The 56,333-nt window shown below is 48.1% G+C and carries 58 protein-coding genes and 5 tRNA genes (2 of these 63 running past the window's edge); 44 read left to right on the top strand and 19 right to left on the bottom strand.

What is annotated here, in order from left to right:
• The 4 genes from hypF to ACNI29_RS01820 form a co-directional block, all read right to left on the bottom strand.
• On the bottom strand, positions 1-1,967 hold the 5' portion of the coding sequence (hypF, locus tag ACNI29_RS01835; protein WP_419780482.1) for a carbamoyltransferase HypF. 388 nt of this gene lie to the left of the window's left edge; 1,967 of the gene's 2,355 nt are visible here — the first part of the coding sequence; it begins with the start codon at positions 1,965-1,967; its stop codon lies beyond the left edge, outside the window.
• 87 nt (positions 1,968-2,054) lie between these two features.
• Entirely contained in the window at positions 2,055-2,987 is a 933-nt protein-coding gene (locus ACNI29_RS01830; protein ID WP_419780481.1) for a DUF362 domain-containing protein, read from the bottom strand.
• Positions 2,977-3,939: a hypothetical protein gene (locus ACNI29_RS01825; RefSeq protein ID WP_419780480.1), complete on the bottom strand. Its 963-nt coding sequence runs from the start codon at positions 3,937-3,939 to the stop codon at positions 2,977-2,979. The genes ACNI29_RS01830 and ACNI29_RS01825 overlap by 11 nt, the downstream gene beginning before the upstream one ends.
• A gap of 365 nt (positions 3,940-4,304) precedes the next feature.
• Positions 4,305-5,810: a sulfite exporter TauE/SafE family protein gene (locus ACNI29_RS01820; RefSeq protein ID WP_419780479.1), complete on the bottom strand. Its 1,506-nt coding sequence runs from the start codon at positions 5,808-5,810 to the stop codon at positions 4,305-4,307.
• A gap of 236 nt (positions 5,811-6,046) precedes the next feature.
• Here ACNI29_RS01820 and ACNI29_RS01815 point away from each other — a divergent pair, with 236 nt between their 5' ends.
• Positions 6,047-7,531 carry an ATP-binding cassette domain-containing protein gene (locus ACNI29_RS01815; RefSeq protein WP_419780478.1) on the top strand — a complete coding sequence of 495 codons (1,485 nt, stop codon included), beginning with the start codon at positions 6,047-6,049 and terminating at the stop codon, positions 7,529-7,531.
• A 64-nt stretch (positions 7,532-7,595) separates the two neighbouring features.
• Here the strand turns inward: ACNI29_RS01815 and ACNI29_RS01810 are convergent, their stop codons facing one another.
• Complete coding sequence (locus ACNI29_RS01810; RefSeq protein WP_419780477.1) at positions 7,596-7,859, bottom strand: hypothetical protein; 264 nt, start codon at positions 7,857-7,859, stop codon at positions 7,596-7,598.
• 14 nt (positions 7,860-7,873) lie between these two features.
• Positions 7,874-8,665, bottom strand: coding sequence for a 3'(2'),5'-bisphosphate nucleotidase CysQ (gene cysQ / locus ACNI29_RS01805; RefSeq protein ID WP_419780475.1), 792 nt, complete (start codon positions 8,663-8,665; stop codon positions 7,874-7,876).
• 80 nt (positions 8,666-8,745) lie between these two features.
• Here cysQ and ACNI29_RS01800 point away from each other — a divergent pair, with 80 nt between their 5' ends.
• The 3 genes from ACNI29_RS01800 to ACNI29_RS01790 all read left to right on the top strand — a co-directional run bounded on the left by ACNI29_RS01800 (position 8,746) and on the right by ACNI29_RS01790 (position 11,622).
• Positions 8,746-9,588, top strand: coding sequence for a ThiF family adenylyltransferase (locus tag ACNI29_RS01800; protein ID WP_419780474.1), 843 nt, complete (start codon positions 8,746-8,748; stop codon positions 9,586-9,588).
• Between the two features lie 510 nt (positions 9,589-10,098).
• Positions 10,099-10,332 carry a hypothetical protein gene (locus ACNI29_RS01795; protein WP_419780473.1) on the top strand — a complete coding sequence of 78 codons (234 nt, stop codon included), beginning with the start codon at positions 10,099-10,101 and terminating at the stop codon, positions 10,330-10,332.
• 99 nt (positions 10,333-10,431) lie between these two features.
• A complete protein-coding gene (locus ACNI29_RS01790) occupies positions 10,432-11,622 on the top strand; it encodes a PP2C family protein-serine/threonine phosphatase (protein ID WP_419780472.1) in 1,191 nt (396 codons plus the stop codon).
• Here ACNI29_RS01790 and ACNI29_RS01785 read toward each other — a convergent pair.
• The 8 genes from ACNI29_RS01785 to flgB all read right to left on the bottom strand — a co-directional run bounded on the left by ACNI29_RS01785 (position 11,619) and on the right by flgB (position 18,739).
• Positions 11,619-12,488, bottom strand: a complete 870-nt coding sequence (locus ACNI29_RS01785; protein ID WP_419780471.1) for a transporter substrate-binding domain-containing protein — start codon at positions 12,486-12,488, stop codon at positions 11,619-11,621. The two genes, ACNI29_RS01790 and ACNI29_RS01785, sit on opposite strands and share 4 nt — an antisense overlap.
• A gap of 132 nt (positions 12,489-12,620) precedes the next feature.
• Positions 12,621-13,931: a FliI/YscN family ATPase gene (locus ACNI29_RS01780; protein ID WP_419780470.1), complete on the bottom strand. Its 1,311-nt coding sequence runs from the start codon at positions 13,929-13,931 to the stop codon at positions 12,621-12,623.
• Positions 13,932-13,933: 2 nt separating this feature from the next.
• Positions 13,934-14,671, bottom strand: a complete 738-nt coding sequence (locus ACNI29_RS01775) for a FliH/SctL family protein (protein WP_419780469.1) — start codon at positions 14,669-14,671, stop codon at positions 13,934-13,936.
• Positions 14,658-15,659, bottom strand: a complete 1,002-nt coding sequence (gene fliG, locus ACNI29_RS01770) for a flagellar motor switch protein FliG (RefSeq protein WP_419780468.1) — start codon at positions 15,657-15,659, stop codon at positions 14,658-14,660. The genes ACNI29_RS01775 and fliG overlap by 14 nt, the downstream gene beginning before the upstream one ends.
• 1 nt (position 15,660) lies before the next feature.
• Positions 15,661-17,265: a flagellar basal-body MS-ring/collar protein FliF gene (gene fliF, locus ACNI29_RS01765; protein ID WP_419780467.1), complete on the bottom strand. Its 1,605-nt coding sequence runs from the start codon at positions 17,263-17,265 to the stop codon at positions 15,661-15,663.
• A 239-nt stretch (positions 17,266-17,504) separates the two neighbouring features.
• Positions 17,505-17,831: a flagellar hook-basal body complex protein FliE gene (gene fliE, locus ACNI29_RS01760; RefSeq protein WP_419780466.1), complete on the bottom strand. Its 327-nt coding sequence runs from the start codon at positions 17,829-17,831 to the stop codon at positions 17,505-17,507.
• A gap of 54 nt (positions 17,832-17,885) precedes the next feature.
• A complete protein-coding gene (gene flgC, locus ACNI29_RS01755) occupies positions 17,886-18,329 on the bottom strand; it encodes a flagellar basal body rod protein FlgC (protein ID WP_419780465.1) in 444 nt (147 codons plus the stop codon).
• Positions 18,329-18,739, bottom strand: coding sequence for a flagellar basal body rod protein FlgB (gene flgB, locus ACNI29_RS01750; protein WP_419780464.1), 411 nt, complete (start codon positions 18,737-18,739; stop codon positions 18,329-18,331). The genes flgC and flgB overlap by 1 nt, the downstream gene beginning before the upstream one ends.
• 316 nt (positions 18,740-19,055) lie before the next feature.
• Between flgB and ACNI29_RS01745 the strand changes: the two genes are divergently transcribed.
• From ACNI29_RS01745 to ACNI29_RS01725, 5 genes are all read left to right on the top strand, one after another.
• Complete coding sequence (locus tag ACNI29_RS01745; RefSeq protein ID WP_419780463.1) at positions 19,056-19,610, top strand: tetratricopeptide repeat protein; 555 nt, start codon at positions 19,056-19,058, stop codon at positions 19,608-19,610.
• Between the two features lie 170 nt (positions 19,611-19,780).
• Positions 19,781-20,380 (top strand): IMP cyclohydrolase, encoded by a 600-nt coding sequence (locus tag ACNI29_RS01740; protein WP_419780462.1) that lies wholly within the window; start codon positions 19,781-19,783, stop codon positions 20,378-20,380.
• Between the two features lie 305 nt (positions 20,381-20,685).
• The gene (hflX, locus tag ACNI29_RS01735; RefSeq protein WP_419780461.1) at positions 20,686-22,287 is read left to right on the top strand and encodes a GTPase HflX; all 1,602 of its coding nucleotides are present in this window, start codon (positions 20,686-20,688) and stop codon (positions 22,285-22,287) included.
• 116 nt (positions 22,288-22,403) lie between these two features.
• Positions 22,404-22,622 (top strand): translation initiation factor IF-1, encoded by a 219-nt coding sequence (gene infA / locus ACNI29_RS01730; RefSeq protein WP_136674433.1) that lies wholly within the window; start codon positions 22,404-22,406, stop codon positions 22,620-22,622.
• A gap of 47 nt (positions 22,623-22,669) precedes the next feature.
• The gene (locus ACNI29_RS01725) at positions 22,670-22,879 is read left to right on the top strand and encodes a cold-shock protein (protein ID WP_419780459.1); all 210 of its coding nucleotides are present in this window, start codon (positions 22,670-22,672) and stop codon (positions 22,877-22,879) included.
• 194 nt (positions 22,880-23,073) lie between these two features.
• On the opposite strand, the gene ACNI29_RS01720 is transcribed toward ACNI29_RS01725, so the two are convergent.
• Together ACNI29_RS01720 and ACNI29_RS01715 are read right to left on the bottom strand one after the other, a co-directional pair.
• On the bottom strand, positions 23,074-23,400 hold the full coding sequence (locus ACNI29_RS01720) for a hypothetical protein (RefSeq protein ID WP_419780458.1): 327 nt from the start codon (positions 23,398-23,400) through the stop codon (positions 23,074-23,076).
• A gap of 142 nt (positions 23,401-23,542) precedes the next feature.
• Positions 23,543-24,493 (bottom strand): chemotaxis protein, encoded by a 951-nt coding sequence (locus ACNI29_RS01715; protein ID WP_419780457.1) that lies wholly within the window; start codon positions 24,491-24,493, stop codon positions 23,543-23,545.
• A 188-nt stretch (positions 24,494-24,681) separates the two neighbouring features.
• Here ACNI29_RS01715 and ACNI29_RS01710 point away from each other — a divergent pair, with 188 nt between their 5' ends.
• From ACNI29_RS01710 to ACNI29_RS01690, 5 genes are all read left to right on the top strand, one after another.
• Positions 24,682-25,047: a response regulator gene (locus ACNI29_RS01710; protein WP_419780456.1), complete on the top strand. Its 366-nt coding sequence runs from the start codon at positions 24,682-24,684 to the stop codon at positions 25,045-25,047.
• Between the two features lie 283 nt (positions 25,048-25,330).
• Positions 25,331-26,425, top strand: a complete 1,095-nt coding sequence (gene hypD, locus ACNI29_RS01705; RefSeq protein WP_419780455.1) for a hydrogenase formation protein HypD — start codon at positions 25,331-25,333, stop codon at positions 26,423-26,425.
• A gap of 1 nt (position 26,426) precedes the next feature.
• Positions 26,427-27,434 (top strand): hydrogenase expression/formation protein HypE, encoded by a 1,008-nt coding sequence (hypE, locus tag ACNI29_RS01700; RefSeq protein WP_419780454.1) that lies wholly within the window; start codon positions 26,427-26,429, stop codon positions 27,432-27,434.
• A 161-nt stretch (positions 27,435-27,595) separates the two neighbouring features.
• Entirely contained in the window at positions 27,596-28,825 is a 1,230-nt protein-coding gene (locus ACNI29_RS01695) for an EAL domain-containing protein (protein ID WP_419780453.1), read from the top strand.
• 75 nt (positions 28,826-28,900) lie between these two features.
• Positions 28,901-30,130, top strand: a complete 1,230-nt coding sequence (locus ACNI29_RS01690; protein WP_419780452.1) for an EAL domain-containing protein — start codon at positions 28,901-28,903, stop codon at positions 30,128-30,130.
• 17 nt (positions 30,131-30,147) lie between these two features.
• Here ACNI29_RS01690 and ACNI29_RS01685 read toward each other — a convergent pair whose 3' ends face one another.
• The 3 genes from ACNI29_RS01685 to ACNI29_RS01675 all read right to left on the bottom strand — a co-directional run bounded on the left by ACNI29_RS01685 (position 30,148) and on the right by ACNI29_RS01675 (position 33,958).
• The gene (locus ACNI29_RS01685; protein WP_419780451.1) at positions 30,148-31,842 is read right to left on the bottom strand and encodes a chloride channel protein; all 1,695 of its coding nucleotides are present in this window, start codon (positions 31,840-31,842) and stop codon (positions 30,148-30,150) included.
• A 95-nt stretch (positions 31,843-31,937) separates the two neighbouring features.
• Positions 31,938-32,885 carry a chemotaxis protein gene (locus ACNI29_RS01680; protein ID WP_419780450.1) on the bottom strand — a complete coding sequence of 316 codons (948 nt, stop codon included), beginning with the start codon at positions 32,883-32,885 and terminating at the stop codon, positions 31,938-31,940.
• Positions 32,886-32,986: 101 nt separating this feature from the next.
• Entirely contained in the window at positions 32,987-33,958 is a 972-nt protein-coding gene (locus tag ACNI29_RS01675; RefSeq protein WP_419780449.1) for a tRNA dihydrouridine synthase, read from the bottom strand.
• A gap of 316 nt (positions 33,959-34,274) precedes the next feature.
• Between ACNI29_RS01675 and ACNI29_RS01670 the strand changes: the two genes are divergently transcribed.
• The 30 genes from ACNI29_RS01670 to rplN form a co-directional block, all read left to right on the top strand.
• Positions 34,275-34,350: transfer RNA gene (locus tag ACNI29_RS01670), tRNA-Thr, on the top strand.
• Positions 34,351-34,371: 21 nt separating this feature from the next.
• Positions 34,372-34,456, top strand: a tRNA-Tyr gene (locus ACNI29_RS01665).
• A 59-nt stretch (positions 34,457-34,515) separates the two neighbouring features.
• Positions 34,516-34,591 (top strand) — tRNA-Gly (locus ACNI29_RS01660).
• 44 nt (positions 34,592-34,635) lie between these two features.
• Positions 34,636-34,711: transfer RNA gene (locus ACNI29_RS01655), tRNA-Thr, on the top strand.
• 70 nt (positions 34,712-34,781) lie between these two features.
• Positions 34,782-35,975: an elongation factor Tu gene (gene tuf, locus ACNI29_RS01650; protein WP_419780448.1), complete on the top strand. Its 1,194-nt coding sequence runs from the start codon at positions 34,782-34,784 to the stop codon at positions 35,973-35,975.
• A 6-nt stretch (positions 35,976-35,981) separates the two neighbouring features.
• Complete coding sequence (rpmG, locus tag ACNI29_RS01645) at positions 35,982-36,131, top strand: 50S ribosomal protein L33 (protein WP_015851054.1); 150 nt, start codon at positions 35,982-35,984, stop codon at positions 36,129-36,131.
• A gap of 15 nt (positions 36,132-36,146) precedes the next feature.
• Positions 36,147-36,223, top strand: a tRNA-Trp gene (locus ACNI29_RS01640).
• A 20-nt stretch (positions 36,224-36,243) separates the two neighbouring features.
• On the top strand, positions 36,244-36,495 hold the full coding sequence (secE, locus tag ACNI29_RS01635) for a preprotein translocase subunit SecE (protein ID WP_419780447.1): 252 nt from the start codon (positions 36,244-36,246) through the stop codon (positions 36,493-36,495).
• A 26-nt stretch (positions 36,496-36,521) separates the two neighbouring features.
• Positions 36,522-37,082, top strand: a complete 561-nt coding sequence (gene nusG, locus ACNI29_RS01630) for a transcription termination/antitermination protein NusG (RefSeq protein ID WP_419780446.1) — start codon at positions 36,522-36,524, stop codon at positions 37,080-37,082.
• A 74-nt stretch (positions 37,083-37,156) separates the two neighbouring features.
• On the top strand, positions 37,157-37,582 hold the full coding sequence (gene rplK, locus ACNI29_RS01625) for a 50S ribosomal protein L11 (protein ID WP_015851057.1): 426 nt from the start codon (positions 37,157-37,159) through the stop codon (positions 37,580-37,582).
• 16 nt (positions 37,583-37,598) lie between these two features.
• Positions 37,599-38,303 (top strand): 50S ribosomal protein L1, encoded by a 705-nt coding sequence (gene rplA, locus ACNI29_RS01620; protein ID WP_419780445.1) that lies wholly within the window; start codon positions 37,599-37,601, stop codon positions 38,301-38,303.
• Between the two features lie 147 nt (positions 38,304-38,450).
• On the top strand, positions 38,451-38,972 hold the full coding sequence (gene rplJ / locus ACNI29_RS01615) for a 50S ribosomal protein L10 (protein WP_419780444.1): 522 nt from the start codon (positions 38,451-38,453) through the stop codon (positions 38,970-38,972).
• Positions 38,973-39,019: 47 nt separating this feature from the next.
• Positions 39,020-39,406 (top strand): 50S ribosomal protein L7/L12, encoded by a 387-nt coding sequence (rplL, locus tag ACNI29_RS01610; RefSeq protein ID WP_419780443.1) that lies wholly within the window; start codon positions 39,020-39,022, stop codon positions 39,404-39,406.
• A 302-nt stretch (positions 39,407-39,708) separates the two neighbouring features.
• Complete coding sequence (gene rpoB / locus ACNI29_RS01605; protein ID WP_419780442.1) at positions 39,709-43,809, top strand: DNA-directed RNA polymerase subunit beta; 4,101 nt, start codon at positions 39,709-39,711, stop codon at positions 43,807-43,809.
• 87 nt (positions 43,810-43,896) lie between these two features.
• Positions 43,897-48,030 (top strand): DNA-directed RNA polymerase subunit beta', encoded by a 4,134-nt coding sequence (gene rpoC / locus ACNI29_RS01600; protein ID WP_419782075.1) that lies wholly within the window; start codon positions 43,897-43,899, stop codon positions 48,028-48,030.
• Positions 48,031-48,186: 156 nt separating this feature from the next.
• Entirely contained in the window at positions 48,187-48,558 is a 372-nt protein-coding gene (rpsL, locus tag ACNI29_RS01595; RefSeq protein WP_015851063.1) for a 30S ribosomal protein S12, read from the top strand.
• A 26-nt stretch (positions 48,559-48,584) separates the two neighbouring features.
• Positions 48,585-49,055 (top strand): 30S ribosomal protein S7, encoded by a 471-nt coding sequence (gene rpsG, locus ACNI29_RS01590; protein ID WP_419780441.1) that lies wholly within the window; start codon positions 48,585-48,587, stop codon positions 49,053-49,055.
• A 12-nt stretch (positions 49,056-49,067) separates the two neighbouring features.
• Positions 49,068-51,134 (top strand): elongation factor G, encoded by a 2,067-nt coding sequence (fusA, locus tag ACNI29_RS01585; RefSeq protein WP_419780440.1) that lies wholly within the window; start codon positions 49,068-49,070, stop codon positions 51,132-51,134.
• A 252-nt stretch (positions 51,135-51,386) separates the two neighbouring features.
• Positions 51,387-51,704 (top strand): 30S ribosomal protein S10, encoded by a 318-nt coding sequence (rpsJ, locus tag ACNI29_RS01580; RefSeq protein ID WP_419780439.1) that lies wholly within the window; start codon positions 51,387-51,389, stop codon positions 51,702-51,704.
• 14 nt (positions 51,705-51,718) lie between these two features.
• Complete coding sequence (gene rplC / locus ACNI29_RS01575) at positions 51,719-52,351, top strand: 50S ribosomal protein L3 (protein WP_163352551.1); 633 nt, start codon at positions 51,719-51,721, stop codon at positions 52,349-52,351.
• Positions 52,352-52,363: 12 nt separating this feature from the next.
• Positions 52,364-52,984 (top strand): 50S ribosomal protein L4, encoded by a 621-nt coding sequence (gene rplD / locus ACNI29_RS01570; RefSeq protein WP_419780438.1) that lies wholly within the window; start codon positions 52,364-52,366, stop codon positions 52,982-52,984.
• Between the two features lie 2 nt (positions 52,985-52,986).
• A complete protein-coding gene (rplW, locus tag ACNI29_RS01565; protein WP_163292213.1) occupies positions 52,987-53,277 on the top strand; it encodes a 50S ribosomal protein L23 in 291 nt (96 codons plus the stop codon).
• Between the two features lie 3 nt (positions 53,278-53,280).
• Positions 53,281-54,111, top strand: coding sequence for a 50S ribosomal protein L2 (gene rplB / locus ACNI29_RS01560; protein ID WP_419780437.1), 831 nt, complete (start codon positions 53,281-53,283; stop codon positions 54,109-54,111).
• Between the two features lie 9 nt (positions 54,112-54,120).
• On the top strand, positions 54,121-54,402 hold the full coding sequence (rpsS, locus tag ACNI29_RS01555; RefSeq protein ID WP_015851071.1) for a 30S ribosomal protein S19: 282 nt from the start codon (positions 54,121-54,123) through the stop codon (positions 54,400-54,402).
• Positions 54,403-54,415: 13 nt separating this feature from the next.
• On the top strand, positions 54,416-54,748 hold the full coding sequence (rplV, locus tag ACNI29_RS01550) for a 50S ribosomal protein L22 (protein ID WP_015851072.1): 333 nt from the start codon (positions 54,416-54,418) through the stop codon (positions 54,746-54,748).
• 9 nt (positions 54,749-54,757) lie between these two features.
• Positions 54,758-55,399 (top strand): 30S ribosomal protein S3, encoded by a 642-nt coding sequence (gene rpsC / locus ACNI29_RS01545; protein WP_319780464.1) that lies wholly within the window; start codon positions 54,758-54,760, stop codon positions 55,397-55,399.
• Positions 55,399-55,812 (top strand): 50S ribosomal protein L16, encoded by a 414-nt coding sequence (gene rplP / locus ACNI29_RS01540; protein ID WP_163352555.1) that lies wholly within the window; start codon positions 55,399-55,401, stop codon positions 55,810-55,812. The genes rpsC and rplP overlap by 1 nt, the downstream gene beginning before the upstream one ends.
• A gap of 1 nt (position 55,813) precedes the next feature.
• Complete coding sequence (gene rpmC / locus ACNI29_RS01535; RefSeq protein WP_015851075.1) at positions 55,814-56,008, top strand: 50S ribosomal protein L29; 195 nt, start codon at positions 55,814-55,816, stop codon at positions 56,006-56,008.
• 3 nt (positions 56,009-56,011) lie between these two features.
• Positions 56,012-56,278 (top strand): 30S ribosomal protein S17, encoded by a 267-nt coding sequence (rpsQ, locus tag ACNI29_RS01530; protein WP_319780461.1) that lies wholly within the window; start codon positions 56,012-56,014, stop codon positions 56,276-56,278.
• Positions 56,279-56,289: 11 nt separating this feature from the next.
• A protein-coding gene (rplN, locus tag ACNI29_RS01525; protein ID WP_419780436.1) for a 50S ribosomal protein L14 crosses the window boundary here: on the top strand, positions 56,290-56,333 show its 5' portion. It continues 325 nt past the right edge of the window; only the first 44 of its 369 coding nucleotides appear in the window; it begins with the start codon at positions 56,290-56,292; the stop codon falls past the right edge of the window.

Genomic DNA, 56,333 nt, shown 5'->3' with positions numbered 1-56,333 from the left:
TGAATTTTTTCTAAGATAATTGCGGCCTGTCCTTCGTAAGAAATATTTGAGCAGAGTCCGATCATGGCTGAAACGGCGTCAAAAAGACGGCCACAGCTGCTGGTCAGCGGGCAATTGATGTTCTTTTCCAACACCTGATCAAACATTTTGAGTCCTGATTTGAATCTTTCCGGTACAGGAATCTGTTCAGCATCAAGGCCGAGGTCCTTGGCTGCGGCGTATGCAATGCGCCATGGTTCGCGGACCGCTGCCTCGCCACCGGGCAGACGCAGGTGGCTGAATCTGGCCAGTCGTTTGTGTTCCAGCTTTACATTATCAACCAGCAGACATTCTCCGCCCCAGATGGTGCGGTCTTCTCCCAGCCCGGTTCCGTCCAAGGCAAGGCCGAGTGCCGGGCCGTTGAATTGGTTTTCTGCCAGCACGGAATGAATGTGGGCGTAGTGGTGCTGCAAGGCGGTTGTTTCCAATTTTTCAGCCAATGAAATTTCTTCGGCCAGTCCGGTGGTCAGGTAGTCCGGGTGCAGGTCATGAACTATGAGTTCCGGTTTGACCTTGAGGATGGATTGCAGGTGCAGCCGGATTTCTTTCCAGAAATTTGCAGTCTCAAGGTTCTGCATGTCCCCGATATGCTGGCTGCTGAATGCCTGATCGCCTTTGGTCAGGCAGAGGGTGTTCTTCAGTTCCGGTCCGGTTCCCAGTACGCAGGGTCCGTCCTGTGCAAGAAAAACAGGGGAGGGCGTGTAGCCCCGCGCACGGCGCATGAAAACGGTGCGTGATTCCTGCTCCTGTGAGTCATCAAATTCAGGTACGGAGCGGGCCACAGAGTCATCAACCCGGATGAGGATGTCCCGGTTATGGAAGAGGAATACGTCAACAATTTCCGGGAGACGCTGCAGGGCTTCACGGTTGCCGATGCAGATAGGCGCGGAACTCATGTTTCCGGATGTCATGACCAGCGCGGATGGTTCGCCTGATTCGTTTTGTGCGGAAAAATATTTGAGCAGAACCTGATGCAGCGGGGTGTAGGGAACCATCAGACCGATGAAATCCGTATCCGGTGCGATCTCCGGGGCAAGGGAATAACCATCAGATTTAGGGGCCAGCACAATGGGACGTTGCAGTCCTTCGAGCAGTTCAATGTCATTTGCATTCAGGTCGGCGAGCTTTGCTGCTTCATCAACATCGCGGAGCATGACCGCCAGCGGTTTATCCGGGCGGTTTTTGCGTTGGCGCAGGGTGCGCACGGCCTTGGGATTTGTTGCGTCGCAAACCAGATGAAAACCACCGAGTCCCTTGACTCCGGCAACTTTTCCTGCAGCCAGCAGTTTTGCCAGCTCGCGCAGGGCAGTGTCCGGCCCTGCCAGCTCGTTACCATTGTTGTCAGTGAGCCAGACTTTGGGACCGCAGTCTGCACAGGCGTTGGGCTGGGCATGGAAGCGGCGGTCGAGCGGATTTTCGTATTCGGTGCGGCAATCACCGCATAGTGGAAAACAGGCCATGGAAGTCACCGGGCGGTCATAGGGAATGGACTTGGTGATTGTGTAGCGCGGGCCGCAGTTGGTGCAGTTGGTGAAAGGATATTCGTAGCGGCGGTTTCCGGGATCATTCATATCTGCGAAACAGTCCGGGCAGGTCGCCACGTCCGGGCTGATCAGCACGCAATGTCCTTCCCCGACGGTAGAGGCCAGAATGCAGAATTTTTTCTCCCCTTCAACAACGTCCAACTCTTTTTTTTCTAGCGACACTATCCGGGCAAGTCTCGGCAGGTCGTCTTTAAAGCTCCGATCAAATCCGTCCAGCTCGTCAGCATTACCCTGCAGTTCAATTAGTACTCCTTCAGGGCTGTTCAGCACTGTGCCTGAAAGATTGTGTTTGAGAGCAGTTTTGTAAACAAAGGGCCTGAAACCGACTCCCTGAACCTGTCCGGTTACGGTGAGCAGTCTGCGGAAAGTTTTGCTGGTGGTCATATGTAGGGAATCTCTTTTTTTAGGCTGTTTGTCGTGTAGATAACCAAGTATAGTAAAAGGTTTTGGGAGAGTCTAGCCGCCGGAAGTTTAACCAAATCTACTAAGAAATGATTTCAAACGGCCTTTAACAAAACGGACCGGCTCAAATTCCATGGGGCTTAATTTTTCTGGGATTTTGAAGTCTGTAGTATCAAAATCGTCAGGGGGTTCGATAACATATTCAATGTGCTCCGGGTGGTAGCCGAATATTTTCTGGCGAGAGCTTTCCCTCCAAAGCAGAATTTTTTTGGGACTCAAGCCGAGCAGCATATACAGGGCAGTATCAAGCGCATAAGGATTCGTTGAACCGGCCAGCAGGTTCATGGGGTATGGTTTACCCTTAATGGGTCCGGTTTCGTGCATGGGGTAGACGGCGTCCATGAGATTGAAGGCCAATGGCATCGATTTGGCCACTTCAATGATCATTTTCTCCATCAATCCTGGAGTTTCCCCGAAGCGTGTATGCGCGTAAGCCTTGCGGAAACCAACTACTGTACCGAAGAGGTTCTTTACCGCTCCGGTGATCACGAATTGACCGTGTGCCTTCAGTTTGGGCACGTTTATTATCATGTCCGACTCTAGAGCGTCGCGTGAGATTCCGATGGATTCGCCAAAAGAAAGGTCGAGCTGAACCGGGCGGCCAAGACTTTTGGGTTTTAGTCCCAGTTCTTTCAGCCCGGAGGTCATTCCGATGGCATTGGAAACCTGTGCAGCCGTTCCGTATCCCGGAGAATCGGCAACGGTGACTTGTGCACCACAATCTTTCAGATAACGGCACAGGGAAATCGTCACGTTGGGATGGGTGCAGGCCAGAGGATTCTTGGAAGAAACCAGATTTGGCTTGACCAGCACCTTGGCTCCCGGAGGTATTTTGAGGCCGCACTCCTCTATGATCATAGCCACTGCCGTATCCATGAATGTGGATTCATATTCAAGGATACGGAAGAAGGCGACAGGTATTCTGGAGTTTTTATTGCTCATCAGGTTTTATCTCTTTTTGAGCGGCTTTTTTGGGCTTTACCGGTCTCTTCTTTACTGCAGTTGCAGCAGGTTTACTTTCAGGTTTGTTGCCTGATTCCGGTTTGGCTTTGGCCGCAGCTTTTTTTCTCCCCTGTTGAGTAGTTACTTTTTTGCTTTTAGTTTGTGAAGTGGGCTCTTTTACTTTTTTGCCGGCAGCATCCTTTTTAATTGTCCCTTTCTTTTTCGGCTTCAGAGATTCATCTGTTTTGCGGACCCTTTTTTTGGGGGCTGCTTCAGCTGATTTGTTTGGTGAATTTTTTTGCGTTGCAGGGGTTTTCTTTTTTACAGTCTTTTTCTTTTGTTGTGCCTCAGGATTTGCCGCATTATTTGTTTTACGCTTTTGGGATATTCCTTCTGGTGCTGCCTTTTTCTTCTTGACTGCTTTTTTCTTCGAATCAGCAGGTTTTTCCGATTTTATTTGTGGCTCAGGCATTTTCTTTAGAGCATCCTTATTCGTTCTGGTGCTTTTAGTCTTATTCTCTTTTTCTGCTTTCTTTTTACGGGCCTGCATGGCTTGAGCCATCTTTTTTTTGCGGATGGCGATTCTTTTTTTCTCGGCATCTGATAATTCCCGGCCCAGCATGATGCGGAGGTTTTTCATGAAACTTTCCGAAGACAGAGTTCCGAAGAAGAGGAAATTAGAAATATCCCATAGAATGGCGAAAATCAGGATGCCGAAAGTACCTAAGGTTATGGATGAAAACCCGGAAGTCTCACTGACTGGTAAGGCCTCGCGCAAATTGTAGGCCGGGATGAGCAATTTTTCGCGGATGTTTTTGATGAGTTTTTCCTGCTCGTCCATTTTTTGCTTGCTCATCGCCGCAGCCATTTTTTGCAGGATACGGTTCATCAGGTACATGGATAAGGTGGGAGATATTGAATACCTGCTTTCAAGTTCTTTGAATTTATTCATATAGAGCAGGTGGATATCATGCATGAAGAATTTAAGGGTGTAGCCTAGGTCTCCCTGGATGTTGATCGTTCGTCCCTTCGGAGTCACGGTCAGCTTGTTACGCAAGAACATCATGGTTACTATTCGTGCTTCGTTGTTATCGCGGAATACTAAGGTGATGTTGATATTTTTGCCGAGATTTACTTTGTTTTGTTTCTCCAGTGTGTCAAACGGGGGCTTCACCCCTTTGCGCAGTGAGTTGAAAGAGCTTTCCATTGCTTCAAAACCGTCTGCGCCGCTGAAAATAGGTAGGTGCATGGCCCCGATAATAATTAGACTGGAAACCAACAGAACAGCAGAAATTGTTAGTGTTTTAAAGGAGTAGGTCATTTGTCTGCTCCTTTTTCTTTTACGGGTTGTAAGGATTGATAAATTCCGTTTAGGAAAGCAAATAAAATCCAGCCTCCGAAAATCAGCGCACCGATCAAGAGGATATATGTTCCGCTGGAATCAAAGGTTGCAACAAGTCCCGGATCGATATTTGCCCCTGCCTTACGCAGTAGGGCGGGCAGGGCCAGTATGCGATTGATGATCACCGAGATCACGAGTAGGGAGACCAGTCCTTTGACCCTGTAGGGCAGGATATTTTTCAGCCCCTTGCTGCCCAGATGCAGCCCGCTGATTGTTCCGAAGACCAGTCCGGTGATACAGTAAATATTGATGAACCCGTTCAGGCCGTATGCTCCCAGAGTCAGTCCGCCCGTGGAGATCGCAAGTCTTGCGAGGTCGGTTCCGGCTACCAGCGCAGCTACGCAGGCGAATCCTTTAGTCATGAGCGTAAAAGTCATGATTGCGCCTCCGGTCCCGGTGATGGACATGAAAAAACCGCCGACCATCGTTATTACAAAGATCGGTAGAATCGGAATTCGCTCCTGCGTGTCCTGATCTTCGCTTTCCAGACCGGGGTCTTCTCCGTCACGTCTAAGTTCTGCCGGTTCCAGTTTATCTTCATCATCCTTTTTGAAGGTCGAAGGAAATTCCATATACGGCGGCAGTTTCATGCTGCGCAGGCTGCGGGCGATTTCCCATGGTTCTTCATCCGGGTAGAGTTCGTCTTCGAATTGCGGTTCCGGTTCCGGGTCAGGTTTGGCCTTTGTTTTTTGCTCTTTGGTTGTGGGGGACGCATCTTTTTCTTTTGCTGCTTCACCTTTCTGTTTGTCTTCTGGCTTTTCCTCCTCATTTTTTTCCGGCTTCTTTTCAGGTGGTGGTTCCGGAGCAGAGTTTATGGCTTCCGCCTTGTTTTGTTCTTCCTTTTCTTTACGCAGTAATTCAAGGGCATATTTGTGTGCATCATCCCTGAAGTCGGGAATTATGATAAAGGCATAGATGATCAGCCAGAGGGCGATGATGGAAGAAATGAAAATGTCGTTACCTGCCGGGTCGGCGATGAAGATCATTTTGTTGAGGGCATACCCGCCTAATCCACCAATAACAGTCCCCAGACTCATGATCAGGGCAAGGATGTATTTGATGCGTTTGTTGGCTCCCATGCGGATACTTTGGATGGTGCTGAAGATGAACATGCGGAACATCTCTGAACCTACGGCATAAATGCCGCTGACTCCGGCAGTCATCAGTGCCGGGACTACCAGCAAACCGCCGCCGGCACCGATTGCAGCACTGAGCATTCCGGTTACCAGCCCTATTGCTGCACATTGGAAAAAGCCCGGTCCGCTTCCGTCCGGTAGGATGTAGGGATTATTGGCCCTTCCTATGTATTCGGGAATTTTGATGTCTGCTGCCCAGATCAGGTCTGTCGGGAACAGCATTGCGCAGAGCATGAATAGCGCTGCTGAGAAGAGTACTATGGATCGGGCGGAAGATTTGTACATGGATTCCCTGCCTGATTATTAAATGATTTTATTTACATATAAAAACAAATAGGAAATATATCAACCATATGTGTTTTTTATGTGCTTTAGCTCTTGAAATTTTTTAGGTTTGTACTGAGCCGCTTTGTGTTCCGGCTGACTTGCGCTTGATGTTTTTAAGTAGTAGAAGTTTAGCCCTGATCACTAATATTAGTTTATATTTTAGAAGTTTAAGTTCATCATAAAGCGGGGTTGCAATGAGCGCGAAATTGGTTTCAATGAAGAATCTTTCTCTCACACTGGACCGTGGACCTGTTCTTGAAGGAATAGATTGGGATATCCGGGAAGGTGAACATTGGGCTGTTCTGGGACCTAACGGCGCGGGCAAGACTACTTTGATGATGATTCTGGCCGGGGAAGTGTGGCCGGATGATGATACCACCCGTGAATTCAGCGTAGAAAATGAGATTACCTGCAGTCCGCTGGAACCGCTTGAGCGTTACCGCATGATTTCCCCGGAGCATCAGGATATATTTGAAAAGCTGGCTTGGGACGTTACTGGTGAAGAGGTGGTTCTTTCAGGGAAAGATAATACCCCTTTTCTCTACCGTCTCGCAGATGAAGGTGAATATGAGCCGGTTCGTGATTTTATGGAAAGTTTGGGTATGCTCGATCTTGCCCAGCGGAGCATGGTCAAAATGTCCCGTGGTGAAGGCCGCAAAATCCTTATTGCCCGAGCACTTATGGCTGAACCGGAAATCCTTATCCTTGACGAATTTCTTGAAGGTGTAGACCAGCAGTCCCGTGAGCAGATAGTCCGGGCAATTGATACTGCAGCAGCTAATGGAACAACAATTATCTGTTCCGCGCACCGTAAAGAAGAGCTGCCTTCCTGCATTAATAAAACCATCTATATCCGTGACGGTAAAATTGATCGTTGTCAGGACGGAGAAGGTCAGGATGTTGCCTGTGCCAGCCCTAGAGAGTTCAAAAGGACCCTGCCGGAAGTTAACTGCATCGAGCCGGGCCGTAAGCTGTTCCGTCTTAATGATGCCAGCGTTGTCTTTCTTGGTAAAACGGTGCTGCAGAACATCGACTGGCAGATGTCCGGGGGCGAGAACTGGGCGGTGTTGGGACGCAACGGAGCCGGTAAGTCTACTTTGCTGAGACTTCTTTATGGAGACGCCGCAGCTTACGCTGCTGAGGATGAGATGGAACGTCTTCCGGAGCGTGGTTCTAATCTGCGTTCGGTGCGTGGTCGCATGGGAATGGTTTCAGCTTCCATGCAGGCTTCATTCGGTGAAGCGGTAGGTAAGCCTATTCCGATTTTTGATGTCGTGATTTCCGGTTTTTTTGCTTCAGCCGGAATTCTGGATGAAATTTCAGACGAAATGCGGGAAAAGACTTGGGAGTGGTTGCGCTTTTTCGGGATAGAAGATCTGGCGCAAAGACCAATGGAGCAGGTTTCTTACGGGCAGCTGCGCAAAGCTTTCATAGCCCGTGCGCTGACCTCCGGGCCGGACGTGCTTCTTCTTGATGAACCTCTGGCTGGGGTAGATGAAGAATCGCGCCGGGAGATTTATCAGCTTCTGGAACTGCTTGCCAAAGCCGGGGTCGCGATGGTTTATGTCACACATCATGAGGAAGAATTGATCCCTTCAATTTCCCATGTCCTTGAAATTGAGAAGGGCAGGGTGTCGTTCCGGGGAGCCAGGGAAGATTATTTCAAGCTTCGTGATTAAAAAATGAAAGCCCGTCTTTAAAATAAAGGCGGGCTTTCATTTTTAGGTGGGATAGAAGCGTCTTTTATTTTTTTATCCAGCCTTTGGCATTCATGCAGCGCTGGAAGACTTTGCTTTCATTGGTGGATAGGTTTTGATCCTGACTGTACGTTCTTTCGGGCAGGTCGTTATCAGGTGCTGCGTGGGTCTGTCTTTGTGCTCTTTCCCGGCACTGGGCGCGGTCAATTTTGAATCGTTCGCTTCTATTTTCAGAAAGATCCAGAGTCGGGTTCTGCCATGACGTGCATCCACCCATAAGCAGCAATGCAATAAGTACTACGTAACGCATATTTCGATCCTCAATCAGGCTTTGACGATAAAGCCTGCGTTTCTAAGATTTTCTTTGTTGTATGGGAATTCTTTCCCATCGAGCCCGCGCATGGTTCCGCCTGCGGCTTCTAAAATAGCCTGTCCCGCTGCAGTGTCCCATTCCATGGTTGGGTTAAAACGCGGGTATTGATGGGCTTTGCCTTCTGCTACAAGGCAGAACTTGATGGCGCTTCCCGCTGGTTTTACTTCCGCAACGTTTATATCCTTTAGGTAATCTTCCAGTTCAGGTGAAGGATGCGACCTGCTGCCGACAATTATTTGTCCTTCTCCCTCCGCTGGGGAGGCTGTGGAAATTGCTACCGCTTCTTTGCTCTGTCTGCTGACCTGTGCACCCGTTTCAATGCTTCCGGTATAGAGGGCATCCTGAGTAGGGGCGTATACAATGCCCAGCACCGGACGGTTATCACGCATGAAGGCAATGCATACACAAAATTCGCCATTGTCCTTGATGAATTCTTTGGTTCCGTCCAAAGGGTCCACCAGGAAAAATTCTTTCCACTCTTTCCGCTGCGCGTAGGGAATTTTAATTCCTTCCTCGGAAAGAACCGGTATTCTGGGGTAAAGCTCGGCCAGAGACTCAGTGATAACTTTATTGGATGCAATATCCGCTGCGGTCACCGGGGATTTGTCGTCTTTGTTCTGGACATCAAAACCCTTACTGCGCACTTCCATAATGGCTGCACCAGCTTTGCGTGCGACATTGGATAGTTCCTCAATCATATTTTTCATGTGCAAAGAAGTAGCAGACCTTTGATTCTGTGTCATCTTTTCCTGCTCCAGTTTGCTGTTCGTTTTGACTTGAGTTGTCTGACAGTTTATTATCGTTGGTTACAGGGAGACTATATATGAGTATTGAAACTAAAGTGAAAGTCATGCTCGGCGGGCGTTGTGTTGAGAAAAATTACTCTTCCGGTGCAGAAGTGTTGGTTGCACCCCATGCTGTGATCAGGGAGATTTCCCGTGAATTGGGTTTAGATCTGCATTGTGTTGAGCGTGAAGTTTTTTCTACCGGAGCGGTCCCGGAGAGGTATGTGCGGAATCTGTCTACTTTCAGTGCCGAGGAACAGAGACGGCTGTTCTTCTCTAAAGTTGCCATGGTAGGGCTTGGTGGACTTGGCGGGCATCTTCTTGAGGCTTTGGTTCGAGCCGGGGTCGGACACATAATAGCCTGCGATGGAGACATTTTCGAGCCTTCGAACTTAAACAGGCAGAGACTTGCCGCCGAGAATTCTTTGTGCAGCAAAAAAAGCGAAGCTGCTTTTGAAATGGTGCGCGAGGTTAATCCGGCTGTTTTTCTTGATGTGCGTTCCAAGTATATTGAAGACGATTTTGAGCCTTTTATCTCTGGGACTGACCTTGTTGCTGACTGTCTTGGCGGGCTGACTTACCGTAATATGCTGAAGGGTGCTGCTGCCAAGGAAGGTGTTCCTATGGTTACTGCTTCTGTTGCTGGATGGGCAGGGGTTGTGTCGACTGTTTATCCTGGAGGAAATTCACCTTCTGATTTTTTCGGTTCAAGTGATGGACAGGAAGAGGAATTGGGAACTCAGGTTCCGGCAATATTGACCGCTGTAGGTATGCAGGCCGGAGAGATTCTGAAGATACTGAGTGGGCAGGAGCCGGGGCTTAAAGATAAAGCCATGATGTTTGATTTGAATAAAATGTATTTTGATGCTGTGACTATTTAAAGCTGGACCTTTGAAATAAATGAGTGGGGCGGGTTTCCACTTCTAAAATATATTTTTTTGACAAAGCCGGTGCATTATTTAAATGCTCCGGCTTTTGATTTTGTGGATCGTTGACGCTGGTCTGAATAGTGTCGGTGGTTTATTAGTTTTTACTTTCATGTCTTATATTAAGCTTGTATGTAGATTCAATCTTAAATTTGTGTTGCTTTACTTGTGCTTTGTCTTTTTGTGCGTAGTATTTATTGTTGTTTTTGTTTTTATTGTATGGATATATGTTCTAAGTCTTTAGTTTGTGTGTATCTTTAGTTTGTGCTTCCGGCTGTTGCTGAGATAATTTATTCATGTTTTTATTTTGGTAAAATATTTTAAAATATTAAAATGTGATTTATCCCGCAAATAGGCTAATCTATTGATAAAAATTCATATTTATGTAGACAAAATAGAGTTTGGAATATACTTGTGCGTGTATTGCGAGTCTGAATTTATCAAAAATACACACGGAGAATATGTATGAGTGAATCTTTTGAAGATGTTGTTGCAGAAATGAATAATATTTCAGATGCCCTGACTTTCATCAGTGAATCCTTGGAGTGTCATGCTGCCGAGGGTAAGAGTGTGAACTTATGCGGATTGGCTTATTTAACTAAACTTCTTGGCGGAAAATCATCTTTTGCCGCTGAATCTTGTTGGGGGATAGAGTCTAATTCTGGCGGTGGGATTCCCGATCTGCCGAATAAGAATTAGGACTCTGATTATACTACATAATCACCTTGAGTTGTGGTACTATTCCATAATATAGTTCGTTACGGATCTTTGTGTTAATTAATGGCTCGGAGGTATCTGGTGAGTGAAAGTGACCTTGTTCAGACGGATGAAGAAGTTCCCAAAATTCTTGTAGTTGATGATTCAGCTACCATGCGGAATTTTCTGACCCGTGTTCTGGAAGGCGACTATGATGTGGAAACTGCCGCAGATGGTGTTGAATGCATAACGCAGTATATGAAGATCAGGCCCAGCGTGATCTTGCTGGATCTTCTTATGCCGGGAATGGATGGTTTCGATGTTATCGAGAAAGTCCGTAACGTCATCGGGGATAAGGAAGTTATCATAATAGTTCTTACCGGACAGGATGAACAGGAAATCAAGGCTCGAGCTTTGAATAGCGGGGCCAATGATTATCTTACCAAACCGTTCCATGTTGTTGAGCTTAAAGCCAGAGTTGGTGTTGCCATCAGGCAGGTAATGCTTACAAGGCAGTTGCAGGAGGCAAATGTCAGCCTGCAGAAGGCGTATGACATTATTGATGATGAGGTTAAACTGGTCGCACGGTTACAGGATAAATTGCTGCCTACAGTCATCCCTGTAATTGATGGGCTGGATATCAATAGTCTGTACCGCCCGTCCGGACGGGCTAGTGGTGACTATTATGATGTGTTCGGTCTGGAGGAAGGTGTTGTCAGGGTGATTATGGCCGATGTTTCCGGTCACGGACCGCAGTCGGCATTCATTATGGCTATTGTCCGTACGTTGTTTAAGGCGGACGGGGCAAACCATAATGATCTTTCAGCAAGTCTGAACCAGATCAACTCGCATCTTTTGGATCTTATCGGCAAAGACAGCTATTTCGTGACCCTGTTTGCAGCTGATATTGATTTCAATAAAGGGGTGATGAAGTACATGAGTGCCGGACATTGTCCAGCCCTCGTCATGCTTGATGGAGAATTGCGCGAACCCCTTGCTGCTGAGGTCCCGCCATTCGGTTTTTTCCCGGTTGACTGCTCTTTGTCTGAGTGCAGCTTCTCGTCTTCGCTTCGCCTTTTTCTGTTTACCGACGGTTGTTATGAGTGGCGTATGAATGATGATTTCTTCAGTCTTGAGCCGTTTGTAGAGATTGCAGAAGAGTTGATGCGCAACAATACTCTGCAGTTGGAAAACATTGAAGATATATTAGAGGAAAAGACAGGCGTGCGTCCCGTCTTCGATGATGATGTCACGGCTCTTTCAATTAACTGGTCCGGTTCAGCCGGCAGTTAGGTTGTGGGGCGTAATTTTTTTTTCAGAGTTTCTATCGCTACTTTTATCTGAGTGCGGTGCAGATATCCCATAATCAGCAATACAAGTCCGACGATTCCTATTGCATTCCTGCCAAGGCTGTTTTCGCTGCTGTCGATATCGAGCCATTTGCGAAAAATAGCTTCTTTATCTTTTTTGGGGATGGCTGCCATGTTCAGGTTTATTATTTTTACTAAATCCTTATTGTGTTTGCCTACTGTAGGGTGAAGATTTCTGGTGTATAGTTTCTTGATGCACTTGAATCTGTCTGAGATTCCCATTTTATTCATCTGGTAAATTGCAACCGGATAGTCAGCAGCAAACAAACGAAGCCGTCCCTCAGCTGCAGCACGGAACATATCCCAGGCTGAATTGAACAGAGTCAGCGGGGTGAAGGGGTGTTGTTCCATCATAAAAATTTTAGCATAATCGCCTTTGATGACACCGCAGTTTTCCTTTCCATCCAAGGGATGCATTCCGACAAAGTCGTCAGAGGCAAACAATCCTCCCTGCATGTGGTATATGTAGTCTCCAAATTCCATTGTTTCTGACCGGGCCAAAGAATAATACATCCCTGCATTAATGTCCGCCTCACCTGTGACAACAGCGTTGATAGCTTTTTTCCATGGCTGAAGTTGAAAAATTATTTCTACGCCGGAGTATCGAGCCCATTCTTTCCAGAAATCAATAAGCAGTCCGTCCGGTTGTCCTTCATCATTAATGAATGAAAGAGGAGGCATACTGGAAGAGTGGGTGACTATAAGGGAAGAAGAGAAGGCTGGGGTTGTGGGAATTAATATGGATAAAGCGGCAAGGATAGTGAAGATGTTTCGGAAGAGTTTTGTCATTACACCATCGTCGTTTTTATTGTTCTAATTGCTCTACTTTAAAATATATTTTAGCAGAGAAGTTCCGAATCATCCATAAAAAATATAGCTCCCTACGGGTTAGGTAGATTTTTTGATTGTGGCAGGTAGGAGCTAGCTGGCCGAAGCCAGCTCCATTAATTTTGTGTAACTTTCATCAATGGTCTGCTTGTCTTCTATTAGCTGTTGCAGAAAGCTGTTGATGGCAGGAACCATCTGTATGGCGGTGTCGATTTCAGGGTTGGACCCTTTTTGGTATGCACCGATGTTGACCATATCTTCTACCTTGCGGAAAGTTGCTAGCTGACCGAGGACCTTGCGTCCGGCAGCGACAATATCCCCATGAACAATATCGCCACGAACACGGCTTACGCTCTTGAGAACATCGATACAGGGATAGTGTCCCTGATCAGCAAGATCGCGTGTAAGCACGATGTGGCCGTCAAGAATTGAACGCACGGCATCGGCGATAGGTTCGGTGAAGTCGTCTCCGTCAACCAGTACTGTGTAAATTCCGGTGATAGAACCGTGCGGGTTTTTTCCGGCCCTTTCCAAAAGCTTGGGCAGCTGGGCAAAAACTGACGGCGTGTAACCTCCACGGGTCGGAGGCTCGCCTGCTGCGAGACCTACTTCACGTCCGGCCATGGCAAAACGGGTTACCGAGTCCATCATCAGCAGGACGTCTTTATTCAAATCACGGAAATATTCTGCAATAGCGGTGGCAGTGTAGGCCGCACGCATGCGGATCAACGGGCTTTTATCTGATGTGGCGATTACCAGTACTGATCTGGCTAAACCTTCGGGGCCGAGATCTCGCTCGATAAATTCCAAAACCTCACGACCACGCTCACCGATCAGGGCGATAACGTTGATGTCGGCAACAGTATAGCGGGCCATCATGGAGAGCAGTGTCGATTTACCGACACCGGAACCAGCCATGATACCCATACGCTGGCCTTTGCCGATAGTCAGCAGGCCGTTGATAGCTTTTACGCCGACATCGAGGGGTTCATTGATACGGGGACGTTCAAGAGGGTTCGGTGGATCGCGGTGCAGGTCGTTGAGGCTTTCGGGGATGATCGGGCCTTTGCCGTCGATAGGTTCGCCAAAAGCGTCAACAGCACGTCCAAGCAACCCCATTCCGACGGGAACTTTGGGCGGAGTACTGGAGTTCTTGATCAGGCTTCCGGGGCTGATGCCGTGCATTTCCCCGTAAGGCATGAACAGGCAGGCTCCGTCCTTAAATCCAACAACTTCAGCGGCAATAGGATCTGCTGCTTCAGGTATGAGGTGGCATACGGAACCCAGCGGGGCCTTGATGCCTTTGCCCTCGGCAATAAGGCCGACAACTTTGCTGACCCGGCCATAGCTGCGGCAGGGATCAAGGGCTGAAAGAAGTTTTGTGCAACCCTTCATGTCGGCCATGTCTATTCTCCTGTTCCGGGGGTAAGCTGTCCAAGTATTTCCTGTACGCCTTCCCAGCGGGAGGTGACGGTGTTTTCAATCATGGCGTCGGCAGCTTCAAGAATGATACCGCCGTTGTCGATTGCCGGGTCGGGCTTAACTCGCCATTTGGCGAGGTCAGGGTGTTCGGACTGGGCCTGCTCCAGCAGGGGGCCGATAATGTCAGCGTCTGCCGGGGAGACCTTGATGACCAGCTGGGTCAGTGAATCTATGCGGTTCAAGGATTCATCGAGTAGGGCTGCAAGAATTTCCTGCCTGCGGCTGTCCATTTCCACGGCCAGTGTCTTTTCAATGACCATGAACACCAGAGAGATTGCGTCGGCAGATTGGGACATGAGCACGTTATGAGATTGTTCCTGAATGCCCTGCAGAGTCTGGTTCAGGTGCTGGCTGAAACCTATCATGTGCTGTTCTGCTTCCTGAGCAGCCTGCTGCTGGCCGGCGGCGTAACCTTCGGCCAGCGCATTGGCTTTGATAGTTTCGGCCTCAGCCATGGCCTTGGCAATGATTTCCTTGGCCATGTTCTGGGCTTTAGCCTTGACCCGCTCATAATATTCGCGGTCGGTGTCTTCGTTCCAGGTCGGCTTTTTCTTGCCTTCCATCTCCTGTATAGTCATCTCCTGGGTCTTGTTATTGGAATCAAGACCCATGATGACTCTACCGGTGTAGAACTTATTGTCTTCTGCTTTAGACAAAGACATCTCCTGAACCTCTGCTGATCATAATCCGGCCTTCGTCTTCGAGGCGGCGGATGTTCTTGACAATATTCTGCTGTGCACCTTCCACATCGGAAAGTTTTACAGGTCCCATGATTTCGAGGTCTTCGCGGATCATGTTGGAAGCACGCTCGGACATGTTTTTGAAGAAGAGCTCCTGTAAATCGTCGGAGGCACCCTTGAGTGCGGTGGTAAGCTCTTCGTTTGAAACTTCCTTGAGCAGTTCGCGGATAGCGCGGTCGTCCAGTCCTTTGATGTCTTCGAAAACGAACATGAGGTTCCTGATTTCTTCAGCCATCTGGTTGGACTCTTCCTCGATCTCTGAAAGAACTTCCTCTTCAGTTGAGCGGTCTACGGCGTTGAGGATTTCCGCTACTGCGGGTACGCCACCCACTTTTTTACCTTCTTTACCACCCATGGCGATGAGCTGGCTTTGCAGCACTCTGTCAACTTCCATGAGCATTTCTTCAGCAACAGCCTCCAGTTTGGCGAGTCTCATAAGCACTTCGGCTCTTACGCCGCCGGGCAGGTTGGATATAAGGTCCGCTGCCTGATCCGGGTGCAGATGGCCGATGATGAGGGCCAGTGTCTGCGGGTGCTCGTTCCTGAGAATCTGTGCCAGAATCTTGGGACTGACGTTCTGGAGTTCCTGAAACGGAGCTGGTCCGCTTTCGAGGTCGAGCTTATCCAGAATGTATTTTGCGGTTTCTTCGTCAAGGGATTTGCTGAGCAGTCTTTTAACCTGATCGGCGCCACCCATGAGCAGTTCAGCTCCGTATGCCAGAGTTTCGTTGAACTCTTTAAGTACTTCCAGAACCTGTTCTTTGGGTACTGAATCCATCTCAAGCATGGCTTTTGACACGTCGGCAATTTCCTGACGGTTCATGCGCTTGAAGGATTCAGCGGTAAACTTGTCCCCAAGGGCAAGAAGTACGATTGCTGTTTTTTGATTACCGGTGAACGGCGTTGACAATTTAAGCTGCCTCCTGCTTCAGCCAGCTCTTCAGCACCTGCACAGCCTGATCCATGTTCTTTTCCGAGAGTTGCAGAGCCTGAGCCTTGGCGTTCTCCAGTCTACGTGCCGTATCAAGAGCCTCTTCGTCAAGATCACTTTCATCAATTGCGAGTCTGTCACCTGCTTCGGGCAGTCCGGCAACCTCGTCAATTTCTTCTTCAGATACACGGGGCTTGATCAGGGCCATGACAACCGGGCGTACTACGAGGATCAGGAAGAGGAATATAAGCAGACCGTTGAGGAAAGGCTTACCGAGGCGTTGTGCGTACTCAAGCATGGTCCGCATGAGGCCTTCATCACCGAACAGATCCTGCATGCCGAATGACATGTTGGAAACTTCTACGATGTCACCGCGTACTTCGTCGTAACCTACTGCGGAGCTGACCAGTTCCCTGATACGCTGCATTTCTTCAGCAGAGCGGGGAGTGTAGACCATTTCGCCGGTTTCAGGATCTTTTACATAAGTACCGTCTACGATAACCGCTACGCTGAGGCGCTTGAGTTCGCCGACCGGAACGATGATCTGCTGTTCTTCTTTGTTGATTTCATAGTTGGTTGTACGGGTTTCACGTGTGGAGTCCTGGGTAGTAGCGGTTCCAGTGAAACCGTCACCCCTGAAGTTTGCTTCAGGTACGCCACCGTCTACGTTTGCGGTTCCGCGGGTAGTTTCTTCGCTGCTCTGTTCTGAGCGTGCTACCTGACCGTCAGGATCGTATGCTTCTGTCTTGATGGTGCGCTGTCTGAAGTCGAGATCCGCGTTTACTTTAGCGATAACCTTGTCCGGGCCTACGATAGGCATGAGCAGGCGCTGGATGCGCTGTTCAATTTTGGACTCAAGGCCGGACTTGTATTCGAGCTGGCTGTTGGTGATGTTCAGGCCCAGCCCACCGTCATCTTCAGGCTGGTAGAGAACCTGACCGCGCATGTCGGTAATGGTTACGTGTGCGGGCTTCAGGCCTTCAACAGACATAACAACGAGGTTCAAAACGCCTTTGACCTGCTTATCGGAAAGTTTTTCGCCGTCACGAAGCTTAAGTACTACTGATGCAGAAGGATCAATCTGTTCTTCAATAAAAAGGGACTTTGATGGAAGAACCAGATGTACCCGGGCGCGCTCAACCTGCGGGAATTCGCTGATTGTACGTGCCAGTTCACCCTGCAAAGCTCGCTGGTAGTTTATTCGCTGGATAAAGTCTGTTTGTCCGATCTGGACCTCATCGAAAATTTCATAACCGATACCCTGACCGTGAAGAGCTCCTTCTCCTGCTATTTTCAGCCGCAGGTCGTAGACCTTGTCGGCAGGAACCAGAATGGTCGAGCCGTTGTCCTCAATTTTGTAAGGCTCTTTGGTAGACTGCAGGATGGATACAACGCGGGAAGCGTCTTCTGCATAGAGCTTGGTGTAGAGAACTCGGTATTCGGTCTGGTTGAGCCAGAAAACCATAAGGATGAATGCTATGACCACTGTGGCCGCAAGCCCACCGATCATGATTCTCTGTGAAACAGTGCGGTCAGACCAGAAATTCTGGAACTTACTCATATACTCAGCGACGAAATTTGGCATACTTAAACTCCTGACGATTTTTCATTTGTTTAAGCATATGGTATGCCATTGGTCAATAGTGCTGTAAATTAAGTGTGTTGTATGAGAGGTTTTGGCGAAGTTAAACTTGAGAGAGGGAGGGTGACAAAAAAATGTCAGCTCGGATAGGGATGTAGGAAAGCTGTCACGGGAGACTCCATAGAGGAGTTCCCGAGACAGTTATTGATAGTATGACAGGTAAAGGAGCGGGGCTGTCAGACTTAGAAAGGCATTTTCATTACTTCCTGGTACGCGCTCATTACTTTGCTGCGCACAGTGCTGGTCATGGTCATGGCTACGCTTGCTTTCTGCAGAGAGATCATCAGTTCATGAACGTTCTGGGTTTTACCGGAGGCAAATTCTTCGATCATGGCTTTTTTCTTGCCCTGCAGTTCGTTGACGCCTTTGATGGAGTCGGTCAGGGTGTTGGAAAAAGAGTTCGGCTCGGCCTTGTTAAGCTCCATGGTTTTGTCGAACTTCTTGTCAAACTTCTGCTGATTCTGGATGGCATTGGTGTATGCCTGCATTGCTACGTTTCTGATTGCCATGGTTTGCTCCTTTTTCGATAGTCGGAAATCTGTCTTTTATCAGTCAGCCTGATGTTACTGGCCCATGCCGATTCTGAGTGCGCGGTTGAACATTCTTTTGGCGGAGTCCACTGCCTGCGCGTTAGCTTCGTAAGATCGGCTGATGGTGATCATGTTGACCATCTCCTCGACCACGTTGATGTCCGGATATTTGACGATGCCTTTATCGTTCGCATCCGGGTGGTTGGGTTCGTAAACCTCTTTAAAGGGACGGGTGTCGGAAACAATGCCTCTGACGGTAACGCCCCGAAGCTGCTGGTTGAGCTGCTGGTCCATTGCAGTTTCGAAAGGGGAGAGGACCGGGCTGGACTCCATGGAAACACTTTTGCGGCGGTAAGGTCCGCCCTCGGCTGTCCGTGTAGTCCTGGCGTTAGCCATGTTCATGGATACAACGTTCAGGTACTCTCGCTGGGCCTTCAGCCCTGAGGCTCCGATATCAAGTGCTGTGAAGAAATCCATTATCTTGCTCCACTCTGAATAATTTTATTCATGCCCTGAAAATTTTTCCCGATAACCTGGGAGAGAGCATTATAATACATGGTGTTCTTGGCCATGGTGACCATTTCTTTATCCATATCAACTCGGTTTTCACCGTGGATAACTCTTGGCTCGAACTTTGAAATAACGTCCCCTTCGAAGTTGTTTGCATCGAAAGCAGTAGGGATATGCATTTTGCTGGTTCTGGTCATTTTGCCTTTGGCATCAAGGCCCATGGCTTTCTGGAGGTCTTCTTCGAACTCCAGCTTCTTCTCTTTGTAGCCGGGGGTGTTGATGTTAGCCAGATTGGAGGAGACGAGGTTTTGACGTTGGAGTCTCATGTCGAGTACTTTGCCTGTCAATTCTATGTGGCTTCCGAAAAGTCCTTTCATTTTTATATCCTCCTGCAAAAAATTCCCGGTGTCCTTCTGGACTAGGAAATATTGGTAGTTTTCTTGTGTTTTTCTTTAAGCAAAAGGTGTTCCAAGTTTGTATGTAGTTGAAAATAAAGAGTAATTTATCGAACTGACGGCTCTGTTCTGGCAAAGTGTCGGAAATCAGGCGGTTGAATTTCGTCCCATATTATAATGTAGAACTATTGTTTTGGGTTTGGCACGGGGTATGCATTAAATCAGGCAGACTCTCAGGGGTCGAAAAAAATGCCGCCTTGGATCGTCCAGCGGTAAATAAAATTTCCGGAGGGGAATTATGAGCCATTTAGATTATGAAATTAACAAGGAACTCGGTGAGTGCTATCTGTTCATGGGTGAACTGGATAAGGCTGAAGATTACTACAAGAAGGCTGCCGGATCTAATGGTGTGCATCCCGACCCTTATATCGGTCTTGCAACCATCGCAGTTCAGCGCGGTGAGTATGATACTGCCATGTCCCTGTACGAGAAAGCACACTCGGTAGAAGCTACCGATAAGAGCTTTGCCGGAATGGGTCTCATCCAAATGGAAACCTCCCGTCAGGACGAAGCCTTTGAAAACTTTTCTCAGGCTCTCGACAGCAATATCAGCAACATGGTTGCGTTGTTCGGTATCATCAGGATCGGTCACGAGGCAGAGAAGATGGCTGAAGCCATTCCTTACCTCGAGAAGTATCTTGAAGTTGACCCCGAGAAGCATGAAGTCCGCTATTCTCTCGCAGGTCTCTATATCTGCATGGAGCAGAAGGACAAAGCTGTTGAGCAGCTTGAAATGATCCTTGAAAAGGATCCCGCAAATGAAGCGGCTAAGGAACTGCTGAGCCAGATTTAGCTCACACAGATTCTTTACATATAGCCGACTCCCCTCCCGGTTGGTCCCGTCCCTGTTCGTGTGGTTCGGGGACGGGGACCAGCTATCGGCGGGAAAAGATCGGCCCGGAACTTGCCTTTAGTGCATAAATCCGGCACAACTCCACAAAAAACAATTTCTGGAGATGTGTTATGGATATGTTGCCTGTAAAGCGCGGAGTGCTCAGTGTTACTGATAAATCCGGGCTTGCTGAATTTGCGGCTGAGTTAGCTGGCTTCGGTGTGGAATTGATCAGCACCGGCGGCACAAGAAAAATGCTTCTTGATGCCGGACTTGAGGTCAAGTCTGTAAGTGATGTTACCGGCTTCCCTGAAATCATGGGCGGTCGCGTGAAAACCCTGCACCCCAGCGTGCACGGTGGAATCCTCGCTGACAAAGATAACCCGGAACACCTGTCGACTCTTGATGAGCATAACATCAAGACGATTGATATGGTTTGCGTCAACCTGTACAATTTTGCCAAGGCTGTAAGCGAAGGGCAGGATTTGAAGAACGCTGTCGAGCAGATCGACATCGGCGGTCCGACCATGCTGCGCGCTTCGGCCAAGAATTTTCACTCTGTTCTGGTTGTCCCCAGTCCGGTGCACTATCCCCGTATTCTCGAAGACATGAAGAATAATGACGGCAAAGTTTCGCTTGCGCTCAGGAAAGATCTGGCCGCGGAAACTTTTGCGCTTGTCTCTGAATACGATTCCATGATCGCCAAATATCTGGCAGATCACGACGCTTAGTTTTCTTAAGGAGCGTGTCATTTTTATGGCACGCTCTTTGTCATTTGCCTCCACTTTCCCAGATTCCCCCTCCCTTTTAGTTCAAAGACTTTTTAATTGTACTTTGCAAGTAGCGTATTAAATGATCTTCGAATATAAAGACTGAGAAGCCAAATAAAAAATTTTGGATTCTTAAGCCCTTTTGCAAAATGGTTTAAGTCGGCGGAGGCGAAATTTTTTATCAATAAGCGCGAAGCGCATCAAAATGGAGAACTCCCATAGCTCTTAAAGCCAAAGGAAATACTCAGGGCCTTAAGCCCAGTGAGTTGAAACGCATCAACCGTCTTGCGGACCGTCGTTACAATGAACCCAACGGGTTCACTAACGAGCAGGCTCGTGAGCTTTCTTTTCTTAGTCATGAAATCGGACGCCAGATTGGTCTACTGGTCAACAGGCAGGGCAAACCGGAAATGATTCTGGTCGGTGATCCGGGTTCAATCTACATTCCTGAATTGCCGCGAGCACGTCAGTCCGAAGGGCGTTTGCGCGGTTTAAGGCTTCTGCACACACATATTTCCGGTGAGAACCTATCCGAGGAAGACCTCATGGATATGGTTTTCCTGCGTCTGGACAGTGTTACCGTTGTGGCGTCCGATCCGCACGGTGAGCCTGACTTTGTGCAATACGCCTACCTGCTTCCTCCCGGAGCAGCAGAGAAACCTTATGAACAGCTGCCCCCGGTTCGCTGGGATCGTGCAGACATGGATCTTCCGTCCCAGATCAAGGCTCTTGAAGATGAGTTCCGCCGTGCGGACCGTACCCGCGACACCACGGATAAACGTGAGCGGGCCATCGTGGTCAGTGTTTCGCAGGACCCTAAGTCCGTGCAGGAACGTTCACTTGATGAGCTGGAAGACCTTGCCGATACCGCAGGTCTGAAAGTGGAAGGACGTCTTGTGCAGCGCATTCGCAAACTCAACCCCAAATTCATTATGGGGAAGGGTAAGCTGGCGGAGCTGGAAGTTATTGCGCTGCAGGCGGATGCGGAAGTGATTCTTTTTGACCAGGAACTTTCTGCCGCTCAGATGCGTAACCTCGCCAAGCTGACCGAGCGGAAGATCATTGACCGCACCCAGCTTATTCTCGATATTTTTGCTCAGCACGCCACAACCCGCGCCGGTAAATTGCAGGTTGAAATGGCACAGCTGAAGTACACCATGCCCCGTCTGGTCGGTAAGAACCGGGCTATGTCCCGGCTTATGGGTGGAATTGGTGGCCGTGGTCCCGGTGAAACCAAACTTGAGATTGACCGCCGCCGCATTAAAGACAAGCTGACCAAGCTGGGTAAGGAACTCAAAAAGGTCAGCCGCCAGCGTGGCTTCACCCGTGAGCGTCGTGCAAGAGCCGGTGTGCCGGTTGTTTCCCTGGTAGGCTACACCAACGCGGGCAAATCCACTTTGCTTAACACTCTGACCAACAGCGGAGTGCTGGCCGAAGACAAACTCTTTGCCACCCTCGATCCTACCAGCAGGCGTATTCGTTTCCCCCGTGAACAGGAATTAATCCTGACTGATACAGTTGGATTTATTCGTCAGTTGCCCGTGGAACTCAAAGAAGCTTTCCGTGCTACCTTGGAAGAATTGGAAGCTGCGGATGTATTGCTCCATGTTTGCGACTCATCACATCCAGAAGTGGGCGAGCAGATCGACGCGGTCAATAACATTGTCGCTGATATGAATCTGGATGATGTTGTTACCATTCTCGTTCTCAACAAGTGGGACAAACTTGATGATGAGCAGCGCGAATTAATGCGCAACTCTTATCCGCAGGGAATTCCGTCCAGTGCAGTGAACCGTCGCTCGCTTAATGATCTGGTGGAAGAAATTCTGAATGCCATTGATCGGTTGGGACATTCTTTGAAAAATTAGTTCTATCTTCCTTCTTGTTTAGTTATTGCATTAATACCCGGAAATTAGTAAAAAAGTTGTAGCTTAATAACAGCAAGAGTATTTACCGGCAGTTGTAATTGGCGATGGAGGAAGCCATGGCTAAAGAAGAAGGTATTGAAGTAGAGGGTATTGTTCAGGAAGCACTGCCCAATGCCATGTTCAAGGTTGAGCTTGAAAACGGGCATGTTATACTGGGGCATATCTCCGGCAAAATGCGCAAATATTATATTCGCATTTTGCCCGGCGACCGGGTCAAAGTGGAACTATCGCCTTATGACCTGACCAGAGGGCGGATAACTTTCCGCATGAAATAAGTTTCTGTAACTGCTTCCAGTCTTGATCCGACTGATGAGGATTTTGTATGAGTTCAAAAGGAGTTGTCAGCTGGTTCAATGATATTAAAGGATTCGGCTTTATCGAAGATGAAGTCGGGCGGGATATTTATGTTCATTTTTCCGAAGTGCTTCGTGACGGATTCAAAACCTTGAATGTCGGCGAGAAAGTAGTGTTCGAAATTGTGGATGAAGACACAGCTCCGAAAGCCACGGCAGTGCGCATCATTAACTATTAATAAATCGGACGATCATAAAAAATTTAAGCCCGCCTGTTGAACAACTGGCGGGCTTTTTTCTATTAGAGACAAATTCAAAAACGAAGTGGCGAAGCCCTGCTAAAAAAGTTTGGGATTCTTAAATCCTTTTTAAAGGGTTTAAGCCGCTGGAGGCAGAATAATTCATTAAAAGCGCGGAGCGCATCAACTCATATTTATCTTTGCCCTGCTTCGTTTTTTGTCGGTTCGAGGACCGCGTCGACGTTAACTTCGCGGGAAGTCATTTTGTTGTTTTCAATTTCGTAGCGGGTCAGTTTCCAATCAATGTGATCAATGAAATCGACTTTAGCCCAACCTTCAGGTGGTAACCTCTTGATCATTTCATCGAGGAAATCATCGATATCGATGTAATGACCTTCGTAGTCAACGTTCAGTACTTTGTCTTTGTAAACGATTTTTTCAAAAGGCAGTTCAAGTTTGAGGTCTTCGAAGTCTTCTTCGGACAGACCATGAATATCGCCGTATACTCTTACATCTTCCATATTTTTCTCCATGCAGGGATTGTTTCAATACTTGCTTACGAGCCTGAAAGATATTGTCACTTTAAGATTCATGCAAGAAAAAACGGCCTGCGCGGGCAGGCCGTTTGTTAAAAATCAATGTAGATAATTGTCGGAAATCAGATTACCGGTTTTTTCTGTCTTCAATCAAACGAATAGCCTTTTCTGGCAGTAGATGAAGGTCAGGCTTTGAAATCTGTTCATTGGCTCCTACCGACTCACCTTTATGCCGAAGTTCTTTAGTGATGATGGAGGAGTAGAGGATGATAGGCAGATCTTTCAGATCAGGGTCAGCACGAATCCATTTGGCAAGACTGAATCCGTCCATCAGTGGCATTTCAATATCGGAGATGACGATTTCGACGTAATCTTTGACCGGTCTGTTTTCCTGTTTGGCAATTTGTTTTATGTTTTTGAGAGTATTTTGCGCTTCCTGACCGTTGTGGACAATAGTGTGTCTGAAATTTGCCTGATCGAGACTTTTTTCAAGCATGGCCCGGATCGTTGGGGAGTCGTCGCAGACAAGAGCATTGTATGCTTCTGTTGCAACTGCAGAGGGTGCTTCAAGATTTCCTCCACGGCTGGGGTCCAGATCGGCAAGAATTGATTCAAGGTCGAGCAGCTGAATGAACCTGTCTTCCCGTTCGACAATACCGACAATACAGCTTTCATCGAGGCTGCTCATGAATTTGTCCGGAGAGAGAACCTGCTGCCAGCCCACGCGATGGATTTCTGTAACTCCACTGACCTGAAAACCTGAAACTGTCTGGCTGAACTCTGTTACGATAACGATATCATATTTGTTCTTTTTCCTTTCCATACCCAGCCATACAGCTAAATCAAGCACGGGAAGAATGTGGTGCCGTAAAGGAATGGTTCCCATAAAGCAGGGATGCTCGGCAGATTCAGGATGTTCCAGTTCCGGACTTTCGATCACCTGCATTACCTTAGCGACATTTACTCCAAAATGGCAGCGTTCTTCAGGTCCATCTTCAGAGTCAGGCAGGTCAATATAAAATTCCAGTATTTCAAGCTCGTTTGTCCCGGTTTCGAGCAGGATGTTTGTTTCATCCATTGGGGCGGCTCCTGATAGAAAAAATTAAGTTGTTTTATGTTTTTATCTACGTAAATTACAATATTCAAAAGGGTAGGTCCATAGATTTTAAAAAGAATATGGAACGGCAGCCTGTGAATAGACCTTTACAAATGTTATCGGTTTGGCTTACGCAGATAGAAGAATCCGAAAAGATTGAAGAGGGAGTCATGTACAAAATACTGATAGCTGAAGATGATAAAATTTCTCAGAAACTTGCCGCAAGGTTTGTAGAGGATTTGGGTCATATCCCTTTTGTCAGCCCCCATGGTAGGCATGCTTATGAAACTTTGAAGGCAGAGAACAGTTTTGATGTTCTCGTAACCGATATTATGATGCCTGAAATGGATGGTCGTCAGCTGGTGCAGACTTTGCGCGGGGATTCTCAGTTCATGGATATGCCCATTGTCATTATGTCTGCTGTTGTAGGGGTTTCAGATATTTCGAATCTGTTATCTCTCGGGGCGACATATTTTATGACCAAGCCGATAGACAAAGCGGAATTTAACGAGGTGATTAGCCGTTGCCTCAAATAAATACGGCTGCACTTTTGTGCTTATTTGAAAAGGCTCTCCCGGAAAGGGGGAGCCTTTTTTTGATCCATAAATTATTGGTGGTAACGGGGTTGTTACTGAACGGGAATGGGTATAATGAGAACAAAAGGCTTATGAATTATAAAGTTATATCTGTGAGGTAGATATATCGCTCTGCCATGTGTCCGATACGTAATTCCGAGGGAAAGGTCTGATGACCGGGACTTCCGTAATGACGGCTCTGAGAGTGATATATTTCAGGAAATACTAACTTTGGGGGTGCTTCTTGTCGCTTGAGATTTTGGATAAATTTAATGATCCGGGACTTTGTAAGGATCTTCTGGCACGTTTGCGGGACGAGCTGGAAGGGGATATCCGGTTCATGGAGGTCTGCGGGACTCATACGGTCTCAATTTTCCGCAGCGGGTTGCATTCTGTTTTGCCTGAAGAAGTGATCCACCTCAGCGGTCCGGGATGTCCGGTTTGCGTTACCCATGAATCAGAGGTCAATGCTTTCCTCGATCTGGCCGGAAAGGATGGCGTTATTGTTGCCACCTTCGGTGACTTGATCAAGGTTCCGGGTGATAAGGGGCATTGTTTGAAAAATGCACAGGCCGACGGTGCGCGGGTTGAGATTATCTATTCCCCTTTTGATGCACTTGATCTCGCACGCAACAACCCCGATAGCACGGTTGTTTTTCTGGGTGTCGGGTTTGAAACCACCGCACCGACCATTGCCGCTACGGTTTTGATGGCCCAACAGCAGGGACTTGAAAATTTCAAGGTACTTTCATTCCATAAGCTGGTTCCGCCTGCTTTGGATATTCTTATTTCCGACCCGGAAACCCGCATTGACGGATTTATTCTGCCCGGGCATGTCTCCACCGTAATCGGTATCCATCCCTATGATTTTATCGGGGAAAAATACCGCAAACCTGCAGTTGTCACCGGATTTGATCCCGTGGATATCCTGCAGGCCCTGTTGATGATGGTCCGTTCTTCGAAACTTGAACACCCTGTAGTTGAAAATCAGTATGTGCGCGGTGTATCGGAAAATGGTAACCCCAAAGCGGTTGAAGTCATGTATCAGGTCTTTGAAGAATCCGACGCTCTTTGGCGTGGAATCGGTAAGATTCCGGGCAGTGGACTGGAGTTCCGTAAAGAGTTTGAACATTATGATGCCAAGAAAATTTTTGATCTCGATATTGGCGAATGTCCGTCCCTTCCGGGCTGTAAATGTGGTGAAGTCCTCAAAGGCAAGATGTCTCCGGAGGGATGTCCCTTGTTCGGAAAGGCTTGTTCTCCCGCCAAACCGGTGGGCCCTTGTATGGTTTCAACTGAAGGCAGCTGCGCCGCTTACTTCAAATACAAAGTAGATTAATATGTCCTCAGATAAAGTTTTACTTGATTACGGTTCCGGTGGAAGGGCTTCCCAGAGACTTATTTCCGAACTTTTTCTTAAGCATTTTGCCAATGATGAATTGGACAGGCTCAATGATGCTGCAACCTTGGATATTAAAGGCAAGGTTTCCATGAGCACGGACAGTTTCACCGTTGATCCCATCTTTTTTCCCGGTGGGGACATCGGTTCGCTGGCAGTGCACGGTACTGTGAATGATGTTGCAATGCTTGGTGCAATCCCTAAGTATATGACTTGCGCGTATATAATTGAAGAAGGGTTGCCTATGGATGATCTTGAAAAAATCGTCAAATCCATGGGCGAAGCCTGCAGGCATGCCGGGGTGAATATAGTAACCGGTGACACCAAGGTTGTTCCCAAGGGCATGGTTGATAAGATTTTTATCAATACCACCGGAGTCGGTGAAATTATTGCCGATCCAGCTCCCAGTGGTGACCGTGCGGCAGTAGGTGATGCTGTTTTGGTCAGTGGGACAATGGGCGACCACGGTTTGACTATCCTTGGAACCAGAGAAGGACTATCGCTTGAATCCAATGTTCAGAGTGATAGTGCTGCTTTGAATCATCTACTAGTTAAATTGGTGCAGGAAATTCCTGATATTCATGTTTTGCGCGACCCCACCCGTGGCGGTCTGGCGACTACTCTTAATGAAATTACCGTTTCATCCAACGTTTGTTGCGAGCTTGAGGAATCCAAGATTCCGGTTCTGCCTGAAGTTGCAGGAGGATGTTCATTCCTCGGGCTCGACCCACTTTACCTTGCCAATGAAGGAAAGTTCCTGTGCATCCTGCCTCAGGAATATGCTGAAAAGGCTCTTGAAATCATGCGTGCCGATGAACTTGGTAAAGATGCTTGTCAGGTGGGAACTATTACTGAAGCTAATCCCGGCAAAGTAATCCTCGTGACTCCCCTTGGCGGACGCAGGTTGCTCAATATGCTGGAAGGAGAGCAGCTTCCCAGAATCTGCTAAATATAATTGTCTCTGATCATTGGATTGTACAGTGATCTGCTGTATGCAAAATTAATGGACTGTGGATTTCCGCAGTCCATTTTTCGTTTATTTGTATTAAATATATTAATTTAATTGGCTAAGTCGTTGTTCTGACTCTGAAGGTGAAGGAATAGATGACCATGAATTTAGAAGAAAAAATTGCACTAGTTCGAACGGTTGTGTCTCACGAAAATATCTCAGTGTACTTTCAGCCTATAGTCTCCATTGAAGCTCAGGGGATCGTTGGTGTTGAAGCTTTTTCCAGAGGTGTAGACGATGATGGCAACCACATTGCGGACGCGTCAATACTGTTTGATAGCATATTACCTTTTCAGGAACAGCAGAGTATCGAAACGTTATGTCATAAAAGAAGTTTTACTACATTCAAAGGAATTGAGGCAAAATTTAATGATATGGTTTTGTTTTTAAATGTTAACAGCATGCTTCATAATGAGCGCAGTTTTGAGGCCATTAATCCGATTGATGTCCTTAAGGAGTTTGATTTCAGCCCACGAACCATAGCTTTTGAGTTTGATGTTAAGCAACTCGGCCAAAGCGTTCCTGTAGATTTGATCATGCAATTAAAGAAACAGGGCTGCCGGATTTCTCTCGACAGTATACAGGCAGATTTTAGGAGCAGGGAGCTTGTTTTAGGTCTGGAGGCAGATTTTGCAAAAATGGACCGCTCCTTTTATGACGGCATTGATAAATCAAAAGCTGTTGCAGACTCAGTTCAGAGTGCTGCTGAAGGATGTCTCAGAGCCGGGGTTATTCCTATGGCCAAGGGGGTTGAGACAGAAGCTGAGGCTGAGCACCTGCTTTTGGCCGGTCTGGGGCTGCAGCAGGGATTTTTCTTTACTCATACTAAAAGCAAGCAGCGCGATTCCTTTAAAGATAAATTGAAACGCCTGTATGCTTGTCACCGAAATGCAGTTAAAAATAAGTTTGAACTGGAGCAGGATCATTTCCGCAATTACCATCTGTTGCTAAAAAACACGATGTATAAGCTTGAAAAAGCAGAATATGTTGATGAAATTGATGACGTACTCAAGGATGTTGTCAGAAAAAACAAAGGTGTGGTTAGCTCTTTTGTCCTGGATGCGTCGGGAAAACAGCTTAGTCACCGCTATATCGGTTGGGCTGGCGATCCTTTAGGGCGCAGGCTTGAGGGCTGTGCTCCAGGGGCAGATCATACTTACAAAGAATATTTTATGTATCTAAATTCCGGTTTTGAAAAGATTGCCGGCGGAATTGATAGTTCTCCGTTTTGCAGGGAGAGATGTCATTATCTTGCCGGCTGTTATTTAAAAGAGAAACGGCATAGAGGAGAAATCCTTGTTTTAGAATACAGTGACAAATACGCAGAATAGGTATTTCAGTTTTTTTGTAAATATGAATTTAATATGATTTATGCTACTCTCCATTTAAAATTAATGGAGTGCAGTATGGACAACGACATTAAAAGTTGTATCACAGCCATCAGTAAGGTTGTTATTGAGGATGGTATAGCTATTTATTTTCAGCCGGTGGTTTCGCTGCTTTCCAAGACAGTAATTGGTTTTGAGGCCTTTGCACGTGGTATCGATGAAAGCGGTGAAACATTGGTCAGTCCGGCCTGTCTTTTTAATTCCGCACTACCAATCAAAGCGCAGCTCAAAATAGAAGAAGTCTGCCTCAGTAAAAGTCTCGAAGCTTACAAACCCCTGTATGACAAGTACAGGGACATAATTCTTTTCCTTAATATCAATTCAAATATCTACAGTCGTGATGAGTATAAAGTTCGTAGTCCACATCAATTGGCGGCATCATATAAATATTTTCCAAACATGATTACGCTGGAGATGGATGCAGCACATCTGGCCAATAATATTCCTTTTGAAATGATTACAGCTGCCAAAGAGCATGGATACAAAATTTCCATAGATAATGTTGATGGCTCAGCAGAATGCGCTAAGATTTTAAAGTGCATCAATCCGGATTTTGTGAAGTTCGATTCTAAAATCTACCAAGATATGGGTGGGGCAGAGGGGATCAAGGATGAACTGGTTACATTTGTTGCAGATCTTTCGCGTCGGGGCATAACCCCTGTCGCGAAAGGGGTTGAAAAAGAGCGGGAGGCCGTAACTCTTGCTCAGGCAGGATTTAATTTGCAGCAAGGCTATTTTTATGCTGACAGTTCAAGTGCAAGCGGTAGGAGTGATTCTTTTAGTGATAAAATTAACCGTGTCAGCCATACGCTTAGGGAAAGCAACAAAAACTCAATAAAGTTGCAACAGGAAATTTTTAGGGAAGTTCATCTGCTGTTGAAAAGCACGATGACTAGATTGCAGCAGGAAGAGGACGGTGAGATGAACCGGATTCTTGAAGAATTAATTAAAAAAAACCTCAAAATAATTTCGGCTTACATACTGAGTGCTTCCGGGAGACAGCTGACTAAAAGATTTGCAGGCAAAGCAGGTGATCCTCTGGGGATGAAGCTTGTTAATTCAGCAGTCGGCAGTGACCATAGTGACAGTGAAATATTTATCTACTTGAATTCCGGCTTTGAAAAGATTGCAGGCTCTCATGAGCCGGACGCACTTTGCCGCTCAGGCTATAATTATATTGCAGGTTTTTTTTACAAAGACGGCAGCCGCAGAGGACGTATCCTGATACTTGATTATATAAATTCATAATTTTCAGGCAGGATTGATCAGATTGAAGTTGAAATAATTTTATTTTTATACCTTTTTTCGCGGAAAATTCTCATAGCGTCTTTTGATTTGATTATTCCTGCCACGGTGCTGTCCTCGTTTATAAGTGGCAAGAACGATACCCCTGTTCGTTCGAATTTTAAAATAGCTTCTTTTAAATTTGAATCAGCAGGCAGGGATACGATCGTGCGTACCATCAGAGTATCCACAATTTCGGCCCCGCCTTTTAAGTCTTGAGCATTCTGCAAAAACGCTCTCATATCACGTAAAGTTAGTATTCCGGCAAGTTTATTCTCCTCATCCAAGACAGGGAAATGTGGAAATTCTGAATTCAGAACCATGTCGGCAGCTTTTTTCAGGCTGTCATTGGTACTCAGGTAGTCAAATTCTGTTTCCATTACATCTATGAGCGGGATATTTACCATTACCGATTCATCATGACCGCGAAGTATGTTAACTCCCTGACGGAGCAATTTGGCTTCATATACCGAATATCCCTTAAGGATGCGCACTACCAGAGCACTGGTGATGCAGCCGACCATCATGGGCAGAATAATTTTATATGAATAGGTGAGTTCAAAAACGGTTAATACTGCTGTGATCGGCGCAAGAGTTGTACCCGCAACAACGGTTCCCATGCCGACAAGGGCATATTGTCCGTGGGTGAGGGCCAGTTCCGGGAAAAACATGTTGAGGGTGGAGCTGACCGAAATTCCCAGAGCAGCGCCCAGAACCAGAGATGGTGCAAAAATTCCACCGCTCATACCTGATCCGATGCATAGGGAAGTTGCAATGAGCTTGGCTCCGAGTAGCAGTATTGCCAGATCAAGAGGCAGAACGCCTGTCAGACCCATGTTAACTGCTTCGTAGCCGACACCGAGGACTGCTGGTATTTTGAGCGCCATGGCTCCTAGAATCAGACCGCCAAGCCCGGGTTTGACCCATTCTGGGATGGGTAAACTGTCGAAAGTCAGCTCGGACAGGCGAATCATTTTCACAAAAGTAATTGAGATCAGCCCGGCAAGTATACCTAAAAGAAAGAATATGATTAATTCTTCAAAGTTATGGAAGATAAATTTAGGGGCATCAAAAGTCGGGAAATCGCCCCAAAAAAATTTTGAGAGGGCAGATGCGGTAACAGAAGCTACGATGATGTGGCTGACATAGGACATCTCTGTATCCAGCAGCAGGATTTCGATAGCGAACAGAGTTCCAGTGAGAGGAGCGTTGAAAGTTGCAGAGATACCTGCGGCAGCACCTGAGGCAACACAAACCGGAAGCATGGACGGGTCGAGGCGGAAAAGTCTCGCAGCTGAAGAACCTAGGGAAGCACCTATCTGTACAACCGGACCTTCTCGCCCAACCGAGGCCCCACAGCCGATTAGCAGGCTGGTTACCAGCGCCTTGAGAAATGTTATGCGGTGACGGATTACGCCGCCTTTGACCGCAAGGGATTTAATTACTTCCGGCACTCCGGGACCTTTGGCTTCCGGCGCCCAGCGGGTGATGATTACCCCGGCAATCAGCCCACCAAAACAGGGTAGGAAAAGCACCAGCCACCAAGGTGAAGCAGCTGCCATATCGAGAAAAGAGTGCCCCCCGGACCAGAATAGACGTTGAAATGTTTCGATCATCCAGCGGAAAAGAAAAGCACCAGCGGCGGCAGCCATGCCGATTGCCACGGAAAAGGACATAAGCAAAACGTACTGAACTCTCGGATTAAAAGAGTGTCCAGTACGTTTTTTTTTGTTTTTTGCGGGTCGGGAAACCATTATGATTTCCGTTATTGCTATTTTTCGATCAGGGCAATTGCACGCTGCGCCAGTTCGGTAACTTCAGGTTTGGAAATCTGGTCGTCAGCACCGACAGATACGCCTTTGTGACGCAGTTTGTCGGTAATGATCGATGAGAAAAGGATCACAGGCAGTTGCTTTAAGACCTCATCCGCCTTAATGCGCACGGTCAGGTTGTGACCATCCATAACCGGCATTTCAATGTCTGAAACAACAACATTGACGTAGTCGGTTATGGGTTTTCCTTCTTCTATTGATCTGGCTTTCATAGCCTGTAGCTTATCCCAGCAATCTCGGCCTGTGTTGGCCATCTCAACAGAGAATTTGGCTCTGACCATCATTTCGTAAAGCATTTCCCTGATCAGGGTTGAGTCATCTGCAATGATGGCTTTGTACCCGGCGGAGGTTGTCCAGTCGATGGAATCATCAAGCTTAAGCCCAAGGTCTGGGTTAAGTTCGGCAACGATCTTTTCAAGATCAAGTATGAGCGAAATACGGTCTTCGAATTTCACAACACCGGTGATGGAATCTTCAGAAAGAGTGGAAACATAAGTAGAAGGAGCTTCAACTTTCTCCCAACTGATTCTGTGAATTCTTGTTACACCGGAAACTAGAAATGCTGAAGAAACGTTGTTGAATTCGGTAACGATCACTTTAGGAGGTTCTGTTTCTACTCTTGGTTTTTTCAGCCAGTGACTAAGATCAACAAGGGGAATAACCTTATTCCGAAGGTTGAATGTACCCATAATGGCTGGATGCGCAACCTTGGGCAATTTGGTGATTTTATCAGGTATTCTAATAATTTCCAGTACCTTGGCTACGTTGACACCGTAAAAGCCGCGATAGTTGCCTTCACCTTCTTCGCGAGGCTCTTCTTCAAGCCAGAACTCAACAATTTCAAGTTCATTGGTTCCCGCTTCGAGCAAAATATCGGTCTGGGCCATATGTATCTCCGGTTAAAGTCTGATGCATCAGTTTGATTACAACACATATATTAAGCTTTAAAGAGTGTTATCGTCAACAATCGGTTAAAAAAAATACAAGGTTAGCAGCGGTCACAGGTCAGTGTGGAAACTTCACGTGCAGCAGTAATGAGTTCGTCCCAGTCTTCGCAGGCGGTAAGCTTGCTTCTGATGGCCCGGATTCCGTCTTTTCCCTTGGCGTAGCGAGGGAGGATAGAGCGTATTTTTCTGAAAGAACGGTTGCTGCCGTCAAATTCACGGGTACTGGTAATATGCTCTTCCATGGTCTGTCCGAGATCAAAAGGAGGCAGGGTGCCGCATTTGGGGTCATTAAGCAGGGTTAGATAACGCGCAAAGATTGCAGGGTCATAAAGAGCACCTCTGGCGAACATAATTCCATCAATTCCGGTTTGCCTTATACATTCCTTAGCATCTTCGGCGGTAAAAAGGTCACCGCTGCCTATTACAGGTATAGAAACGTTTTGTTTTAATATCGCCAATTTGGACCAGTCTGCTTGACCGGAAAACATCTGTTTTGCATAGCGCGGGTGCATGGTCAGCCAAGCGACTCCGACATCTTCGAGTCTTTTGGCGATTTCAAGGTAATTATCCTCTCCGTACATGAAGCCGAGCCGGAACTTAACACCTACACGTCCTTCACCGGCCACTCGAACCATTGTTGCGGCTGTTTCGACCAGACGGTCAGGGTCAAGATGTAAGGCGGAACCGCCGCCTGTTTTAAGAACTTTCTTTACCGGACATCCGGAGTTTAAATCAAAAAAAGAGTAGCCCTCGTCAAGCAGTTGGGGCATAGTATCGGAATAATCCTGTGGCTCACCGCCGAAGAGTTGGACAACCAGCGGGTTGTCTTCCGGGCAGGTGGCAAGCAGGGCTTTGGTTCCTTTGCCATCGTACTTAAGTCCTTTTACACTGACCATCTCAGTGCAGGCAACTGCGCAGCCTCGTTTTCGGCAGAGCATGCGAAAGGGCAAGTCTGAGTATCCGGCCAAGGGCGCCAGCCAGGGTTTTTCTGGACTTATTGGAAGTGATTTCATGTCTTTATTCCTGAGAATATAGTATTTGTTCAAAAAGGCGGCTTAAAGGGCCGAGCGCAGTGAATTACGTCCAAATGTCTGTAAAGTCAAAGTCTGCCTACGTTTGTAGCATATCTTGGGTGTGTTATTTTCGAAAAAATTAAAAAAAAATTAAAAAAGGTATTGACTTGAAAGGCGATTTCCATTTAAACCCCGCTTCGTTGCTTCGGCGGATCACGAGTTCAACGAAGTTTTCAAGCTGAGAACGGATTTGAAAAAAATCAAAAAAGTTCTTGCAATTTGAAAACAGAGCTTGTAGAAAGATTCGCTCACGAGGGCTGGCGTAGCTCAATTGGTAGAGCAGCTGATTTGTAATCAGCAGGTTGCGGGTTCAAGTCCCATCGCCAGCTCCATGTGAAACAACAATATATAGTGGTGGGGTTCCCGAGTGGCCAAAGGGAACAGACTGTAAATCTGTCGGCAACGCCTTCGGAGGTTCGAATCCTCCCCCCACCACCACTTAGATATTCGCGCTGTAGGAGGCAGGTAGGCCTGCTGTTAAACTACGGACATAGGGTGCGGGAATAGCTCAACGGCTAGAGCATCAGCCTTCCAAGCTGAGGGTTGCGGGTTCGAATCCCGTTTCCCGCTCCATAATGAACTTACCCTAGTCCATTCCTGCGCGTTTTATAGAGGATGCCCACGTAGCTCAGTCGGTAGAGCACTTCCTTGGTAAGGAAGAGGTCACCGGTTCAAGTCCGGTCGTGGGCTCCATACATTTGTGTAGTATGACCTTTGACGCTTTAAATCATTAAAAACTCTATTTAATTTAGGGGGATTTATCATGGGTAAGGCTAAATTTGAACGCGGTAAGCCTCATGTTAATATCGGTACCATCGGTCACATTGACCACGGTAAAACCACTCTGACTGCTGCTATCACCAAGATCGCAGGTCTCGCAGGTAACGGCGAATACGTTGCTTTCGATGAAATCGACAAGGCTCCCGAAGAAAAAGAACGCGGTATCACCATTGCTACCGCTCACGTAGAATACGAAACCGAAGCACGTCACTACGCTCACGTAGACTGCCCCGGTCACGCTGACTACATCAAAAACATGATCACTGGTGCTGCTCAGATGGACGGCGCAATCCTCGTTGTTGCTGCTACTGACGGTCCCATGCCTCAGACTCGTGAGCACATCCTGCTCGCTCGTCAGGTTGGTGTTCCCGGAATCGTTGTATTCCTGAACAAATGCGACATGGTTGACGATGAAGAACTCCTCGAGCTCGTAGAAATGGAAGTTCGTGAACTTCTCTCCTCCTACGAATTCCCCGGTGATGACCTTCCCGTTATCCAGGGTTCCGCTCTTAAAGCTCTCGAGTGCGAAAGTGCAGACGAAGAAGCTGCAAAGCCCATCCTTGATCTGCTTGCTGCTTGTGACTCTTACATTGAAGAGCCCGAGCGCGACATCGACAAACCTTTCCTCATGCCCATCGAAGATGTTTTCTCCATCTCCGGTCGTGGTACCGTTGTTACCGGTCGTGTTGAGCGCGGTGTAGTTAAAGTTGGTGAAGAAGTTGAAATCGTTGGTATCAAGGAAACTGCAAAGACCACTTGTACCGGCGTTGAAATGTTCCGTAAGCTCCTCGACCAGGGTCAGGCTGGTGACAACGTTGGTGTACTCCTTCGTGGTACCAAGCGTGATGAAGTTGAGCGTGGCCAGGTTCTTTCCGCTCCCGGTTCCATCAACCCCCACACCAAGTTCAAAGCAGAAGTATACGTTCTGTCCAAAGACGAAGGTGGACGTCACACTCCTTTCTTCTCCGGCTATCGTCCTCAGTTCTACTTCCGTACAACTGACATCACCGGTGTTGTAACTCTCGACGAAGGCGTTGAAATGGTAATGCCCGGCGACAACGCAACATTCAATGTAGAAATGATCAACCCCATCGCTATGGATCCGGGTCTGCGCTTCGCTATTCGCGAAGGTGGCCGTACCGTAGGCGCAGGAGTTGTTACTGAAATTCTGGAGTAAGACATTATGCGTGTCAAAGTTCAGATGCAGTGCACCGAGTGTAAGCGTCGTAACTATTCGACGATGAAGAACAAGAAGAACACTACTGGTCGCATCGAATTGAAGAAGTATTGCCCTTTTGATAAGAAGCATACTCTTCATAGAGAGTCCAAGTAGTTTCTATAAATAAGCAGGCCAGTAGTTCCAACGGCTAGAACGTCGGTCTCCAAAACCGAATGCTGGGGGTTCGAATCCCTCCTGGCCTGCCACTTCATTTATGGGAATCAATATGGCCAAGAAAAAAAATAAAGGTGCGGGAGTTCAGACTAAGACTGAAACTCAGGTAACCGGTGGCAAGATTAAACAGTTCACCGAGTTCTTTGAGCAGTCTAAGGTCGAAATGAAGAAGGTCGTATGGCCTACTCAGAAAGAGACTATACAGACCTGTACCGCCGTCTTGGTCCTTGTCGTAGTCATGTCGCTGTTTCTGGGTGTTGTTGACATGGGTCTCAGCAAACTTGTTGAGACAATCCTGTCTTAAATAACCCGTAATAAGGAAATAGTTCCATGAACGTAGACGCTGAAAAACCTCAGGGAAGGAAGGCCCGTTGGTACATTGTTCATACCTATTCAGGTTTTGAACAGCGGGTTGAGCAGACTGTCCGTGAGATGATGAGAACCGGTCAGGACAAAGGACTGATCGAAGAAGTCGTCGTTCCCACGGAAAAAGTAGTCGAGCTGGTTAAAGGGGAAAAAAGAACATCTACCCGGAAATTTTATCCAGGTTATGTCATGATCAAAATGATCATGGAGGATGAATCATGGCATCTCATCCAGTCTATCCCTCGTGTTACCGGATTTATCGGTGGTAAGAACCGCCCGACTCCAATGCGCGACAGCGAAGCAGCCAAAATCCTGAGCCTGATGGAAGATCGTCAGGAACAGCCGAGACCCAAGTTCAACTTTGACCGTGGCGATGACGTCCGGGTTATTGATGGACCTTTCAGCGGTTTCAACGGCGTTGTAGAGGATGTCAACTACGATAAAGGCAAGCTTCGGGTGTCAGTCTCCATTTTCGGCCGCCAGACCCCGGTGGAACTTGACTTCGTTCAGGTAACCAAAGGGTAGTCCTGACCGCACTGCTGCATATTCATTTCCGACAGTGAGTCTCCTCACTGGAATTTAATATAGGACATAAAGCGATGGCCAAGAAAGAAATAGGCAAAATCAAGCTTCAGATACCTGCTGGCTCAGCAAACCCGTCCCCTCCGGTCGGTCCTGCGCTCGGTCAGCACGGTGTAAATATAATGGAATTCTGCAAGGCGTTCAACGCCAAAACGCAGGATCAGAAGGGCATGATCATTCCGGTGATCATCACTGTCTACCAAGACAGGTCCTTTTCCTTCATTACCAAGACTCCGCCGGCATCCACCCTCCTGCTCAAGGCTGCAAAGCTGCAGAAAGGTTCCGGCGAGCCTAACAAGAACAAGGTCGGTAAAGTAACTAAAGCTCAGGTTAAAGAAATTGCTGAGCTCAAAGCTCCCGACCTGACCGCTGCCGATACTGAAGCTGCCATGAAATCCATCATGGGAACAGCCCGCAGTATGGGCATTGAAGTCACAGAATAGGTAAGGGGAATAGATCATGCCTAAGCACGGAAAAAAATACAGAAAAGCAACAGAAGGTACCGAACAGTTCGGTCTGACCGTTGAACAGGCGGTAGCTTCTGCTGTAGATAAGGCATATGCCAAATTCGACGAGACTGTTGATGTTGCCATCAACCTCGGCGTAGACCCCAAGTACTCTGACCAGATGATCCGCGGTGCAGTATCCCTGCCTAACGGTCTTGGTAAAGAAGTAAGAATCGCTTGCTTCGTGAGTGGGGAAAAAGAAGCGGAAGCCAAGGAAGCTGGCGCTGACTTTGTCGGCGGCGACGACCTGGTTGCTAAAGTTAAGGACGGATGGCTTGATTTCGATAAAGCTATCGCAACTCCTGACATGATGGCTAAAGTCGGTCAGATCGGCCGTGTGCTCGGACCCCGTGGTCTGATGCCTAACGCCAAGACCGGCACCGTTACTTTTGACGTGGCTAATGCTGTTAGCGAACTCAAAGCAGGACGCGTAGAATTCAAGGTTGACAAAGCCGGTGTTCTGCACGCGCCTATCGGAAAGGTTTCTTTCGGAGCTGAAAAGCTTCTTGAGAACCTGAAAACTCTGCTGGAAACAGTGAGCAAGTTGAAACCTTCCTCCGCAAAAGGTACCTACATGAAGGCAGTTGCCGTAGCTACCACTATGGGACCCGGTTTCAAAATTGATCCTCTGGCAGCAAGAAAGTATTCTGAGTCCTAAATCGTCATAGGCCGTCCGCAAGGACGGCCCTTGATGTATAAATACACGGGAAGTTTAGTCGAAGACGGCAGGAGGGATGGTCCCTTAATATCCTGCTTAGACAACACTTTGACTTGCTTTCCGGGTCAAATCATTAGGAGTGTTAAGGTGAACAGGCAAGATAAAGCCCAGATTATCGAGCAGCTTAAAGAAAAAGCTGAAAGGGCGAGTATTGCCATCGTTACCGACTTTAAAGGCCTCGAAGTAGAAGAGTTCACTCGTCTGCGCGCAAGCCTGAGAAGTGTCGGTGTCGATTGCCAAGTCGTCAAGAACACTCTGGCCCGGTTGGCTTTCACTGGTACTGATCATGAAGTACTGGCTGACAAATTCAAGGAAAACTGCGCTATCGTAACTGGATATGATGATCCTGTTGCAGCAGCTAAGGCAGTCGCGGACTTCGCAAAAGAAAGCAAGACTTTCGACATGCGTTTCGCATCCCTTGAGGGCAAATATCTTGACGAAGATGGCGTGAAGGCGCTTTCCAAGCTTCCGAGCAAGGAAGAGCTCCTCGGCAAAACTCTGGGTACAATGAATGCTGTACCTACCAACTTTGTGAGCTTGCTCGCAAACGTACCCCGTGGCTTCCTCAACGTTCTGACTGCATTGAAAGATCAGAAAGAAGCTGCATAACAGCCTAGTCAAGGCAAATCAAAGTAAATTCCCAGGAGGAAATTTCCATGGCAGATATCACCAAAGATCAGGTAGTTGAATTCATCTCCAACATGACCGTTCTCGAACTCTCCGAGTTCATTACCGAACTGGAAGACAAATTCGGCGTTTCTGCTGCAGCTCCCGTAGCAGCAGTAGCAGCTATGCCCGGCGCAGCAGGCGGCGAAGCAGCAGCTGAAGAACAAACTGAATTCGATGTTATCCTCAAAGGCGCTGGCGGCAACAAAATTGCTGTAATTAAAGCAGTTCGCGCTCTGACCGGTCTTGGCCTCAAAGAAGCTAAGGCTAAAGTAGACGAAGCTCCCGCAGCGATTAAAGAAGGCGTAGAAAAAGCAGAAGCTGAAGAAGCTCTCAAGCAGCTTGAAGAAGCCGGTGCTGAAGCCGAAATGAAGTAATTCAAGCGAATTTATCGCTATAGTAAGAGGAGCGCAAACCCCTGTAAAATGGGGTTGCGCTCTTCTCGCTGTTAAAAAGATTGACAAAATTGCCTGATCAATTATTTTGGTAAGATTCGGAAAAGGCGCAGCCGGATCTTTTAGCGCGATCAAAATAAACCCTAAAAAAATTTCTTTTCAGGCATGTTGTTCTGCCGCCTACGTTTATCTTGTACTTTTTGACTTGTAACCGACTATTTATTGGTTGATGTTCGTCAAATTGCTTCATTCCAACCCTAACCTTCTCACTTGATGAGGATACGATGGGTCAGCTCAGAAAAATATTTGGAAAGATCAAAGTTACTCTGCCGATTCCCCACTTGCTTGAACTGCAGGTGGATTCCTTCAAAAAATTCCTTCAGGAAGGCGTAGCTCCCGCAAGCCGGGCAGACGTCGGTCTCGAAGGGGTTTTTCGTTCGGTTTTTCCGATTGAAGACTTCAATAAAACTGCAAGCCTCGAATACGTCAGCTATGACATTGGAGAGCCTAAATACGATATGGACGAGTGTATCTCCAAGGGACTCACTTATGAAGCTCCTATACGTATTAAGGTTCGCCTTGTAGTATTTGATGTTGACGAAGAGACCGAAAGCAGAACTATCCGCGACATTAAAGAGCAGGATATTTACTTCGGAACCGTGCCGCTCATGAGTGAGCAGGGTACTTTTATTATAAATGGTACTGAACGTGTAATTGTTAACCAGTTGCAGCGTTCCCCCGGTATCATCTTCGAACATGATTCCGGTAAAACACATACCAGCCGCAGGGTTCTTTATAGCTGCCGCATTATCCCCATGCGCGGTTCCTGGCTGGATTTTGATTTTGACCACAAAGATATTCTCTATGTACGTATCGACCGTCGCCGCAAAATGCCCGCGACCGTACTGCTCAAGGCCATGGGCCTCTCCAAGCAGGATATTCTCGACTACTATTATGAAGTAGAAGAGTTCCAGATTGACCGTCATATTGTTCGCCGTAAGGTCGTTGAGAGCCAGTTCCGTAAGGAAAACGCCTGGGTTGACCTTTGTCTCGAAGATGGCAAAGTCATCGTTAAGCGCGACAAGCAGGTCACCAAATTCGGTTGGAAGAAGCTTGTCCGCGGCGGCGTCGAATACATCGAAGTAGATCCTAAGTCTCTTGTTGGTCAGTTTGCATCCAATGACATCACAGACCCTGATACCGGTGAAGTTATTGCTGAAGCTGCAGATGAGATCACTGAAGAGATCTTTGAGCGTATCATGGAAGTGGGTATCAAGGATGTTAAAGTTCTGCATACTCAGGGTGCTGACGTTTCTTCGGCACTTCGTGATTCCATGATGCTGGACAAGTCCACTGATGTTGAGTCCGCTCAGATTGAGATTTACCGCAGATTGCGTCCAAGTTCTCCGCCCACAGCTGAGATTGCTTCTAACTTCTTTGAGAATCTGTTCCGCAGTTCAGATTACTATGACCTCTCCAGCGTTGGTCGCTATAAGCTGAACGCACGTCTCAATATTGAGACTCCCCTTGAACTGCGCACCCTGACTAATGAAGATATTCTTACTGCGGTTAAGGTACTGCTTAAGCTCAAGGACAGCCACGGTCCCGCTGATGATATTGATAACCTCGGTAACAGACGTGTCCGTCCGGTTGGCGAACTGGTTGAAAACCAGTACCGCATCGGTCTCGTACGTATGGAAAGAGCCATCAAGGAGCGCATGAGTCTCCAGGAAGTGGCTACTCTCATGCCTCATGACCTGATCAACCCCAAACCGGTTGCAGCTGTACTCAAAGAGTTCTTCGGAACTTCCCAGCTCTCCCAGTTCATGGACCAGACCAACCCCCTTTCCGAAGTTACCCATAAGCGCAGACTCTCCGCTCTGGGGCCTGGTGGTCTTACTCGTGAGCGCGCTGGGTTTGAAGTCCGTGACGTTCATGTCTCACATTACGGACGTATCTGCCCTATTGAAACACCTGAAGGACCGAACATTGGTCTGATTGTTTCACTCACTACTTACTCCAAGGTCAACGACTTCGGTTTCATTGAAAGCCCTTACAGGACAATCAAAGACTCCAAGATGACCGACGAGATTTTATATTACGATGCTACTCGCGAAGTAGGGCATGTTGTTGCTCAGGCAAACGCCCCTATCGACGCAGAAGGTGCATTCAAGAACCCGCTGGTTACCGCACGCTTGAACGGTGACGTTTCCATGCATCCGCGTGAAGACACCACCCTGATGGATATCAGCCCCAGCCAGACTGTTTCTGTCTCTGCTGCGCTGATTCCGTTCCTTGAGCATGACGATGCGAACCGCGCACTCATGGGTTCTAACATGCAGCGTCAGGCTGTCCCCCTGCTGAAAACCTCCCAGCCTCTGGTTGGTACCGGCATGGAAGCCAACGTTGCGCAGGATTCCGGTAGCTGTGTTCTCGCCGAGAATGACGGTTATATCGATTATGTTGACGCTGAGCGTCTCGTGGTTCGCTACGACGACGGCATCTATCCTGATACCGGCGGTGTGAAACATTACGAGCTGCAGAAGTGGCACAAGTCCAACCAGAACTCCTGCTACGGTCAGCGTCCCCGTCTGCCTATCGGAACCCGTGTCAAGAAGGGCGATGTCCTTGCTGACGGTCCCGGTATCAAAGACGGTGAACTTGCCCTCGGTAAGAACCTCCTCGTAGCGTTCATGCCTTGGTGTGGTTACAACTTTGAGGACTCCATCCTCATTTCCGAGCGTGTTGTTAAGGAAGACGTGTTTACCTCTGTTCATATTGAGGAATTTGAACTCGTTGCTCGTGACACCAAGCTTGGACCCGAAGAAGTTACCCGCGATATTCCCAACGTGAGTGAAGATATGCTCAGCAATCTTGACGAATGCGGAATCATTCGTCTTGGTGCACGTATCGCTCCCGACGATATTCTTGTCGGTAAGATCACTCCTAAAGGTGAAACACAGCTTACTCCAGAAGAAAAGCTGCTTCGCGCGATCTTCGGTGACAAGGCTCGCGATGTGAAAAACACATCCCTCAAGGTTCCGCCGGGAATCGAAGGTACTATCGTTGACGTCAAAGTCTTCAACCGCCGTTCCGGTGAAAAAGATGACCGTACCAAAAATATCGAGGATTTTGAGCTTGCTAAGCATGACATGAAAGAAAGCAAGCACGTCGAATCCTTGACTACCAAAACCCGCGTTAAAGTTGCGGAAGTGGTAGCTAATAAGCAGATCGCCCAGACCCTCATGGGACGCAGAAAGGGTGAGGTACTTGCTGAAGCCGGTCACATCATCACTGATGAAATTCTGGCTGAAGTACCCCTCAAGAAGCTGGGCGGACTCTTTGCAGATAAAGACACTAACGAAGCAGTTAAACAGCTGCTCGCTGAATACGACAAGCAGATTCGCATCATCAAAGGCATTTATGATGTGAAACGCGAAAAGGTTACCGAAGGTGACGATCTGCCACCGGGCGTTATTAAGATGGTCAAAGTCTACATCGCTGTTAAGCGTAAGCTCAGCGTAGGTGACAAAATGGCTGGTCGCCATGGTAACAAAGGTGTTGTCTCCAACATTCTGCCCGAACAGGATATGCCGTTCTTCGATAACGGTACTCCCATGGACATCGTACTGAACCCGCTTGGTGTTCCGTCTCGTATGAACATCGGTCAGATCATGGAAACACACCTCGGCTGGGCTGCTCTTGCGCTTGGTCAGAAGTTCGCAACCATGCTTGATACAGGTGAAGCCCTCGGCGTTATCCGTCAGGAAATCAAGGACACCTTCGAATCTGAAGACGTCTACGAACTTATCGATTCTCTGGATGACGAGGATTTCAGACTCGCGGTTAACAAAGCTCGCGAAGGTATTGTGACCAAGACCCCGGTCTTTGACGGTGCTACCGAAGATGAAATTTGGGATCTGGTTGGCAAAACCGGTATCGGCGAAGATGGTAAGGTTACCCTCTACGACGGACGTACCGGTGATCCTTTCCACAACCGCGTAACAGTCGGCGTAATGTACATCCTCAAGTTGCACCACCTTGTTGATGAAAAGATTCATGCCCGTTCCACCGGTCCTTACTCGCTGGTTACCCAGCAGCCTCTTGGCGGTAAGGCACAGTTTGGTGGTCAGCGTCTCGGTGAGATGGAAGTTTGGGCTCTTGAAGCGTACGGCGCAGCCTACCTGCTTCAGGAATTCCTGACCGTCAAGTCCGACGACGTAACCGGTCGTGTTAAGATGTACGAAAAGATCGTTAAGGGAGACAACTTCCTTGAAGCCGGTCTGCCCGAATCATTTAACGTTCTGGTCAAAGAGCTTATGTCTCTCGGCCTTGATGTTAATCTGCTTCAGGATGAAGTCGAAGAAACTGCCGACAAGAAATAATGAACGCGGGGGTCTAGAAGGCCCCCGCGACTAAATAAACCTTTTCATGTAAGGGGTATATTAATGAGTCTGGACGAACTGTTCACTATGCGTAGAACATCCGGCGCAGGTCTCGCGGGACGCGGCCTCAAAGGTATTCAGATTTCCATTGCTTCTCCCGAAAAGATCCGTGAGTGGTCCTTCGGTGAAGTCAAGAAGCCCGAGACCATCAACTACAGGACTTTCAAGCCGGAAAGAGATGGTCTTTTCTGTGCTAAAATTTTCGGACCCGTAAAAGACTACGAGTGTAACTGCGGTAAATATAAGCGCATGAAGCACCGCGGCATCGTATGTGAGAAATGCGGTGTTGAAGTTATCGCTTCTAAAGTCAGACGTGAACGCATGGGCCACATTGAGCTTGCAGCTCCTGTCGCCCATATCTGGTTTCTGAAGACACTGCCTTCCAAGATCGGTACCCTGCTGGACATCACCATGGCCGACCTTGAAAAGGTCTTGTACTTCGATTCCTATATTGTGCTTGATCCGGGAGAAACACCCCTCAAGCAGTATCAGATTATTTCTGAAGATCAGTATTTCCAGGTTATCGACCACTACGGCGAAGAGGCTATCGAAGTGGGCATGGGCGCTGAAACGATCAAAGGTCTGTTGGCCCAGATCGATATGCCTACACTGAGACACGAACTTCGTGAAGAATCCCTGACTACCCGTTCTCAGACCAAGAAGAAAAAGCTCACCAAACGTCTCAAGATCGTTGAAGCTTTTCTTGAGTCCGGCAACGATTGCCAGTGGATGATCATGGATGTTGTTCCGGTTATTCCGCCCGAGCTTCGCCCTCTGGTTCCCCTTGATGGCGGACGTTTCGCAACTTCCGACCTTAACGACCTCTACCGTCGCGTCATCAACAGGAACAACCGTCTGAAGCGTCTGATTGAACTTGGCGCACCGGACATCATTATCCGCAACGAAAAGCGTATGCTGCAGGAGTCTGTTGACGCACTGTTCGACAACGGTCGTCGTGGCCGCGCTATTACCGGTACCAACGGCCGTCCCCTGAAATCCCTCTCTGACATGATTAAGGGTAAGCAGGGTCGCTTCCGTCAGAACCTTCTCGGTAAGCGTGTTGACTACTCCGGTCGTTCCGTAATTGTTGTTGGTCCGAAGCTGAAGCTGCACCAGTGCGGTCTTCCCAAGAAGATGGCTCTGGAGCTGTTTAAGCCTTTTATTTACGCCGAACTTGAGCGTCGCGAAATCGCAACAACCATCAAAAGCGCTAAAAAGATGGTTGAACGTGAAGATCTCGTCGTCTGGGATATCCTTGATGATGTTGTCCGCGAATACCCGATTATGCTCAACCGTGCTCCGACCCTTCACCGCCTCGGTATTCAGTCTTTTGAGCCGACTCTGGTCGAAGGTAAGGCGATTCAGCTGCATCCGCTGGTATGTTCAGCTTACAACGCTGACTTTGACGGTGACCAGATGGCTGTACACGTACCTCTTTCTGTTGAAGCACAGATTGAGTGTCGTGTTCTGATGATGTCTTCTAACAACATCCTGTCCCCTGCAAACGGACAGCCCATTATCAACCCTTCGCAGGATATCGTTCTCGGTCTCTACTACCTGACTGTTGAGCGTTCTTTCTCCAAAGGGGAGGGCATGATGTTCACCGCACCTTGGGAAGTTATTGCTGCTCTCGACGCTAAAGTTGTCAGCATGCACGCACGTATCAAAGTCCGCATCGAAGGCGAATTGGTTGAAACCACTCCCGGCCGAATTCTTGTTGGAGAACTGGTTCCGGAAGGTATGGGTTTCGAATACGCCAACGTGGTCATGACTAAAAAGAACATCGCTAAGCTCGTTTCCAGTGCTTACCGCACAGCAGGCAGTAAAGCGACTGTTATCCTCTGTGACCGCCTTAAGGACCTCGGTTATGAGCACGCAACACGTGCAGCAATAACCATCGGTGTTAAGGACCTGACAATTCCTGCCAAAAAGGCCGGATTGCTTGATGATGCATATGCCGAAGTAGAAGACATTGAATCCCAGTATCGTGAAGGTATTATTACCCGTACTGAGAAATACAACAAAGTTGTCGACGTTTGGACTAAAGTTACTAATGACGTTTCAGCTGAGATGACCAATGAAATGTCTACAGATGTCATGGTTGACCCCAAGACCGGTAAAGAGGAAACAAACTCCTCCTTCAACCCGGTCTTCATGATGGCTCATTCCGGTGCTCGAGGTAACCAGGACCAGATGCGTCAGCTCGCAGGTATGCGTGGTCTGATGGCGAAACCTTCCGGTGAAATTATCGAAACTCCGATTACTTCATCCTTCCGTGAAGGTCTCTCCGTTCTTCAGTACTTCATTTCTACTCACGGTGCTCGTAAAGGTCTCGCTGATACTGCGCTGAAAACTGCGAACTCCGGTTACTTGACACGTCGTCTCGTTGACGTTGTTCAGGATGTGACCATTGCAGAACATGACTGCCGCACAGTTGATGGACTTGAGCTGACCCACTACATCAAAGGTGGCGAAATCAAGGAAAGACTGTCCGAAAAGGTTCTTGGCCGCGTGACAATCTATGACGTAGTTAAAGAAGATACTGGTGAGATTCTTGTTCCTGCTGATTCTCTTATTGATGAAGCAGCAGCTAAGGCCATCGATGACAACGGTATCAACTCTATGACTGTCCGTTCTCCGCTGACCTGTCGTTCCAAACATGGTATCTGCGCTATGTGTTACGGTCGTGATCTCGCACGAGGACATGTTGTAAACGTAGGTGAAACCGTTGGTATCATCGCTGCGCAGTCCATTGGTGAACCTGGAACACAGCTGACAATGCGTACCTTCCATATCGGTGGTACCGCATCTCGTGAAATTCAGCAGTCATCTTTTGAAGCACAGCATAACGGTTCTATTGTTATGAACCGCATGCGCTCAGTACGTAACGTCGATGGCCATCAGATGGTACTTGGTAAGAGTTGCCAGGTCGGTGTTGTGGATGAGCAGGGCAGGGAACGCGAAAAATACGTTCTTCCCCTTGGTGCAAAATTATTTGTCGAAGAAGGGCAACAGATCACACAAGGAACCATGCTGGCCGAGTGGGATCCGCTTGCAGAACCCTTCATCACAGAAGTAACTGGTATCGTTAAGTTTTCCGACCTTGTTGAAGGTAAAACTTATCAGGAACGTGTTGACGAAGCCACAGGACAGGCTACTTACACAATCCAGGAGTACCGGACAACCAACTTTAAGCCGTCAATTTCTATCTGCGACGAAGAGGGAGAACCCTTGACTCGTCCGGGATCCACCCTGAAAGCGATTTACCCGCTGCCGGTTGGAGCGATTTTGATGGTTAAGGACGGTAATGTCATTAATGCTGGTGACATTATTGCCCGTAAGCTCCGCGAAACCTCGAAGACCAAAGACATCGTTGGTGGTCTTCCCCGAGTTGCGGAACTGTTTGAAGTGCGTAAACCAAAGGAACTTGGAATCATTTCGGAGATTGATGGTGTGGTCTCCTATGGACCTGAATCCAAAGGCAAGCGCAAAATTGTTGTTACCCCTGAAATAGGTGAAACAAAAGAATATCTCGTGCCCAAAGGCCGTCATATCACAGCTCAGGAAGGCGACTTCGTTGAAGCCGGTGACCTGATGACTGAAGGTCTGCCCGAACTGCACGATATCCTGAAAGTTAAAGGTGAGAAATTTCTCGCACGCTTTCTGGTTGAGGAGATTCAGGACGTTTACCGTTTTCAGGGTGTTGGAATTAACGATAAGCACATTGAAGTTATTGTCCGCCAGATGCTCAAGAAGGTCAGCATCGTTGATCCCGGTGAGACCCACTTTCTTGTGGGCGAACAGGTGGACAAGCAGCGTTTCATGGAAACCAACCAGGACGCAGTTGCTAACGGACTTAAGCCTGCTACCGCACAGACACATGTTCTCGGTATTACCCAGGCTTCACTTTCAACCGCCTCTTTTATCTCTGCTGCTTCATTTCAGGAGACTACCAAGGTTCTTACCGAGTCTTCACTTTGTGGCAAGAAGGATTACCTGCGCGGCTTGAAAGAAAACGTCATCGTTGGTCGACTCATTCCGGCTGGTACCGGTTTCCGTAAGTACGCACGCACAGATATTATCGTTCCCGATCAGCCTGAACGTGCCGATAAGTTCCTCGAAGAACTTGAAGAAGAACCGTTGCTCGTTAACGAAAGATAGTGCTGGCGCCAATACGCAGAACCGGTCTGTTGAGCAGGTGGTTGCAGCCTGACTCGCATGACAACGGAGCAGATATTTCACAATTTGTCTTGACAAATTGTGAAATATTAGTCTAACTGCGTCGGTCTTTGTAATTAAACTTAATTTGGAGGGTTCATGCCAACCATCAATCAGCTTATAAGAAAAGGGCGTGAAAAGCAGCTCAAGCGTAAGAAGACTCCTGCGCTTCAGGCCTGCCCCCAGCGCCGTGGCGTATGCACTCGCGTGTACACCACAACCCCTAAGAAGCCTAACTCCGCACTGCGTAAGGTCGCTCGTGTGCGTCTGACCAATGCCATCGAAGTTACTGCATACATCGGTGGTGAAGGTCATAACCTTCAGGAACACTCTGTGGTACTTATCCGTGGTGGTCGTGTAAAAGACTTACCTGGTGTTCGTTACCACATCGTCCGCGGCTCCCTCGACACCGCTGGTGTTGCAGATCGTCGTCAGGGTCGTTCCAAGTATGGCGCAAAGCGTCCTAAATAGCATTAAATTCCAAGGAGTATACCAATATGCCTCGTAAAGGTCCGGTACCCAAAAGACAGATTCTTCCCGATCCGGTATACGGTTCTCAGCTCGCTACCAAGTTCATGAATAGACTCATGTACGACGGAAAGAAGAGTGTGTCTGAAAATATATTCTACCAAGCTCTTGAATTCCTCGGTGACAAAACCCAGGAAGATCCGATCAAGGCTTTTGAAAAGGCAGTGGAAAACGTTAAGCCTCACGTAGAAGTTAAGTCCCGCCGTGTTGGTGGTGCTACTTACCAGGTTCCCGTAGAAGTTCGCCCTGAGCGTCAGGTTTCCCTGGCTATCAGATGGCTGATCAACTTCGCGCGTTCCAGGGGTGAGAAGGGCATGGTCGCCCGTCTTAGCGGTGAGTTCCTCGATGCTTACAACAAGCGCGGCGGAGCTGTGAAGAAAAAGGAAGACACCCATCGTATGGCCGAAGCCAACAAGGCTTTTGCTCACTACCGTTGGTAATCGGAGTACAAAGTGGCTAGAAAGGTTGCTAGAGATAAACAGCGTAATATTGGTATCATGGCCCACATTGATGCGGGTAAGACTACCACTACCGAGCGCATTCTTTTCTATACTGGTGTTTCTCACAAGATCGGTGAAGTTCATGACGGCGAAGCCACTATGGACTGGATGGTACAGGAGCAGGAACGCGGTATTACCATTACCAGTGCTGCTACCACCTGTATGTGGAAAGATCACCGTATCAACATTATTGATACTCCCGGTCACGTTGACTTCACTATGGAAGTTGAACGTGCACTGCGCGTACTCGACGGTGCAGTTGCCGTTTTCGACGCAGTAGCCGGTGTTGAGCCTCAGTCTGAAACCGTATGGCGTCAGGCTGACAGATATAAAGTTCCCCGTATGGCTTTCGTTAACAAGATGGACCGTATCGGAGCAGATTTCTTCCGCTGTGTAGAAATGCTCAAGGATCGTCTTGGCGCTAAAGCTGTACCTCTTCAGATCCCCATTGGAGCTGAAGACGAGTATCAGGGTGCAATTGACCTTATCACTGGTAAGGCCTTCATCTACACTGACGACATGGGCAAGGACTATTCTATTGAAGATATCCCTGCTGACATGATGGATCAGTATGAAGCTATGCGCCTTGAATTGATCGAAGCTATTGCTGAAGAAGACGAAGAGCTTCTTGATAAGTATCTCGGCGGTGAAGATCTTACCCCCGAAGAAATTATTAAGGGTATCCGCGCAGCTACCATCAGCCTGACCATCTGCCCCGTTCTTTGCGGCACCGCATTCAAGAACAAAGGTGTGCAGCCTCTGCTTGACGCTGTTGTTGACTATCTTCCTTCTCCCATGGATATTGCTGCTATTGTTGGTGCCGAGCCCGGAACTGATAAGGAAATTGAGTGTCCCTGTGATGACAATCTTCCGCTTGCAGCTCTCTCCTTCAAGCTCATGACCGACCCCTTCGTTGGTCACCTTACCTTCCTGCGTCTGTACTCCGGTAAAATTGAATCCGGTGCTACATTTATCAACGGCGCAACAGGTAAAAAAGAGCGTATCGGTCGTCTGCTCAAGATGCATGCTAACAAGCGTGAGGAAATCAAGGAAGCATACGCTGGTGACATCGTAGCTGCTGTTGGACTTAAAAACATGGCTACCGGTGACACTCTCTGCGAACAGAAGAACGCAGTTGTCCTCGAATCCCTCGATATTCCCGAACCGGTTATCGAAGTTGCTATTGAGCCCAAGACCAAGGCTGACCGCGATCTGCTCAGCCAGGGCCTCGCCAAGCTCGCTAAAGAAGACCCCTCTTTCCGCGTTAAAGGTGACGAGGAAACCGGTCAGACTTTGATCTCCGGTATGGGCGAACTTCACCTTGAAGTTATTGTTGACCGCCTCTTGCGGGAATTCAATGTTAACGCAAACGTCGGTGCTCCTCGCGTTGCTTACCGTGAAACTATCACCAAAAAGGTTGAAGTTGATCATAAGTACGCAAAGCAGTCCGGTGGTCGTGGTCAGTACGGTCACGTTGTTGTTACCATCGAGCCCAACAAAGAAAGTGAATACGAATTCGTCGACGAAATTAAAGGCGGCGTAATTCCGAAAGAATACATCCCCGCAGTTGACCGTGGTATGCACGATGCAATGAAGAACGGTGTTATCGCCGGCTTCCCGCTCGTAGATATTAAGGCAACCCTTACTTATGGTTCCTACCACGATGTTGACTCCTCTGAGCAGGCTTTCTACATTGCCGGTTCTATGGCACTTAAGGAAGCGGTTAAAAAAGCTGCTCCCCAGTTGCTCGAGCCCATCATGTCTGTTGAAGTAGTTACTCCTGAAGAGTACCTCGGTGACGTTATGGGTGACCTTAACGGTCGCCGCGGTCGTGTAGGCTCCATGGAAGCCCGTGCTAACGCACAGGTAGTAAAGTGTGATGTACCCCTTAGCGAAATGTTCGGTTATGCAACTGATCTCCGCTCCAAGACTCAGGGTCGCGCAACTTTCACCATGCAGTTTGACCACTACGAGCCTGTTCCAGCTTCCATCGCTGAAGAGCTGATTAACAAAAATTAGATTTATTTTAATTTTTCGTTGAAATAAGCTTGACAGCAAAGCTGAAAAAGCACTATACCTCCCGGACCTCGTTAAGAGATTCGGGGGGTTCTTTTTTTACGGGAACCACCCCGTGAAACCACAGAGATAGGGTATAAGGTCCGGCATGCTGGCTGGACGACCATACCAGGCCAGGAAGGGTTCACCTCACATTCCTTCTTACCGTTGCAAGTAATAAAAGGCCGTCTCTGAATTCATTTAGGAGAAATTAACATGGTTTCTATGACTAGTGATCGTATCAGGATCAAGCTCAAGGCATACGACTACCGTATCCTTGATAAAGCAGTTACCGAGATTGTGGATACTGCCCGCAATACTGGCGCTGCTATCGCAGGTCCCGTCCCGCTGCCCACACAGATCAGCCGTACTACCATTCAGCGTTCTGTGCACGTAGACAAAAAGTCTCGTGAGCAGTTTGAGATGAGAATCCACAAGCGTCTGCTTGACATTCTTGAACCCACCCAGCAGACCGTTGACGCACTTGGCAAGCTCAGCCTGCCCGCTGGTGTTGACGTTGAAATCAAGCTGTAAGGGAGGGCTTCAACATGGCAAAAACTATCGGTTTACTCGGTAAAAAACTGGGCATGACCCGCGTCTTCGCTGACGACGGTTCTATCGTGCCTGTCACTGTTCTCGAAGTAGGTCCTTGTCCTGTTATGCAGGTCAAGACTGAAGAGAAGGAAGGCTACAACGCCATCCAGCTCGGCTACGACGCTCTTCCTGAGCGCAAGGTTAACAAGCCCGCTAAAGGTCATCAGGAAAAAGCCGGTAAAGGCTACTTCCGTCACCTTCGCGAGTTTCCCCTTGAGTCTGTAGCTGACTACGAACTGGGCCAGGAAATCTCCGTGGACATCTTTGCCGCAGGTGAAAAGGTCAAAGTGACCGGCACCTCCAAGGGTAAAGGTTTTCAGGGCGTAATGAAGCGTTGGAACTTCGCTGGTTCCCGAGCTTCTCACGGTGCTGAAAAGGTACACCGTTCTCCTGGTTCCATCGGCCACGCTACTTTCCCTGGCAAAGTATTCAAAGGCAAAAAAATGCCCGGTCAGATGGGTAATGAGCGCGTTACTGTTTCCAACATCGAAATCGTAGACGTTCGCACCGACGAAAATGTTCTTGTGGTAAAGGGACAGGTTCCCGGTCCTAAGAACGGTCTGGTGATGATCCGCAAGACCAGCTAGAGGAATTAAAAAATGGCTACCATTACTATATATGATCAAACTAAAAAGGAAGTAGGGAGCATGGATCTTGCTCCGGAAGTTTTCGAAGTTCCGGTCAAGCCTGAAATCCTGCATCTCGTAGTACGTTCCCAGCTTGCAGCCAAACGCCAGGGTACTCATGCCACTAAAACTCGTGGTATGAAACGTGGCGGTGGTGCTAAGCCCTGGCGCCAGAAAGGTACCGGTCGTGCACGTGCGGGCTCCACCCGTTCACCATTGTGGCGTGGTGGTGGAACTACTTTCGGTCCCCAGCCCCGTGACTACTCCTTCAAGGTAAATAAAAAGGTCCGCCGTCTGGCTCTCAGAATGGCTCTGACTTCCCGTTTCAGCGAAGAGAAGCTGATGGTTGTTAAGTCTATCGACCTTCCCGAGATCAAGACCAAGCTCTTCATAGAAGTTGCTGACGCTCTCGGTCTGAATAAAGCCTTGGTTATCGTCAAGGACGCTGATAATAAACTCCTCCTTTCTGCGAGGAACATCCCTGGCATCAAGCTCATCTCTGCCGACCAGCTGAATGTTTATGACATTCTGAAGCATCGTCAGGTTGTTATGCTTGAGAATGCAGCACAGGATCTGCAGGAGAGGTTGAAATAGTCATGGACTATACTCAGATTCTTATCAAACCGGTCATTTCGGAAAAGGCCACTGACATTAAAGAGTCCTCTAATCAGGTCGCTTTTTATGTGCTGCCTTCTGCCAACAAGACTGAAGTCAAAAAAGCAGTTGAGTCTGCTTTTGACGTAAAGGTTGATTCCGTACGTATCGTACGTAAAAGACCCGGTCTTCGCAGAAAGTTCGGCCGTGTTGTCGGTAAATTGTCCGGCTACAAGAAAGCTTATGTTAAGCTTTCTGCGGGCGAAAAAATCGAATTCTTCGAAGGAGTTTAAGAGATGGCTACCCGTAAGCTGAAGCCGACCTCCCCTGGTCGCCGGTTCCAGACTATCTCCACCTTTGAGGAGATCACAAAGTCTACTCCGGAAAAGTCCCTTACCAAGGGGCTGACCAAGAAGGCCGGTAGAAACAATAACGGCCGGATTACTTCCCGTCGTCGTGGCGGTGGCGTTAAACGTCTTTACCGTATCATCGACTTCAAACGTAACAAGTTGGAAGTACCCGCTACTGTTGCTTCAATCGAATATGATCCCAACAGGTCCGCTCGCATCGCTCTTCTGCACTACGCAGATGGTGAAAAGCGCTACATCCTTTGTCCCGTTGGACTGAACAAGGGTGACAAAATTCTCGCTGGTGAGAAAGCCGACATCAAACCCGGTAACGCTCTCCTGCTGAAGAACATTCCTGTTGGTACTATCGTTCACAATATCGAATTGTATCCCGGAAAAGGCGGCCAGTTCTGCCGCGCTGCCGGTACCTACGCACAGCTCATCGCAAAAGAAGGCAAATATGCTCTTCTGCGTATGCCTTCCGGTGAAGTCCGCAAGGTTCTCGCAACTTGCTGCGCTACTGTAGGTCAGGTTGGTAACATCCACCACGAAAACATTACCCTCGGTAAGGCTGGTCGTAACCGCTGGCTGGGTCGTAGACCTAAAGTTCGTGGTGTTGCCATGAACCCGATTGATCACCCCCTCGGTGGTGGTGAAGGTCGCAGTTCCGGTGGTAGACACCCCGTTTCTCCTTGGGGTATGCCTGCTAAGGGATACAAGACCCGCAGTAAGAAGAAACCTTCTTCCAAGCTCATCGTTAAACGCCGCGGGCAGAGGTAGGAGACTGTAATGCCAAGATCACTGAAAAAAGGCCCGTTTATTGACGATCATCTGCTTAAAAAGGTCGTAAAAGCTCAGGAATCAGGTGACCGCAAGGTTATCCAGACCTGGTCCCGTCGCTCCACTATCATTCCTGAAATGGTAGGTCTGACCTTCGCAGTTCATAATGGCCGTAAGTTTATCCCTGTCTTCGTGACCGAAAACATGGTAGGACATAAGCTGGGCGAATTCTCCCCCACCCGTACCTACTACGGCCACGCTGCTGACAAGAAAAGCAAGGCCAAACGCTAGAAGGTGTTGAGCAATGGAAGCAAGAGCTATTGCAAAATATATGCGCATTTCTCCTAGGAAAGTGCGCTTGGTAGCGGAAAACATCAAGGGAAAGCCGGTTGAGGAAGCCCTCAACATCCTGAAGTTCACCCCCAAAAAGGGTGCTGAAATGCTCAGTAAAGTGCTTTACTCTGCAGTGGCTAACGCCGAGCAGATTCCCGGAGTGGATGTTGACTCTCTCTGCGTAGACATCGTCAAAGTTGATGAAGGTCCTACTTGGAAGAGAATTCAGCCCAGGGCTATGGGTCGTGCGTATCGCATTCGCAAGCGCACCAGCCATATAACCGTCGTAGTAAAAGAAATGTAGGGTAGTGTCATGGGTCAGAAAGTACATCCATACGGCTTCAGACTTGGATACACCAAGAACTGGCTTTCCAGATGGTTCTCCAGTAAGGACTATCCCGCTTTCGTCTACGAAGACGACAGCATTCGTAAATATGTAAAAGAGAAGATCTTCCACGCAGGCGTCTCTAAAATTGAGATTGAGCGTGCCGGTGGTAAAATCCGCCTGATCATCCACACTGCTCGTCCCGGTATTGTTATCGGCCGTAAAGGTGTTGAGATTGAAAAACTTCGTGAAGATCTTCGTAGAAAGTTTAATAAAGAATTCGCTCTCGAAGTAAACGAAATTCGCCGTCCCGAAACCGACGCGCAGCTCGTTGCTGAGAACATTGCTCAGCAGCTTGAGCGCCGTGTGGCTTTCCGTCGCGCTATGAAGCGCATTGTGGGCCTCGCTCGCAAGTTCGGCGCAGAGGGTATCAAAGTGGCTTGTGCTGGCCGTCTCGCCGGTGCTGAAATCGCACGTACCGAATGGTACCGCGATGGCCGTGTGCCCCTTCAGACTCTCAGAGCTGACATCGACTACGGTGTTGCACGCGCTAACACTACTTACGGTGTTATCGGCATCAAGGTCTGGATCTTCAAAGGTGAAATTCTCGACCACGAGGTGGAACAGTAATGCTATCACCTAAAAAAGTTAAATTCCGTAAGCGTCAGAAAGGCCGCCTGAAAGGTAAAGCTCAGCGCGGTTCCACTATCGCTTTCGGCGATATTGCAATCAAGACTCTGGAACACGGAAAACTTACCAACAACCAGATTGAAGCAGCTCGTGTCGCTATCATGCGTCACATCAAGCGTGGCGGCCAGGTATGGATCAGGGTTTTCCCCGATATGCCTATCACCGCTAAGCCTGCTGAAGTCAGACAGGGTAAAGGTAAAGGCTCCCCGGTTGGTTGGGTGGCTCCGGTTAAACCCGGTCGCATTCTCTACGAAGTGAAGGGTGTTGACATTGAACTGGCCAAAGAGGCTTTGGTCCGTGCATCTCACAAGCTTCCTGTTAAAACTACCATTGTAGTGAAGGAGGGGTTGTAAAATGAAAGCCAAAGAACTTCGTGAACTCGACAACGCTGCTCTGAACGAGAAGCTTGCAGAAGCCCGTCAGGAGCTTTTCAACCTTCGTTTCCAGCACGCTACTGCACAGCTGGAAAACACCCAGAGACTGTCTGATGTTAAAAAAGACATCGCAAAGATTCTCACCGTGCAGCGTGAAAAGGAACTGGGAGCATAAGCCATGGCAGAGCTTAATCTGAAAGGAAACAGGCGCGTGCTGACCGGCGTAGTTGTCTCTGATAAAGCCGACAAGACTATTGTCGTGCGTTGTGAGACTCTCGTGAAGCACCCCCTGTATAAAAAATTCATCCGTCGCCACACCAAATTCATGGCACATGATCCGTCCAATGAGTGCGGTATCGGCGATAAGGTGCAGATTGTTGAATTCCGCCCCCTTAGCCGGCGCAAAAGGTGGCATCTCGATAAAATTCTGGAAAAAGCAGTTTAGGGGTATTAGCTATGATTCAGGTAGAATCCAAACTTGACGTAGCGGATAACTCTGG

Origin of the sequence: Maridesulfovibrio spiralis (SeqCode) (genome assembly GCF_048571135.1) — a bacterium.
Taxonomy (GTDB): Bacteria; Desulfobacterota; Desulfovibrionia; order Desulfovibrionales; family Desulfovibrionaceae; genus Maridesulfovibrio; species Maridesulfovibrio spiralis.
This window is presented reverse-complemented; position numbering and strand designations above follow the sequence as displayed.

Bases quoted from the DNA above. Each gene is read 5' to 3' on its own strand.
- rpsC (WP_319780464.1), top strand. From the start codon at position 54,758: ATGGGTCAGAAAGTACATCCATACGGCTTCAGACTTGGATACACCAAG.
- ACNI29_RS01725 (WP_419780459.1), top strand. From the start codon at position 22,670: ATGAGTTCAAAAGGAGTTGTCAGCTGGTTCAATGATATTAAAGGATTC.
- ACNI29_RS01800 (WP_419780474.1), top strand. From the start codon at position 8,746: ATGAGTATTGAAACTAAAGTGAAAGTCATGCTCGGCGGGCGTTGTGTT.
- ACNI29_RS01720 (WP_419780458.1), bottom strand. From the start codon at position 23,400: ATGGAAGATGTAAGAGTATACGGCGATATTCATGGTCTGTCCGAAGAA.
- ACNI29_RS01675 (WP_419780449.1), bottom strand. From the start codon at position 33,958: ATGAAATCACTTCCAATAAGTCCAGAAAAACCCTGGCTGGCGCCCTTG.
- ACNI29_RS01695 (WP_419780453.1), top strand. From the start codon at position 27,596: ATGAATTTAGAAGAAAAAATTGCACTAGTTCGAACGGTTGTGTCTCAC.
- ACNI29_RS01690 (WP_419780452.1), top strand. From the start codon at position 28,901: ATGGACAACGACATTAAAAGTTGTATCACAGCCATCAGTAAGGTTGTT.
- nusG (WP_419780446.1), top strand. From the start codon at position 36,522: ATGAACGTAGACGCTGAAAAACCTCAGGGAAGGAAGGCCCGTTGGTAC.
- rplW (WP_163292213.1), top strand. From the start codon at position 52,987: ATGGACTATACTCAGATTCTTATCAAACCGGTCATTTCGGAAAAGGCC.
- ACNI29_RS01715 (WP_419780457.1), bottom strand. From the start codon at position 24,493: ATGGATGAAACAAACATCCTGCTCGAAACCGGGACAAACGAGCTTGAA.
- rplK (WP_015851057.1), top strand. From the start codon at position 37,157: ATGGCCAAGAAAGAAATAGGCAAAATCAAGCTTCAGATACCTGCTGGC.
- rplL (WP_419780443.1), top strand. From the start codon at position 39,020: ATGGCAGATATCACCAAAGATCAGGTAGTTGAATTCATCTCCAACATG.
- fliF (WP_419780467.1), bottom strand. From the start codon at position 17,265: ATGCCAAATTTCGTCGCTGAGTATATGAGTAAGTTCCAGAATTTCTGG.
- fliE (WP_419780466.1), bottom strand. From the start codon at position 17,831: ATGGCAATCAGAAACGTAGCAATGCAGGCATACACCAATGCCATCCAG.
- rpoB (WP_419780442.1), top strand. From the start codon at position 39,709: ATGGGTCAGCTCAGAAAAATATTTGGAAAGATCAAAGTTACTCTGCCG.
- ACNI29_RS01780 (WP_419780470.1), bottom strand. From the start codon at position 13,931: ATGGCCGACATGAAGGGTTGCACAAAACTTCTTTCAGCCCTTGATCCC.
- rpmC (WP_015851075.1), top strand. From the start codon at position 55,814: ATGAAAGCCAAAGAACTTCGTGAACTCGACAACGCTGCTCTGAACGAG.
- ACNI29_RS01745 (WP_419780463.1), top strand. From the start codon at position 19,056: ATGAGCCATTTAGATTATGAAATTAACAAGGAACTCGGTGAGTGCTAT.
- ACNI29_RS01680 (WP_419780450.1), bottom strand. From the start codon at position 32,885: ATGGCCCAGACCGATATTTTGCTCGAAGCGGGAACCAATGAACTTGAA.
- tuf (WP_419780448.1), top strand. From the start codon at position 34,782: ATGGGTAAGGCTAAATTTGAACGCGGTAAGCCTCATGTTAATATCGGT.
- rpsS (WP_015851071.1), top strand. From the start codon at position 54,121: ATGCCAAGATCACTGAAAAAAGGCCCGTTTATTGACGATCATCTGCTT.
- ACNI29_RS01710 (WP_419780456.1), top strand. From the start codon at position 24,682: ATGTACAAAATACTGATAGCTGAAGATGATAAAATTTCTCAGAAACTT.
- rpsG (WP_419780441.1), top strand. From the start codon at position 48,585: ATGCCTCGTAAAGGTCCGGTACCCAAAAGACAGATTCTTCCCGATCCG.
- secE (WP_419780447.1), top strand. From the start codon at position 36,244: ATGGCCAAGAAAAAAAATAAAGGTGCGGGAGTTCAGACTAAGACTGAA.
- ACNI29_RS01825 (WP_419780480.1), bottom strand. From the start codon at position 3,939: ATGAATAAATTCAAAGAACTTGAAAGCAGGTATTCAATATCTCCCACC.
- ACNI29_RS01810 (WP_419780477.1), bottom strand. From the start codon at position 7,859: ATGCGTTACGTAGTACTTATTGCATTGCTGCTTATGGGTGGATGCACG.
- ACNI29_RS01830 (WP_419780481.1), bottom strand. From the start codon at position 2,987: ATGAGCAATAAAAACTCCAGAATACCTGTCGCCTTCTTCCGTATCCTT.
- ACNI29_RS01775 (WP_419780469.1), bottom strand. From the start codon at position 14,671: ATGTCTTTGTCTAAAGCAGAAGACAATAAGTTCTACACCGGTAGAGTC.
- ACNI29_RS01795 (WP_419780473.1), top strand. From the start codon at position 10,099: ATGAGTGAATCTTTTGAAGATGTTGTTGCAGAAATGAATAATATTTCA.
- rplC (WP_163352551.1), top strand. From the start codon at position 51,719: ATGGCAAAAACTATCGGTTTACTCGGTAAAAAACTGGGCATGACCCGC.
- rpmG (WP_015851054.1), top strand. From the start codon at position 35,982: ATGCGTGTCAAAGTTCAGATGCAGTGCACCGAGTGTAAGCGTCGTAAC.
- flgB (WP_419780464.1), bottom strand. From the start codon at position 18,739: ATGAAAGGACTTTTCGGAAGCCACATAGAATTGACAGGCAAAGTACTC.
- hypE (WP_419780454.1), top strand. From the start codon at position 26,427: ATGTCCTCAGATAAAGTTTTACTTGATTACGGTTCCGGTGGAAGGGCT.
- ACNI29_RS01820 (WP_419780479.1), bottom strand. From the start codon at position 5,810: ATGTACAAATCTTCCGCCCGATCCATAGTACTCTTCTCAGCAGCGCTA.
- ACNI29_RS01685 (WP_419780451.1), bottom strand. From the start codon at position 31,842: ATGTCCTTTTCCGTGGCAATCGGCATGGCTGCCGCCGCTGGTGCTTTT.
- rplP (WP_163352555.1), top strand. From the start codon at position 55,399: ATGCTATCACCTAAAAAAGTTAAATTCCGTAAGCGTCAGAAAGGCCGC.
- ACNI29_RS01815 (WP_419780478.1), top strand. From the start codon at position 6,047: ATGAGCGCGAAATTGGTTTCAATGAAGAATCTTTCTCTCACACTGGAC.
- rplA (WP_419780445.1), top strand. From the start codon at position 37,599: ATGCCTAAGCACGGAAAAAAATACAGAAAAGCAACAGAAGGTACCGAA.
- rpsJ (WP_419780439.1), top strand. From the start codon at position 51,387: ATGGTTTCTATGACTAGTGATCGTATCAGGATCAAGCTCAAGGCATAC.
- rplD (WP_419780438.1), top strand. From the start codon at position 52,364: ATGGCTACCATTACTATATATGATCAAACTAAAAAGGAAGTAGGGAGC.
- rplB (WP_419780437.1), top strand. From the start codon at position 53,281: ATGGCTACCCGTAAGCTGAAGCCGACCTCCCCTGGTCGCCGGTTCCAG.
- ACNI29_RS01785 (WP_419780471.1), bottom strand. From the start codon at position 12,488: ATGACAAAACTCTTCCGAAACATCTTCACTATCCTTGCCGCTTTATCC.
- rplV (WP_015851072.1), top strand. From the start codon at position 54,416: ATGGAAGCAAGAGCTATTGCAAAATATATGCGCATTTCTCCTAGGAAA.
- rpoC (WP_419782075.1), top strand. From the start codon at position 43,897: ATGCGTAGAACATCCGGCGCAGGTCTCGCGGGACGCGGCCTCAAAGGT.
- flgC (WP_419780465.1), bottom strand. From the start codon at position 18,329: ATGGATTTCTTCACAGCACTTGATATCGGAGCCTCAGGGCTGAAGGCC.
- infA (WP_136674433.1), top strand. From the start codon at position 22,404: ATGGCTAAAGAAGAAGGTATTGAAGTAGAGGGTATTGTTCAGGAAGCA.
- ACNI29_RS01740 (WP_419780462.1), top strand. From the start codon at position 19,781: ATGGATATGTTGCCTGTAAAGCGCGGAGTGCTCAGTGTTACTGATAAA.
- cysQ (WP_419780475.1), bottom strand. From the start codon at position 8,665: ATGACACAGAATCAAAGGTCTGCTACTTCTTTGCACATGAAAAATATG.
- rpsQ (WP_319780461.1), top strand. From the start codon at position 56,012: ATGGCAGAGCTTAATCTGAAAGGAAACAGGCGCGTGCTGACCGGCGTA.
- rpsL (WP_015851063.1), top strand. From the start codon at position 48,187: ATGCCAACCATCAATCAGCTTATAAGAAAAGGGCGTGAAAAGCAGCTC.